Source organism: Rubrivirga sp. S365 (genome assembly GCF_032248475.1).
Classification (GTDB): Bacteria; Bacteroidota; Rhodothermia; order Rhodothermales; family Rubricoccaceae; genus Rubrivirga; species Rubrivirga litoralis.
Genome location: NZ_JAVTTN010000010.1, coordinates 1 through 54,965 on the forward strand (window position 1 = coordinate 1; position 54,965 = coordinate 54,965).

Sequence of the window (54,965 nt, forward strand, 5' to 3'; positions counted from 1 at the left end):
CGGATCTCGGCCTCGGTCGGGTTGTCCGACGGGTCGAACGCGATCGTCAGGTGGTAGACCGGCTTCTGGGTCTGCGCCGAGAGCCCGGCCTGCTCGCTCATCTCGGCGACCACGCCGGGCACATCGTCCGCGAACACGTTCCGCGTCTCGATCCACCCGACGCGCTCCTCGCCCCCGCCGAGGTAGCCCGACAGTTTCGAGAAGCTGGCCTGGGTGCTGGCGCTCGCGACCACGGCTTATTCGAGCCCCGCCAGCACGCGGCGGAGGTGGTCGAGCGCGTCCGCGAGCCCGGCCTCTGGCGTCGGCGCACCCGACGTGTTCGCGGCCCGCGCGAGCTGGTTGAGGTTGACCCCGATCCGCCGGAGGAGCACCCGAGTCTCGCGGTCCGCCCGCGCCGTCACCGGGCGGCCGAGAGAGCGGCGGCGGACGTACTCGGAGACGGTGATTCCGGCCTCGGTCGCGGCGGCGCGGAGGTCGGCTTTCTCGGCTCCGCTCACGCGCACCTCGACCTTCTCGCCACGGCGGACGCCTGGTGGTCGTCCGCCCTTCTTGCGCGCCTTCGAGGTGGTGGCCGGAGCGGTCTCGCCGGACGACGTCTGGGTGGCTGCGTCCGTCATCGTGCCCCCTGGTGACCGAGGCCTGACCGACCCCTTGAGCCCGCCGGAACCGGCGGTGCGAATGCGGCCCGCGCCTGTGCGCGGAGACCCGAGCGCGGCCGGGTCGGTCGGGGTTCTCGTCCTGACGAGAACATAACTTGCCAGGAACCATCGGCCCTCCGCTCGCGGCGCCCGCCAGCGCGGAGAAGAACGGCCGGGTCGAGTGGCCGGCCCGAGGCGTCGCGGACTTCGAAGTGGAGGTGGGGACCGGTCGAGGTGCCGTCCCGTCCGGGCACGCCGCCGCTGGCCCCGAGCGGCTGGCCGCGCCGGACTCGGACCCCTCGCCGGAGCCCCCGACGTGTCGAGGACAGGTGCGCGTAGAGGCTCCGCCGATGGCTCGTTCCCAGGGCTCCCCTGTGGTCGATCTCGACGACGAGCCCGTACCCTGATCGCCTGCCCACGGAGCGCACGACGCCAGAGGCTACCGCCCGAACGGTCGTGCCGAGGGGGACCGCTAGATCGACGCCGTCGTGGTGCCGGGTCCTACCGGAGACGGGATGGCGTCGCCACCCGAACGGCGAGCTAACCGGGCCTCTGGCGGGAGGCGAGACCAACACCACCCGGCGCCGCGCAGCTCGCCGAATCGGAGGAGCCTCTCGACGCCGGACGACGAGAGGCTTCGGTCGTCGCGAGTCCTGCTCGGGACGCTTGATCTCAGTCTGGCCCAGAGCCGCTGCAACGGGCGCGAGCTGGCGGAGGGCTTCGCCGTTCGGCGAGCTGGCGAGCGGCACGCCCACCGCTGCGGCGAAGACCGCGAGATAGGCGACTCGCCGGAGTTGCTGGCCGGAAGGGAGGCGGGATGGAGGCACGGAAGGCGGGCGTCATGACACGTCACCTCGCACAGCGCGCCCGCGCCTTGGGGCGGCTCACGTGTCCTGACGAAAACTGCCCTCAAGCGGATCGAGCCGCGCTCGACACGCGGGTCTGGTGCTCGAGCCTTTCCCCATCCGCTCCGGACACCGACGCTGGCGTCTTTCGCGTCTCAGCGAGCCCCAAGACCAAAGGCACCCTTTTACAGGGCGAAGGGTACCGGTTTACAGGGCGCCCCTCCGAGACCATCGAAATCTCGGCGTCCGGTACCGGGGGGCCGGTTCTCTGACCTCGCCCGGAAGCGTCAGGGTCGAGAGGTACCGGTTTACGGGGCCAAAGGTACCCGTTTACAGGACGGCGCCTCCAAAGGCACCGGTTTACGGGGCGCAAACCAGCTCAGACGCTACCGTGGTGGGCGGTCAACCCTCGAAAGGTCCCCGTTTACAGGAGAGTGATCGGGAGGTACTCGTAGCCAGGGTGGAGCACCGGCTCGTCGGGAGATAGATGAGCTCCTCCCCGCAAACGTCCACCTATTGGGTGGGGACGCGGATATGGTGCCCGTCGGAACCGTCCGCGACGGCCTCTGGAGTCCAGGTGTCGGGTGCTGAGGCGGCGGCACATGCTCGCCCAGTGGGGGACACGACCATCGATTCCCGGCATCGACGGTCGTCATCGAGGTGGCGGGGTCCAGACCGACCAGCGTGAGCCTCCGGCGGGTTGGGGTGCGCTCTCGACGTGGGGGCCTTTGCCTTTCTCCACTCTCATCCTCAACAAACGCGACCCCGCGTCGTCGTTTAATAACCTTTAGAAGATGTTTAATACGTTTAGGGGTGCTCATCCTGTTGCGGCGCAACGAGATCCGGGGGCAAAGGTGGACGTTTGCGGGGTGACAGGTGGACACCTGCGGGGCGTTAGGTGGACGTTTGCGGGGCGACAGGTGGACGTTTGCGGGGCGACAGGTGGACGTTTGCGGGGAGCGGCGCTGTCTGAGCTGACTCGCGCCAGAAAGGCCATAAAATCAGCTATGGGAGTGTCTGGGAGCCGATTTGCCAGAAAGCATTTCCGTTTGCGTCTGCGGTCCCACGAGATAGGTGGACGTTTGCGGGGCGTTAGGTGGACGTTTGCAGGGAGCGGGGTCTGGTCATGACGAGCACCCTCTCCCAAATCGCCCCTCACAAGGCCGCAAAGGACGATTTCGGCCGTGGCGGTAGCTCGCGTTGTCAGGACTCCGCAGTGTCCGTACCCTGCAAGCGTCCACCCGTCCGATCCAAGGGGGCCGACCGCCTCCGGAGCCTTCTCGCCGGTCACGTGAACGGAGCCGAAATCAAGAAACACGTTGGGGCCGTCCACGTCCGCGGTGCGCTCTCGCTCCTCGAGCGGAAGGTCTCGAACGTCTTGCTGCTCAACGCCTACGACGAGCTCGACGACCCGACGGTGGCCGAGCACACGATCAACTTGCCCGTGCTGGCCGACGTCGTCGGCTTCGACTCGAAGGACTCGAAGAAGCTCAAGAACGCCCTCCGCGCGCTCGTCGACTACAAGATCGAGTGGGACGTGCTGGGTGAGGGCGACGACGAGGGCGAGTGGGGCGTGAGCTCGTTCCTGGCCTCGGCCCGCGTCGAGCGCCGGACCGGCATATGCACGTACTCGTACCCGGCCCCGCTCCGGCGCCGACTGGCGAACCCCCAGATCTACGCCCGGATCAACCTCTCGGTCCAGACTCGGTTCGCGAGCACGTACGCGCTCGCGCTCTACGAGAACTGCTTGCGGTTCCGGAAGGTGGGCTCGACGGGCTTCCTCGCGCTCGAGACGTGGCGGGGGCTTCTAGGTGTCGAGGAGGGCGAGTACGAGGAGTACAAGTACTTCAACAAGCGCGTGCTCAAGCCCGCCGTGTCCGGCGTGAACGCGCACTCCGACATCCGGGTCGAGATGGTGACCCGGAAGGAGGGGCGCCGGATCGTCGCGGTCAAGTTCCTGGTGTCCGAGGCGCCGGAGGGGCTCTCGGGCGACCCGTCCGACGTGGCCGAGGCGCTCGGGGCGGCCGTCCTCCCTGACCCCCGCGAACTGGCGCCGGAGCCCGCCGAGCTGCTGGCGCCGGTCCAGCTCAAGCTCGTCGAGTTCGGGCTCTCTGACGCCCAGGCGCTCGACCTCTCGACGGAGTTCGACGCCGACCGCGTCGAGCGCAACCTGGGCTACGTCGAGGCCAAGCTGGCTGCGGGCGACGACGTCAAGAACCTGGCTGCGTACACGGTCGCCGCCGTCCGCGGCGACTACGAGCGCGGCGACCGCGCGGCCCGGCGGAAGCGGGGGGAGGCCAAGGCGAAGGGGCCGAAGGCGACCGATCAGCCGGGGCTGTTCCCCTCGGCCGAGGTCGTCGCCGTCCGCTCCCTCGGGGAAGAGGACGCCGCCGAGGGCCGCCAGCTCGACGCGGCCATCGCCGCGCTCTCGGGCGCTGACCAAGCAGCACTCGACGCCGAGGCGGTCGCTCTGCTCCGGGAGCAGGGGAGCGGGTGGTGGCGCGAGGTCGAGGGGGCCGTGGAGTCGGGGGAGACGGGCGGGCTCGGCATCGCCGTACGGTCCGTGCTCCGGGTGGCGCGCCGCGACGTGATGCGCGCGCGTGCCACGTGAGACCGACCCCGCGCGTGCCGGTCCGAGAGGCGTTCCCGGAACTTGGGTACGGCGTAGCCGACACGGTCCGAGCGCTGAGGGACGGGCTCCCGGCCTCGCGAGCCGACGCGCTGGCGTCGGCGTTGGACCTCCCGGTGTCGCGAGTCGCCGGACTCCTCGGGATGTCGGCCTCGACGTTCTCCCGACGCCGACGCTCGGGGCGGCTGGGCCGGTCCGAGAGCGAGCGGGCCTACCGCTTCGGGCAGCTCGTCGAACGGGCGGCGGAGGCGTTCGGGACGACGGAAGTCGGTGCCGAATGGCTGAAGCGGCCGAACTGGGCGCTCGGCCGTGAGACGCCCATCGAGTACGCCGACACGGAGCCCGGTGCGCTCCATGTTGACCGCGTCATCGGCCGGATCGAGCACGGGATTCCCTCGTAGCGGGTGCCGGTCGGCACGACGAGTGGCCGCACCGGGTCTTTCACCGTGGGGTAGTGTTTCACCGTGCGGTGAAACCTGCCGGTGGACTGAAAACGGTGATCGACACCTGCAGGCGATGTGGCTCACCGTCGGGTCATGCGCTTGGAGACGCGCAGGCAGAACCGGGTAGCCTACTTTCGCACCGTGTACGACGACGAGAACCGAGCCACCGACGCGGCGTGCCGCGAGCTTCTGGACCACGTGCTCCAGGACGAGCGAGCGTGGATGAGTGATCTGGCGCCGGGCGGCGTCCCGTCCCCTGGCTTGGCCGCGCTCATCGATCGAGGTTCGCCCGAGTTCTCGGGTCGTCCGCTCCGGGTCCGGTGGCTCGGGCTCCTGGGCGAGGTCTTGTGGGACGTGTTCTCCGACAACCACGACGTGGTCGGGCCGGACGGCGAGCTCTACGACCTCGGCTCGTTCCGTGGGAGTGCGGACTTCATCGCCGACGTCGTGAACGACCGGCTCCCGGACGACCTCCGGGCCGGGCCGTCTCGGAGCGAGAGGGGATGGGGAGTCCGGGGCGTGGGTGCGTTCGTCTACCTCGACTTTTACATGGGGACGCTCGGCGCAGACAAGGGCCGAGTCCGCCCGTTCTACGTCCGGGTGTTCGAGCGCCTTCGGGAGCGGGGGTGCGACTGGCGGTACGCCTCGCCGTCGCTCGGAGCGGTCCGGCTGACCCCAACGGACTCCGACGACGACCCCGCGACCTATGACCCTCTGGCTGCTCTCGCTGAGGCGGCTACCCAGTCGGAGAAGAACGCCGCCTTCGAGAAGCTGTCTCGGGACTTCGCGGAAGCCAACGCCGAGGCGTTCGAGACGTCCGTCCGTGATCCGCCGCCAGTCGTCCGGTCCTACATGGAGGTGTTCGGCGGGCGTCCCCGATACGTTCGTCGCTGACGGCAGCGTGCGAGTTGATTAAATAGGGCGAGTTGTCCGAGTATGGCAACCTGGCCTATTTAGACAACCGACCTCGATTCCACGACAGCCATGATCTCGACAGACGCCGAGTACCAACGGGCGCTCCAGCGCCTCGCGGACGACGCTGAGACCTTGCGTAGTCAGCGTTCGTCGCTCATCGAGGCGGGTCTGAGCGGGCGAGAACTCGACCGGGCGATGGCCCCGTTGCTCTCGTTCCGGGCCGGTCTGGAAGAGGACGTCGAGTCGTACGAGGGCGGGCGCCCCACCGGCCCCGAGCGGAGGCCCCTGTGATCCTACCGCGTCGTCCGCTACGCACGGTGCGTTACGCGCGCTGCGTAGTGGGGACACCGTCTTGAACCAGAGGGAGGGGGGCGAGGTAGATTCCAGCCTCGTTTATACCTGCCCTGTGGCCCTCAGCATCAAGAACCCCGAGGCCGACCGGCTCGCGCGCCAGCTCGCCGCGGCGACGGGCGAGACCATCACCGAGGCCGTGCTCGGGGCCACCCGTGCGCGGCTCGTCCGCGAGACCGGGTGGAGCCCGGAGGGCGCGCGGGCCGAAATCGCCCGCATTCAGGAGCGGATCGCCGCGTCTCCGGTCCTCGACGGCCGGACGGACGACGAGATCATCGGGTACGACGAACACGGGCTCCCGACCTGATGGTCATCGATACGTCGGCGCTCGTCGCCATCCTGCAGACCGAGCCCGAGCCCGAATCCGGGCGGGCAGGACGCGCTGACGTCGCGTGTCTGGGGCCGCTGTCAAGACATTACAGTCACTGGCAAGAACTCCGCCGTCCGGTACCGGCGTATTCGATCCATCGACCCCTCCAGCCCCATGCCCCGACGACCTACACGGCGACGCTCGACGCGGGGCGTCGGCTCCCGCTTCGCGGAGACGCCCTCCACGCCCGATACTGGGTCCACCACCGTGTTGACGGCGTGATCGAGCTCCGCCCGGGGGGCGACGGTTCGCTGGTCTCCGCCCGCACGCTCCAGACCATTGGGCGGTCGGTGGAGTCGCTCGGCAGGGGAGAGGCGTCGGAGCCCATCGATCTCGATGGGGTGTTTCCCGACGACGGGGGCACGGCTCCCTTCCTCCCAGCATCGCTCCTTCGGGGGCCTCTCTCGAAAGAGTCGTCCTGGAGCCATACGGGTTGCCGGAGAGGGGTCGAGAGGCTTGCAAGATTGTAGCGTGGGACGCTGCAGATCGGTAGCGTAGCCTCCGCCCGCCCACATGCTGAGCCCTGCTGCGGGGACGAACAGGCCGAGTTCGTTTGCAGGCGTTACGTTACGTCGGTATCAAGAAGGGATAGCCGACGTATCGTGACACACGCTGATCGCCTTCTCGACCTCGCCCGCACGCGCAGCGTCCTCCGCTCGAAGGACCTCGCGCCTCTCGGCATCCCCCGCCAGACGCTCGCCCAGCTCCACAGGCGGGGTGACCTCGAGCGTGTCGGCCGCGGGCTCTACGTTCTCGCCGGTGCTGACGTGACCGAGTGCCACACGCTCGTTACCGCCGCGCGTCGTGTGCCCCACGGCGTCGCCTGCCTGCTCTCGGCCCTTCGTTTCCACGACCTCACGACACAGTCTCCCTTCGAGGTGTGGTTCGCCATCGAAGGCAAAGCGCGTCGGCCCAAACAGGAGGCGATCCCCCTTCGGGTGGTGTACATGTCGGGCGGGGCGTTCACCGAAGGCATCGAGACACACGAGCTGGAGGGTGTCGAGGTCCGGGTGTTCAGCGCGGCGAAGACGGTCGCCGACTGCTTCAAGTACCGGAACCGGGTCGGCCTCGACGTCGCCCTCGAGGCCCTCAAGGACTACCGCTGGAGCCCGACGTTCAACGCCGACGCGCTCTGGCGTTTCGCTCAGGTCTGCCGCGTCTCGACGGTCATGCGCCCGTACCTCGAAGCCGTAGCGTAGCTCGCGCTGGGCGGTGTAGCGGTTTGCCTAGAAGGGTGCTTGCTAGTACAATGGCATGCCACCGTACAAGCAAGCATGGCTCTCCCCATCGTCAACCGCTCCGCGGAGCTCTCTCGGCTCCACGCCTTGGCCGACGCTGGAGGGCACCGCCTAGCCCTCGTCACCGGTCGGCGCCGCGTGGGCAAGACGTACCTACTCGCCAACGGGTGGGGCGACCGGGATGTCTTCTTCTTTACGGCCTCCAAGACGACGCCCGAGCTCAACCGCCGCCAGCTCGTCGAGGCCGTCGCGGCGTGGAGCGGCGAGGACATCCGTCCAGAGGACTACCCGACGTGGAGGACCGTCTTCCGGCTCTTGCTGGAGCTTGGGGCTCCGCAGCCTCTGGTCGTGGTGCTCGACGAGTTCCAGTACCTCGGCGACGACGAGGCCGGGGCGGTCGAGGTGGCCTCGGAGCTCAACGCGGTCTGGGAGGCGGCGAGGCCCGAGCGGTCGTTCCTGCTGGTGCTGTCTGGCTCGGCCGTCGACACGATGGGTGCGCTCGCGTCTGGCGGCGGCCCGCTCTACGGCCGGTTCCAGTGGCAAGGCAAGCTCCGGCCGTTCGGGTACTGGCACGCCGCCGAGCTCGCGGGTGTGAATGACCTCCGCGAGCGGGCGCTCGTCTACGGCGTGTTCGGTGGGACGCCGCGCCACCTCGCCGACATCGACCCAGCGAAGCCCGTCGCCGAGAACGCGACGCGCCTGCTCCTCGACCCTGGCGGCGAGGTCCGGCTCTTGGTCGAGACGGCGCTCGAACAGGAGGAGGGCCTCCGCGACGTCGCCAAGTACCGGGCGATCCTGCACGCGGTCGCAAGCGGGCAGACGAAGCGGAGCGAGATCGCCGCCCGCGCCGGACTGCCCGTCGACGGCGCGCTCCGGGGCAAGCTCGACCGGCTCGTTGACCTCGGCTACCTCGAGACACGCCAGAACGTCGACGCCAAGCCGAACGCGGCGGCCCGCTACGGCGTCGCCGACGCGGCGTTCCGGTTCTACGAGCGGTTCGTTGAGGCCAACCGCTCCCGGCTGGAGCGGCTACCCGCCGCCCAGGTATGGGCCGAGTCCGTCGCCCCGCAGCTCGACGTGTACATGGGCCGCGAGTTCGAGCACGTGGCCGTGCAGGCGTACGACCGACGGGCGGCGGCGCTCGGTCTGCCGACGGTGGCGGAGTGGGGCCGGTGGGAAGGGACGGACCGAGACCGCCAGCCCGTCGAGGTCGACATCGTGGCCCCGCTCGTAGGCGGGGGCGTCCTGACGGGCGAGGTCAAGTGGAACCGGGAGCCCGTCGGTATCGGGGTCCACACGGGCCACCTCGACAAGCTGCGCCGGATGGCCGAGGCAGGTCGGGCGTGGGCGCACGGAGCACTCGGCCCGGACGGCGCGCTCCTGTACGTCTCGGCGAGCGGATTCGCCGACGGGCTCCAGGAACGCGCCGAGGAAGACGGCCACCGAGTGGTGTGCTGGTCGCTCGAGGATCTGTACGAGGACTGAGCGGGAGCCTCCCAACGGGGGCGACCGTCGGCTCGACGGAAGAATGCGGCCAGAGACGCTACTCGCTTCCCTCCGTCTCCGAATCGTCGTCGGACCCGAGCCGCCCGATCGCTGCGCGGACCTCGCGCTGGTAGTCCCGTCGGCGCTCGGCGTCCTCGATCCCCCGGGCGATCTGTTCTTCGCGGGGGTCGGCCGCGGACCCGTACGTGAGCGAGCCGAACAGTCCCGCGAGCGCCCGCCCCCGCTCTGTCTCGGCCTTCGCGTACCGGGCGGCCCGCTCATCGACGTAGGCCTCGGCGTCGGCTCGGAGCTCGTCGTCGGTGGCGTCGGCAAGCGAGAGGTCGACGCCGGGGAAGCGGCGGACGTGCTCCCAGACGTGGACCGGGATGGGGACCATGACCCGGTCGTACGACGCCTCGAACTGGGCGCCGTCGAGCTCGAGGTACACGAACCGGTAGTCGAATACCTCGTGGTAGAGGTGGAACGTGGGTCCGTAGGCGATGGTGGCTTTCGTCGACATAGGTTGGGAGGGGCGGCGGTCGGCGAGGTTGACCGCGAGACCATGATCCGTTCCGGGAAGGCGCGCGTGCTCGGGGTTATCCCGGAGAAGATGACGGGGGAGGACGCGACGTCGGTCCTTCGCCCTCGCCGCTCACTCGTCGCCTGAAACGAGATCGTCGTCGCCCGCTCCCTTCGACTGAGCGTCGAGGCGGCCAACCTCGCGGCCGATCCCGGCGTCGAGATCCTCGGTCGTCGGGGCCGGTCCCTCAAGGGCGTAGTTGGCGAGGACCCCACGAGCACGGGGTGCGCCGTCGGGGTGGCGACCTCCTTCGAGGTCACAGGGAGAGGTCATGACGGTCTCTGGTCGAGTCCGCCAGACCGGCGAGAGCGGTCGAGGCCGAACGTGGCCACGACGGCGGCGCGGACGGCGCCGAAGTCCTGGGGTCCGTCGACTGGGACGGAGCCCCGGAGGTCCCGGAGGGACTGGTGAACGGCCTTGGGGACAGCGATCTGGCCTCGGTGACCGACTCTGCTCGAGGGCATGTCGTGACGGGTGCTTGTCAGTCAGCACGAAAATGTACGCCGTGCGGCCATCTGCCTTCCCTGCAGCGCCGGGGAGCGGAGGGCGTTCTGGATTGTGCTCTGTTTTGCCTCTGTGGCGGCAAGTGAGCCCCTCTTGGTTCTCTCCCACAGGGCGGAACTGGGTGATCATATCTTATTTGCTTCTGGGGCGGCAGAATTTGTATGTTTGCAGTCAGGAGAGACCTTTTGCATCTGTTTATTGCCGCTCTAGCGGTACGCCCGTGCGCATCGACGACCTTGGACCCCTCCTCCGCTACCACCGCGAGCGCGCTGGCCTCTCGCGCCGCGCCCTCTCGGCCCTCTCGGGCGTGAGCGAGACGGCCATCTACGACGCCGAGCACGGCAAGCCCACCGTCCGGCTTGACACGCTCCTCGCCCTCCTCAACGTCCTCAACCTCTCGCTCCACGTCGAGGGACCTCTTGTCGCTGAGTACGAGCGGACCCTCGCCCCCTCCGACGATGCCTATGCGTAGTGCCCGCGTCCTGATGCACGGGGTCCCGGCCGGACGCCTCACGGAGGGGGAGGGGGAGTACACCCTCACCTACGAGCCTGGCTACGAAGGCCCGCCCGTCTCGCTCACGCTCTTGGTCCGCCCCGAGCCCTACCGATTCGACCGGTTCCCCCCCTTCTTCGACGGCCTACTCCCCGAGGGATGGCAACTCGAAGCCCTCCTCCGCCAGGCCAAGCTCGACCGCTCCGACCTGTTCGGCCAGCTCCTCGCGGTCGGCGAGGACCCCGTCGGCGCGGTCTCCGTCTTCCCCGACGTCGCTGAGGCCTCGCCTGGGGCCTCCTCGTGAACGACGCCCTCGGCCGGTGCCCGCTCACCTACGGTCCGCTCGGGTCGGGCGAGTCCCTCTACTCGGCGGCCGGACTCCGCCGTTTGTCCCGGACCCTCACCCACCTCGACCCGCTCCCGTTCACGGCGGCCAGGCTCGTCCAGGAGGCCGCCGCGCGGGCTGACCGGATGTCGATCGGGGGCGTCCAGCCCAAGGTCAGCGCCGTCCTCCGTCCGGCCGAGGGCCGCTTCGAGGTCGTCACGGTGGGGGGACGGTGGATCCTCAAGCCCGACAACCCGGCCTACCCCGAGGTCCCCGCCAACGAGGACCTCGCGATGCGCTTGGCGTCGGCCGCTGGCGTCGAGACGGCCGACCACGCCCTCGTCTACGCCCGTGGCGACGACGATCCGGACGCCCCCGGCGCCCTCGTCTACGCCGTCCGACGCTTCGACCGCGTCGGCCGCGGCGACAAGCTGGCCCTGGAAGACTTCGGACAGCTCCTCGGCCTCGACCGCGAGACGAAGTACGACGCGTCGATGGAACGGGCCGCCGCGGCCGTCGAGGCGTTCTGCACGTTCCCAGCGGTCGAGAAGGTCAGGCTCTTCCGGCGGACGCTCGTCGCCTTCCTGACGGGCAACGAGGACATGCACCTCAAGAACCTCGCAGTCCTCACCGGACGCGACGGGCTCCGCCGACTCTCGCCAGCCTACGACCTCGTCGCCTCGGCCGCCGTGCTCCGTGACCCCCAAGAGCTCGCGCTGCCCGTCGCTGGCAAGCGCTCGAACTTGCGCCGCGAGCACCTCGTCGACTACTACGGCCGCGAGCGCCTCGGCCTGACCGAGCGCGTCGTCGAGGGCGTCCTCGCAGACCTCGCCGACATCGGCCCGGCGTGGAATGATCTCATCGACCGATGCTTCCTTTCAGACGCGATCCGCGACCGGCTCAGCGAGACCCTCTCGGAACGTCGCCGTCGTCTCGGGCTGGTCGGGCTGATGACGAGGTGAGTACGGGGCGCTGGTCGGATCGAGACACACGATCCGGAGGGTGTCGAGGTCCGGGTGTACAACGCGGCGAAGACCGTCGCCGACTGCTTCAAGTACCGGAGCCGGGTCGGCCTCGACGTCGCCATCGAGGCGCTGAAAGACTACCGACGGAGTTCGGCCTTCGACGCCGACGCGCTCTGGCGCTACGCCCAGGTGTGCCGGGTCTCGACCGTCATCCGCCCCTACCTCGAGGTCGTCGCGTGAGCGCCGAACCCAGCCGAGCCGCGTCGGCCCGCCAGCGGCTCCTCAACCGGGCGCGCAGTAAAGAGGAGGACGTTCAGCCGTCGCTCTCGCTGAACGGCCACGCACGTCCGTAAGACCCACCGGCCCTGGGAGCCGCGGTTCGTGAGCGCGAGGTCGGGCACTATATTTGGTACCAGCCCGTAGTGACACGAACCCGACCGCATGGCCGCTGCTGACCGACCGAAGCTCTCCCGCAAGCACGCCCGCACGCTCGCGGCCGTCTTCGAGAGGCCTACCCGCGGCGACGTCGAGTGGTCGGCCGTCGTCGCGCTCGTCCGCAAGCTCGGCGCCACCGTCAGCGAGAAGCGCGCGGGCTCCCGCGTCGCCTTCGCCTTCGATGGGCGGGTGTTCGTCATCCACAAACCCCACCCAGGCCGCGAGCTCTCGAAGGGCTCGTGCGAGTCGCTCCGCGACTTCCTCCGAGCCTGCAAGCGAACGCCCGACTCCTTCTCCTCCTGAGCCCCTAGACGCCATGCTCAACTACAAAGGCTACCACGCGAGGGTCGAGTACCGCCCCGACGACAACCTGCTCTTCGGCCGCGTCCTCGACCTCGGCGACACGGTCGTGTTCGAGGCCGAGCGCGCCGCCGACGTCGAGGCCGCCTTCCAGGGCGCCGTCGACGACTACCTCGACTTCTGCGCTGAGATCGGGAAGGACCCCGACCGCCCGTTCAGCGGACGGTTCAACGTCCGCCTCAAACCCGCGCTCCACCGAGCGGCCGCCCTCGCCGCCGAGTCGGGGTCAGAGAGCCTCAACCACTTCGTCCAGACGGCCATCGCACACGAGGTCGAGCGTCGCGGCGCCGCCGCTGCCTGACGACGTCGGACGGGTCCGCCGGGGCGGTCACGACGTTCCCGTCCCGAGGATCCGCTGCCGGTTCGAGGTCGGACTCTGCAACTCCCAGACCGTCTTCGAGCCGCTCGTCGACGACTCCGGCAGCACGCCCGTTCTCGTCGGCCGCTCTCCGTTATGACTTCCGAACCCCGACCCGGCCCTTCAGACACGGCGACGGCCGTCCTAGCCGCGCTCCACCGCTCCGCCGCCCGAGCCCGCCGAGTGGCCGCCCAGACGGGGACCCGGGTCGTCGTCGTTCGCGACGGCGAACTGGTGAAGGAGTCCGTGCCCGCTTCCGAAGCTGTAGCGGGGCCGCCCCCGAGCGAGGAGCAGCACTAGCGGATTTCTCTGGAGCGTCCGCTATTGCAAATGCCCTCGCGTGACCGAGCTCCGCAGCAGTAGTGAGTGGCCTGACCTGGCCCGTTGCCGAACGTGACATAAGGGGCCAGGAGCGTCAGCGTGGCCGATTTAGGATGCCAGGCAGGACCCTGCAAATCCCGCGGTAGGCCAGGCCATCCCGTCAGCGACCGGGGCGTCAGCCGTCGTAGTGGCCCTTGCAAGGGTGCCGGGCAGGACCTTGCAAAATCCCGCAGTAGGGTGTTCAATCCCTCGCACAGGCATCGTATGAACCATTCACGGGACGGCCCCGTGCCCCAGACGGGTCGGCTGCAGAACCGAAGAGCCGCCGGCTTCTGAGTGGCTGATTCTGAGGAGGGTTCTGAGACGCTGGACGGGCTGGAAACAGCCCTGTCCATTCAGAAAGCGCGTTCTTCAGAACCGTACGGTTCTGAGCAGGCCGGCCAACTCCGCCTCTCGTGCCCCGGGCTTGGGATCGCTACTGCGGGATTTTACACCGATCTGCCCCCTACCCTTTGCACTGTGCGACGTCGACGGTGTCGCCTTCGACCCGGTACACAACCCGGTGCGTGTCGTCGATCCGGCGCGACCAGAAGCCCGACAGGTCTCCTTTGAGCGGCTCCGGCTTGCCGATTCCCTCGAACGGGCCGCGCTGAATGTCTTTCAGCAAGGCGCGGATTCGCTTGGCTCGCCGCCTATCGGTATCGAGCCAGTAGCTGAACTCCTCGAACGCCCGCGCGGAAAACCTAATCCGCATCGATCAGCGCGTCGAGCTCGTCCGGCGTCATGTCGACCACGTCGCCGGCCTCGAGTTGCGCGATCGACTCCGTCAGCCGCTCGCCATTCGCGCCGCGCATCAGCCAGGCCGTCTCGGCGTCACTGCGTAGGTCTTGCAGCTCGGCCTGGATCCGGTCGTACTCGAACTTGGACAGCATGACGGCGACCGGCCGACCCTGCTTCTCGATGGTGACCGGTTCGCGCTGCGCGCTGTCGAGCAAGCGCCCGAACTGGTTCTTGGCCTGGGTTGCTGCGAGCGCGGTCATGGGATCGGGTTGAGTGCCGTTCGACTATTTTAGCTAAAATGGCTATCCGCGTCAACTGGTATCTGCGCAGCGCCGAACTGGCTTAACCCCGGCATTGGGTCCGGGCCGTGCGAACGCGACATAAGGGGTCTTACGTCGCGTCTTTCCCTGACTTCCGATAAGGACAATTTATCGGAAATGGATCGGATGGTGAGAGCTACCTTCGGGTGTCCGCTTCACCCGGTGCGGGGTGGTGCCGATGTGCAATAACAGCTATACGTCATGTCTGCCGACCTCGTCCCGCTCGACCCCGACTCCCGGGTCCCCGCCCAGATCGAGGCCGACGCCGAGTCCGCCCGACGGTTCGCCCAAGCGGCTCGGAGCGACGCGACGCTCCGGGCCTACCGGTCGGACTGGGCCGACTTCGCCGAGTGGTGCGAGAGCCGCCAGCTCGCGGCCATGCCCGCGCGGCCTGAGACGGTCGCCTTATATATAGCGTCGCGCGCCGAGGCCGGACCGGACGACGAGCGTGGGCGACCGACGGCGCCGCTCAAGGTGGCCACGCTCGAGCGGCGAATGGCCGCGGTCTCCCAGGCCCACAAGCTCGCGGGCGTCGAGAGCCCGGCGCTCCGCTCGCGCGAGCCGCTCCACTCCGTCTGGGCCGGGGTCACGCGGACGCTCGGGACGGCCCGGAGCAAGGTGGCCCCGGCGCTCGCGGCCGACGTCGTGGCCATGGCCGGCCAGTGCGACGAGGCCGTCCGGCTGGCGGAGGCGTTCCCCGACGAGGCCAAGCCGGGCGCGGCGCTCCGGGCGAGACGGGACAAGGCGGTCCTGCTCGTGGGGTTCGCCGCGGCCCTCCGCCGGAGCGAGCTCGCGGTGGTGAGGACCGAGCACGTGTCGTACACGCCGGAGGGGCTCCGGCTCCTCATCCCCCGCTCGAAGAGCGACCAGCAAGGCGCGGGCCAGGTCGTCGGCGTGGCCTACGGGAGCCGGCCGGAGACGTGCCCGGTGCGGGCGGCCCGCTCCTACGTCGCCGCTGCGGGGCGCGCTCTGGCCGACCAGGGGCGGCCCTCCCCCCTCTCAGGGGCCGTCTTCCGGTCGGTCGACCGGTGGGGGCGGCTCGGGCACAAGGCCATCACGGGGCGGACCGTCGCCAACGTGGTCAAGCACTACGCCCAAGCGGCCGGGCTCGACCCGGCGCTCTACGCCGGGCACTCGCTGAGGGCGGGGTTCGCCACCACCGCCGCGCGCGCGGGCAAGCCGGACCGGGCCATCCAGAAGCAGACCCGGCACAAGTCGGCCGCCATGCTCGCCGAGTACGTCCGGGAGGGACGGCTCTTCGACGACAACGCCTCCGAGGGGATCGGGCTGTAGACTTGTACGCCGACCGCGCTGAGTACGACAGCCCGTGCGATCTTCCGAGGTCGGGTCGTAGCCTTCAACCCCACTCGCTGCATGAGCCCCTCGGCACCCCCCTTTGTTCCGCCCACGATCCTCGCCCGGCGCAAGACGTCTGACGCCCGGCTGTCCGACCTCCGTTCGGAGGTGCAGTCGATCGACGAGCTCTCCGGGGCGCCGGGGCTGTGCGTCTACGTCACGGGGTCGTACGGGCGGCGCGAGGCCAGCGAGCACTCCGACCTCGACCTCTTCTTCCTGCACGAGGGGACGCGGCAGGAGGCTGGCCTCACAGCGATCCGCGAGACGCTGGTCCAGGCGGACCTCGTCCGGATCAACCGTCGGCTCGGGTTCCCCGAGTTCAGCGGCGACGGGCGCTACCTCCAGTCACACGGCCTCACGGAGATCGAGGCGCACCTTGGGGGGCCGAGCGACGACTATGCCAACCTCTTCACGGCCCGGCTGCTTATGCTCCTGGAGAGCCAGTCGGTCCACAACGCCGACGTGTTCGATCGAGCCTACCGGGGGGTCGTCGAGCTCTACTTCCGGGATTACAAGGGGCATGAGGAGGCGTTCCAGCCGTTTTTCCTCGTCAACGACGTCCTCCGGTTCTGGAAGACCCTGTGCCTAAACTACGAGCACCGGCGGAACCGGGGGGACGAGGGCGAGGCCGCGAAGAACAAGAGCCGCCTGAAGAACCTCAAGCTCCGGTTCAGCCGCTTGAACACGTGCTTCTCTGGGGTCGTCCCGCTCATCGCACCTGGTGCGGAGGGGACGGTCGACGACGTGGTGGCCCGACTCCGGCCGACCCCGAACGAGCGGCTCTCGGCGATAGCCGTCGAGGTGCCGGAGGTCCGGGGGACGGTAGCGCGCCTGCTCGAGTTCTATGCATGGTTCCTGGAACAGACGGGGCGGGCCGAGGAGGACGTTCTGGGTTGGATCGCGGACGAGGACGCACGGACGGAGGCCTTCGAGAAGGCGAGGGCCTACGGGGACACCTACTTTGACCTTCTCCGCGCGTTGTCCGACGACGACACGCTCCGATACCTCGTCGTATGAAGCCCGACGCCCCCGCGTCCACCCCGTCAACCGACCGCCCGGCCCCACGGAGCCGCGTGTTCTACGCGGTCTACATCGAGGACCGGCGCCTGGGGACGTGTCTCGACGCGACGCGGCTGCTGATGGACCCCGCGACCCGGACCCGCGCCCACGTCACCGTTCGAGGGCCGTACGACAAGAGGCTGAGAAGGCTCGATGAGGCGTTCTGGAACGCCCAGCTCAAGCATGAGGTGCTCCGGCTGGTGGAGCCGGGTTCGTTTTTTGGACAGGGTCAGAACACGGTATACCTCCGGTGTGAGGCGCCCGCGCTCCGAGACGTATGGAAAAAACCGGACTACCCAGAGTTCACCCCCCACCTCACGCTGTACGACGGTCCCTCGAGGTCGCACGCCGAGCGGCTTCTCGACCTTCTGACGCGGCGCCCAGCGAAGTACTGCGTACGGTCTATTCAACTCGAACCGCTCCGCTCCCCCCGACGCCCGTACCGATCTCAGACAGAGATCGGACCCGAAGCCCACGTCGATGCCGGCTACCTCTCTCGCGTGGTGGGACGCGACCTCCCGTTGACTGACCTCGACCGTTGGGACGCGGAGAAACGATTCGACGCTCTCGGGGCACTGTGGGGGCACCTCGCCGACGTCTGGGAAGAGAAGTCGAGGACGAGATCGTCCGTGGAGTCCGTGTGCGCCGACGAGGACGACCTGGCAGCGGCGGGGGCTGGCGCCGCGTTCACGAGTCGGCCGTAGCGACGAACTCGGCACGGTGGAACACGTGAGCCTTGAGGACGGGACCCTCTGAGGAGGCCCCCGCGATGAGCATCGTGAACACGCGGGGTAGTCGCTCCGGACGTGAGAACACGTCGGCCAGGCTGGCGAGGTCCCGGCCGCTGGGGTCGGGGGGGTCAAGGGGGTGCGTGTGCCACGTCCCCACGAAGCCGGTGGCCCCACGGGTCGATGCGTCGAGCCGGTCCGTCTCGTCCGCGAGCCCCTCGAACCCGCAGACGAACCGATCTTGGGCCTCGACGCTGTCGGGCGGCGGAGAGCCTACACGGTCGACCCAGACGGTGCGGCGCAGAGCGTCCCACGCGCCGTACACCGGTCCGCCCGTCTCGACGCCGGGACCGAGCCGGGAGTGCGAGTCGTCCACGGCACGTTCAATGTCTTCGACGGCCTCGGGCGTGAGTTTGACGAGGTACCCGCTCCGGGGATCGGACAGGGAGACACGGGGGGAAGCCGAGACCTCCACATGAGGGAGGAGGCCGGAGCCGACGGTGACGTGCGGCGGCGCGGCGAGGAGCGCGACGGGGGCGTCGTTTGGTGGCCCTGCAAGCCGGGCCGTGGCCCAGTTCAGGGCGATCGCGGCGAGACCCCCGAGGTCAGCGGCCGAGCCGACAAAGGTGCTCTCCGAGCACCCTGGCTCGGGGTAGAACGGCGAGGACTCGGCGCCGTCGGCGGCGGGGAAGAATGCGTCCGCGAAGTGGGCCGCGTCGGGCCGGTCGGCGAGCGCGAGCTTGACCTCCCGTTCGAGGTCGGCCACCCCGGCGCCAGCGGGCGCTGGGAGGAGACGGGCGAAGACCCGCTCGGCCCGGCCGTCGACGCCGACTGTGAGGATGGGTACGGCTGCCGAGTTGCTCCGTCGGAGGTCGAGGAGGGCACGGACCGAGGGCGAGGCCGTCGCGTTGACGACGAGGTCGGCCCCGTCGGTCCAGTCCGCGCCCGCTGGGGGACCTTCGGGATACGTGCAAAATGTCATCATCTCGCTGGTCATCCCGAAGAGCAGCGCGTTCCAAGCTAGAGTCGGAGGTCGAGACCGATCGGATCCTACTGGTGGCACGCGAGACCCCATCGGAAGTGGTCGGGGCTCATGGGTGCCTCGCGACCGAGATCGGGTTTGCCGAGGTGTCCGGCCGCTCAAAGGTGGCGGCCTAACCATGCCGTTGAGGGGGCGCTCGGCCGAGGGCTCGTAGCTTGGCCATGTTCCCCCTCCCGTCGATCCCGGTTCGCCCCGTGACTGTCGCTCCGCTTGCTATTAGGCCTACCTCCCAGCGGGATCTCCCTACGGGCGAGTTCGCAGAGGGCAGTCCGACGAAAGCGTGCGGGATGAGCGTGTCGGCGCCCTCGACACTAGCTCTGAGCCTCTGAGTGATGCAGATCTCCGAGGTCACCCGAGTCGAGACGCTGCTCAGCGACACTGTCCTCGATCCGGCCACGGTCGAGGGCGCGCTGCTCTACGCCGCGGTCGCTTTCGCGGGCGCGTGGTTTGTGGCCCGTCTCATTCGCGCTGGCGCCCAGCGAACGCTGGCCCGCCACGAGCAACTCCAGATCGACACGGCCGCGCTCTCGTTTGCCTCGCGGCTGGGTCAGGTTGTGGCCTTCGTGGTCGCGTTCGCCGTCTGGGCGCATCTTATCCCGGAGCTGCGGACGCTGGGGACGGCGCTCCTAGCAGGCGTCTCAGTCGCGTCAGTGGTGATCGGGCTGGCGGCGCAGGGAACGCTAGGCAACCTGGTCGCCGGGCTCTCGCTGCTCATCTACCGGCCGTTCCGTGGTGGCGAGTGGCTGGAGGTGACTACGCCAAATGGCGCCGAGTCGGGCTACGTGGAGGATCTGACGCTGGGCTACACCATCATCCAGACGCTCGACAAGCGCCGGATCGTAGTCCCGAACAGTCTGTTCACGAGCCAGGTGACGGTCAACCAGACGATGCGCGAGCGAGAGGTGACGGTCAACGTCACGGTCCCCATCGTCCACGGGGCCGACGCGCGCCGGGCGTGCGCCGTCCTCGCCGATCTCGCCGAGGCGCACCCGCTCGTGGACGAGGTGGTGGACAGCCGGGTGTCCGAGGTGACCGTGGACGGGACGATTCTTCTAGTGCGCGTGCGGTGCGAGGGAACGCTTCAGGGCCGCGAGATCACGTTCGACGTGCTGGAGCAGGCGCGCGAGCGGTTCGCCGCAGGGGGTATCGACCTGGCTTACCGCTATCGAAATCATGTCCCTAAGCCAGGCGACAACACCAGAGCGGACGGCGACCCACCCGTTCTTCCCCCTGTCCAAGCCTCAACCGAGGCCTCATGAGCTGTCTCCGCCGACTCACGCCCCCCCCGTGGTGCTCGCCGCCGACGTGTTTTGTCCGCTGGGCCGCGAGCCGCAGGACTACGAGCCGGTCGACATGCTCGCCCCGCTCGGGGAACTCCCGCCGTGGCGGATCAGGACGGAATCATCCACAGACCACTCAGCACGAGAGCTCACAGAGCTTGTTTCTCCTTGGAGGGCTCCGTGCGTGGCCGCCATCCGAAAGAGCATCAGCGAGAGCCCTCTCTTGAAATGGACCTAAGGGACCCCTCCTTCCGATGTCGGGCGTCGCGTGGCCTCGGCGCCCTTCTCGTCGCCCTCGCGGTGTACCTGCTCCTCGCCTACGTGCTTGTCCCCTGGGCATGGTCAGAGCATGAGAGGCCTGTCCACCTCGCGCCTGGCTCTTTACCCAAGGTGACCCACAGCGCCGACGGGATTCCAGGTGACCCCCTCAACGTCGGCCTCGTCGGTAGCCGTGAGCAGGTCGTCCGCGCGGTGCTCGCTGCCGGCTGGCGACCGGCCGATCCGATCACGTTCAAGACCAGCGTCGAGATTGCGGGGAGCGTGGCGTTCGACCGTCCCGACCCGGACGCGCCGGTAAGCAACCTCTACGTGTTCGGTCGCAGGCAAGACCTGACCTTCGAGCAGGAGGTGGGGTCGAGCGCCGACCGACGGCACCACGTCCGGTGGTGGAAGACGAGCGAGTTGGACGACGGCGGTAGACCTTTCTGGATCGGCGACGCCTCGTTCGACGTCAGCTCGGGCTTGAGCCACGATACAGGGGAGATCACCCACCACATCGCTCCCGACGTAGACGCCCAGAGAAACCAACTGATGGCAGACCTGAATGGGGCAGGGCAGTTCCAGCGACAGTACCAAATCATGGGCGTCGGTCCCACCCAAGACGGTCGCAACGCCGGCGGTGATCGGTACTACACCGACGGGATGCTGAGCGTAGGCGTTCTCGAGGTGACGACCTTTCCGACAGAGGCCATTGGGCCTGAATCTAATCAGTAAAGGCGATCTCGAAGCTGCGCGCAATCCGCTCAGATGTAGTGCGCCACCCGCTTCCATTCGAGGAACGAAGGCCGGTCGCAACTTCTGGTAGCGATTGACGCACCATTCAACACGGCTCCTCAACGGAGGTGCCGACCTCTGCCGTCACACCACTGCCGCGGCCTCCCAGGTCCTCAACACGGGGTCTGGGAGGCCGCGCGGTGGCTCACCGCCCGGTGTGGTTGTGGACGGTAGCGTCGTCCGGTCCGAGCGACTGAGAGGGCGAGTGCTTGGTGAGGTAGTCGATGGCCCGCTTCATGTCTTCGATCAGCAGCATGGCCATGTCGCGCCCGAACCCGTGTCGCACCAGGATCCGCTGGATCACCAGGTCCTCGCGGTGGGGGGGCATCGCGTAGGCCGGCACGAGCCACCCGCTCGTGCGTAGGCGGTCCGCCAGGTCGAAGAGCGTGTAGGGCACGTCGACGCCCTCCTTGATCGACCAGCACAGCGCCGGGATCCCGCCTTCGCCGTCGTAGAGCATCTCGAACGGGCCGGTCTTCCTGATGGCCTTGGCGAGCGCCTGGGCGGTCTCGTAGCAGGCCGCTTGGATCTTGCGGTAGCCCTCACGGCCCAAGCGCAGGAAGTTGTAGTACTGGCTGATGACCTCGCCGCCGGGGCGCGAGAAGTTCAGCGCGAAGGTGGGCATGTTGCCGCCCAGGTAATTGACGTTGAACACCAAGTCATTGGGCAGATGGTCCCGGTCGCGCCAGACCACCCAGCCGACGCCCAGGGGGGCGAGCCCGAACTTGTGGCCCGACGCGTTGATCGACACCACGCGCTCGAGGCGGAAGTCCCACTCCAGGTCGGGATCGCAAAAGGGCGCGAGGAAGCCTCCGCTCGCCCCGTCCACGTGGATCGGGATGTCGAGCCCGGTGTCCGCCTGGAGCTTGTCGAGGGCCGCCGCGACGTCCGCCACCGGCTCGTACTGGCCGGTGTAGGTCACGCCGAGCGTGGGCACCACGCCGATCGTGTTCTCGTCGCAGCGCTTGATCACCTCCTCGGGGGTCATGATCAGCCGGTCGCCCTCCATCGGGATCTCGCGGATCTCGACGTCCCAGTAGCGGCAGAACTTGTGCCAGCAGACCTGGACCGGCCCGCAGACCAGGTTGGGCGTGTCGGTCGATTTGCCCTCGGCCCGGCGCTTTTCGCGCCAGCGCCACTTCATCGCGAGGCCACCCAGCATGGCCGCCTCGCTCGACCCCGTCGTCGAGGTGCCGATGGTCTCGGCCGCCTCGGGAGAGTTCCACAGGTCGGCGATCATGTGGACGCAGCGCTCCTCAATCGCGGCCGTCTGCGGGTACTCGTCCTTGTCGATCATGTTTTTATCGACCGTCTCCGCCATCAGGTCTCGCACCTCGGGCTCCAGCCAGGTGGTGCAGAAGGTGGCGAGGTTCTGCCGCGAGTTGCCGTCCAGCATCAACTCGTCGTGGACGGCCTCGTAGGCGTGCCTCGCGTCGGTCTCTCCCTTGGGGAAGTAAAACGCTGGCAGTTGGCGTGCGAGGTCGGAGGAGGCGTACGCGTCGTCCAGGACGTCGCTGCGCAGGGTGCTCCCGTTCGTGGTGTGCAGGGCCATGGGTGGTGGGTGGGTGAGGGCGGCGGAGCACCCGTGTGGTAGATGGAACGTCGAGGGGTGGTGCGGGGACGGAGCCGCGAACTAAGCGGTGCCGAACAGGTCCAGCCGGAGACTGACGGAGGCCGACCGGAGGGCTGCGAGGCCTCGGACGCTGTTTCCGTCTCCGTCCAGCGGGGGCGAGAATCCGGACAGGGCCAGCCGGCCGGGCGACACGGCGAGCACGCCGCCGCCGACGCCGCTTTTGCCCGGCAGGCCGACCTCGTACGCGAACGTCCCCGACCCCGTGTAGAGGCCCTCCATCATCATCTCCGCGAGGATGTGAGGGACGACCTCAGCCGAGACCACGCGCTCCCCCGTCGTCGGGTTGACGCCGCCGGCGGCGAGGGTCGCGCCCATCGTCGCGAGGTCGACGGCGGTCACGAGCGTCGAGCACTGGCGCGTGTAGATGTCCACGGCCTCCATCGGGTCCGAGTAGCAGCTGCCCGCCGAGTAGAGCAGCCAGGCGATGGCGCGGTTGTGGAAGTTGGTGGTTTGCTCCGACTGGTTCACCTCGTCCGACAGCTCGATCTGCCGTCCGGCCAGGCGCGACTGCATGTCGAGGATGGCTTTCCAGCGGGCCTCCGCGTTCGCGCCCGGCACCAGGCTGGCGGTCGCGATGGCGCCCGCGTTGACCAGCGGCGACACCGGTTTCCCGCGGTGCAGCTCCAGCGCCATGACCGAGTCGAACGGCAACCCGGTCGGGTCGACGCCGATCTGCGCGCGCACCTTCTCAGGTCCGATCGCCTCCATGACGAGAGCGAGAGTGGGAACCTTCGAGATCGACTCGATCGCGAACGCGTACTGGCTGTCGCCGGCCTGGTGCACCTCGCCCTCCCGAGTCACGGCGGCGACCCCTAGGAGGTCAGAGGGGACCGAGGCGAGGTAGGGGATGTAGTCGGCGTTCTTGCCCCCGCCGAGTGGCTTCGCGTGCTCGTACGCCGTCTCGACGGCGGCTTTGAGGGTGGTGGACTGGGAAGCTTTGGTCGACATGGGGGCTCTCTGAGGGGTTCTCCGGCGTCAGGCTTTGGGCGACGACGAGGCAGGAGCCGCTGGCGAGGCAGGAACGGCCGGTGAAGCGGCAGTCGCGGGGGTCGCTGGCGAGGTGGCTGACTTCTTCTCCCAGCTAAAGGGCTCGAAGTCCGAGTTCTCGGCACGCCAGGTGGGCCGGCGCAGCTTGTAGATCAGAAACGGCAGGCCCACGAAAACGACCGTCCCGAGGACCAGCAGCCCGACGTAGAGCGTCGGGCTGCCGACAGCGACCTGGCTGGGGGGCACGAACGACAGGACGAAGGCCAGAAGAGACCCCAGAAACCCAGCCCCGGCGAAGACCCACATGCCCGCCTTGCCGCCGGGCACCTTGTACGGCCGCGGCGTGTCAGGCTGCGTCCGGCGCAGCCAAAGAGCCGACGCGAACATGAGCAGGTACATGATCAGGTACAGGATGACCGTCAGTTGGGACAGGATCTGGTAGGTGGCCTGAACCGAGGGCAGGACCACGAAGGCCAGCGCCAGCACGCTCACGATCCCAGCCTGCAGATACAGCAGATTGACCGGGGCTCCCGCGGCGTTGGTCTTCTGCAACCCGCGGGGCAGGAAGCCCGCCTTGCCGACCTGAAGGAGACCGGCCGAAGGCCCGGCCACCCAGACAGTCACGCCACCCAGCACGCCGAACGCGAGCATCGCTGCGATGACGGGAGCTAAGAAACCGATGCCGAAGTGAGCGAAGAAGTCGTCGTACGAGACGAGCAGGCTCTGCACCAGATTGATTTGACTGTTCGGAATGATGATGGCGATGGCCAGCGTGCCCAGAACGAAGATGGCCACCGTCGCGATAGACGAGATCAGGATGGCCTTCGGGTAGTTCCGCGCAGGATCGTCGACCTCCTGGACGTGGACCGCGTTCATCTCCATCCCCGCGTAGAAGAGGAAGATGGACGCCGCGAGGACGAGGTTTTTGAAGTTCGAGAAGTCCGGGATGACGTCACCCCAAGCCAGCGTGATCTGGGAGTCCCCAGTCGTGACGAAGTACGCGATGCCGAGGACGATCAGGATGACGGCCGGTATGATGGTCCCCACGATCCCGCCCCACTTCGCGACGCGAGCGAAGAACGCCGTGCCCTTCATCGCGATGAACGTGGCGAGCCAGTAGACGGCCAGCACGATTCCCAGCGTGTAGTACTTGTTTGTTGCCAGCCCCTGGTCCCACGTCTGGTCCGGCCCCATGAACGCCAGAGACACGCCGGCGAAGGTGAGCACGGTCGGGAACCAGATGGTCACCTCGGCCCACAGCATGAACATGGCCAGGAACGCGATCCGCGTCCCGAAGGCCTCACCGACCCAGCGGAAGATCCCGCCCTTCTGCGGCCATCCCGTTGCCAGTTCCGCGGCAACGATGGACACGGGGACCAGGAAGAAGACGGCCGCGAACAAGTAGTAGAAGATCGCAGAGAGGCCGTACTCCGCTTCAGCGGGCAAGCCCCGGAGGCTGACCACGGCCGTGACGTTCATGATCGCCAGCGTGAACACCGTGAGCTTCGCACCCTTGGAGGGGCCAGGCGACGAGTCGCCAAGTGCCGGGGTGCCGGACGGGTTCGCCACAGCGTCGGAATCATGTTTCATGGGGCCTGTCGGTGGTGGGCGAGAGGCGCGCCGAGCGAGGATGCCAGCGCTTCTGCCAACCCAACCTCACTCCTTCACACTATATCCATGTTGACCTGACGCGCCAGTCGATTGTCAGGACACGACGCTTCGTCTTCCATCGTCCGCCACTCTTCGATCCGCCCGCGAACCTCCGCTCTCCATATTCTGTGTGGCTTCACCCGTCCATCCGGTTTCCACGATCTGTCCCTCTCCCTCGTCGTTCGACTGCTTGGCCACTGGCGCCCCAATCGTGGGGCTCGCCAGCGTGAGGCTCAAGGTCTCGGCGAAGACCCGTCCAGGTGGACCATCCGGGCTGAACGCAGTCCGCGACGGGCCTCTGGCGCCTGCGGGGGAGGGTGGATCGTGATGCCTGACGGCCAGAAGTCGCCGCGTGCACGCGGACCTGCGACCAGCACGACTCGGCCGGCCTACGTGGAAGAAATCCACCGGTCGTTCTCTGAGGACGGCCTCTCGCTCTCGGCCCAGGCCACGGCCTACAAGCTCACCGTAGCCGCGGTGCCAGTCGTCGGGCTGGGGCTGGGCCTCTTAAACCAGTTCGTGGGCGCGAGCGCCCGCGACGAGGCCGTCTCGGTCCTGGGCCGGCTGCTCCCGCCCCAGCTGGTCGACGGAGCCGTCTCGGCCCTGCTCTCGCTCTCGTCGTTGCGCGGGCCGCTGACCGCGACCTCCGCCGTTGGCTCGGTTGTGACGGCCGTCCTCGTGTTCTCGACGTTCCGCCGGGCCACGGAGCGGGCCTTGCGCGGGGGCCAGCGGCACGGGCTGGCCGCGGTCCTGTTCGACGCCCGGATGGCGGTGCAGGCCGGTGGTCTGTTCGCCGGCGCCATCGCGGCGGCCTTGCTCGTGGGGACGGTCGGGACCGACGGCCTAGTCGAGCGGCTGCTCCCGTCATCGGCGTGGGCTAAGGCGCTCTCGGGCGGAGTAGGCAACGTGCTGTCGGTGCTGCTGCCAGGCTCTCTGAGCCTGGGCGTAGCCGCCCAGGTGTTTCGGATGGTGCCGCGCCCGCGTCCGCCGTGGCGGAGCGTGGGGGCCGGGGCGCTCGTGACGGCGGTGACGTGGGAGATCGCGCGGACACTCCTCGGCGTCTATCTCGGCTCCTACGGCCCACTCCAGGTCTACAACGGCACGTTGACGGCTTTGGGGGTGGTGCTAGCCGCGCTCCTGTGGGCCTACCTGACCGGTCTGGCGCTGGTGTTGGGAGCCGTGGTGTGTCGCGTTCACGAGGATCGAGCGGCGCTGAGCACGGGCGCCAGATCGCCGCAGCCGACTCTCAGGGTTGAGGGAAAAGGAAGCCGCGAGGCGAGGTGAGGAGACCTCGAAATGCGACACAGCAGGCGCGTCCCGATAGCGACGCGTCCTTAGCAAGCTTTTGTTTTTCTGTGCCGCCGCCGCCAGGGAGCGACCTTCTCCACTGTCCTCCCTCTTTGCCTTCGGGCTCGACTCCTCGCTGGGCCGCCCAAGTCTCTCGCCATGAGTTGGATTCTCGCCCACCTCGCCGTCGTCGCCGTGGCGGCGCTCACGCTCGTCGCCGCCGGGGCGATCCTGCGCGAGCGGCGCTCGTCGCAGTCGACGTTGGCGTGGCTGCTCGCGATCGTGCTGGTGCCCTACGTCGGGCTCCCGCTCTACCTCGCGCTCGGCACCCGGAAGGAGAAGCGGCCCCCGATCCCGTTCCCTGACTTCGCCCAAGCCGACGCGCTCGCCGAGGCCCAGGCCCCCGCTGCCGACCGGCTCATGCGGCGCTACGGGCTGCCGGGCGCCACCGGCGGCAACGCGTTCCGCCTGCTGGGGACCGGCGAGGACGCCTACCGGGCGCTCATCGACTTGGTCGAGGGGGCCGAGCGGTCCGTCTGGGTCACCCTCTTCATCCTGGGCGACGACGACGCCGGGCGCGGCCTGCTCGCCGCGCTGGCGGACGCCGCGGGCCGGGGCCTCGACGTGCGGCTGTCGCTGGACGCACTCGGGTCGCGGCCACTCCCCAAGGCCCGGCTGGCGCCGCTACAGCAGGCCGGCGGGCACGTCGCCTTTTTCGAGCCCCTGCTGCACCAGCCGTTCCGTGGGCGCTCGAACCTGCGCAACCACCGCAAGATCTTCCTGGCCGACGAGGCCAGGGTCATGGCCGGCGGCATGAACGTAGCGCATGAGTACATGGGGCCGACCCCCGACCCGGAGCGGTGGCACGACTTGTCGTTCCGCATCGACGGCCCGGCCGTGGCCGACTTCGTGGCCCTGTTCCGGTCCGACTGGGCGTGGGCGAGCCGGGAGCCGCTCCCGGCCCCGGCGCCCCGGCCGGTGCCCGCCGGTCCGTCGACGGTCCAGGTGGTACCGGCGGGGCCGGACGTGGCCTCGGACGCGCTCTTCGACCTGGTGCTCTCGCTCGCGTTCGGGGCGCATGAGCGGCTGTGGATCGTGACGCCGTACTTCGTGCCCGAGGACGCGCTGGCACGAGCGCTTGCCCTCGCGGCCCGGCGCGACGTCGACGTGCGGCTGGTGGTGCCGGACCCCTCGAACCACCGGCTCGCCGACCTCGCGCGCGGCCCGGCGCTCCGCGACCTCGACGCGGCCGGCGGCCGGGTGCTCCGGCACACGGGGATGATCCACGCCAAGGCGCTCGTGGCCGACGACGTGGCGCTGGTGGGCTCGGCCAACCTGGACGGCCGGAGCCTGTTCCTCAACAGCGAGGTGACCGTGGTGGTCTACGACGCGCCCAACGTCGAGGCCGTGGCCAGCTGGATCGAGCGGCTGGGTGACGCGTCGACGCCGGGCGTCGAGGGGGTCGGGCCGGGCCGCCAGCTAGCCGAGGGCGCCGCCGGTCTCGTGGGGCCGCTGCTGTAGTTGGGGGGGTGGCCGCCGCGTCTACTCTACGAGGTCGGAACGTCGGGTAGGGACTCCACCTGCTCCTTCGTCAGCGAGAGGAGCACGTAGTCCTCGTGCATCTGCTCCGTCGCCGAGAGAGGGATCGAGATCGTCCTCTTGCCCCAGAGGTGCCCGTGATGGAGCACAAGGTGCGTCGCGTGTCCGCTCCCCTGCTCAACGACAAACGCGCCCACGGTCCCCACGTAGCCGTCGCTGGAATCCACTGACGCCCCGCGTCGGAATGCGATCTCGTCCGGGGGGACGCGGTCTTCCTCGACGGCCACCGGCTGGTCCGGCCGGAGGTACGGCCATCCGAGTTCGAACGGGTCTCCCGCGAGTGGGTTGAGAGCCAGTGGATCTGCGGCTTCGTCGTACGGCACGTACTCCACCTGGCGGAATGAGTCGCAAGCCTCCACCTCCGGCGCTGTCATGGCGAGGTGGAGGCCTCGGATGTCGCTGTGGTCGATGGCCTGGACCGGCACGAGCCGAGGGGCGCCGAGATGGCCGACCTGCACCACCACGTGCGTCACGTCTGCCGTGCGGGGGTCGTAGATGACGCGGATCACGTGGCCCGTCGTCCCATCGCGAAACGTGGCCTTCGCATTCGGAGAGATGTTCATTGGGGTGCCTGTCAGGGCGGGAAGGGGGGCGAGCACGATTCGACGGCTGACTGAGCCGGCCAGGCGACTCTGTCTACGGCACAACCGTCGAGCTGCCGCTGAGCCAGGCCTTCTGCTCTGCAGTGAGCGGTTCCACGTCGTACATCTCCGTGACGCCAACGCCTTCTATACCCGTCGCGGCGTCGTAGACGTCCTGTCTGTAGTCGTCAGCGTGGGAATGGCTGGGGTCCCCGCCGTCTGGGCGGCCGGGCCACTGGCACGCGGCGAGGGGGAGGAGTGCGAGCAGGAGGAGTCCACGCATGACGGGAAGGGCAGGGAGGGTGCCAGCCAGAGGGGCAGCCGCGGGTCGCGGTCCGAGCGGGGCGAAGTGGGAGTGCTTCGTTCCGAGCTTCTAACGTCTCGCTCGGTCCACGTCCTCCCATTGACCCGTTGCGCCAGAGGACTACCCCGAGGCGACGTTGCACACCCCACTAGCAGTGGCGGAGCCAGAGACGACGGAGTACCCGAGCGACACAGGCTCAGGCTAGGCCTCCGCGCGGACCGACCGGTACGCCCCCGGCGTCACGCCCGTCCACCTCTTGAAGGCCCGGTGGAACGCGCTCGGCTCCGAGTACCCCAGGAGGAACGCGACCTCGTGGATCGTCCCCTGATTCCCAGAGAGGTGGCGCGTCGCGATGTCGCGCCGGACGTCATCGATGACCTGCTGAAACGTCGTCCCCTCGTCGGCCAGGTGACGCTGCAACGTCCGCTCGCCCAGGGCGAGGTCGGCGGCCACGTCCGCCAGCACTGGGACGGAGCCCCGGAGGCGCTGCTCGACGCTCGCGGCTGCGCGGCTACTAACGGTTTGTGCCTGCTGGTCGACCAACCGGTCAGCCTCGCGCTCGAACACGGCGTGGAGCTCGGGGCTGGCCTCCACTCCCCGCCAGCGTAGGGCGGTGGGCTCGAACGCCAGACGGTAGAGCTCGGCCCCGAACGTCGGCACCACGCCGAACACCTCCTCGTGCGTCACCGTCCCCGTCGTCGGCTGCTCGTGCGCGAACGCGACGGTGAGCACGGGCAGGGGGCGACCGGTCAGCCTCTTCGCGAAGGAGGTGAAGGCCGCCATCGCCGCTTCGAGCGACTGGCGGCAGGCGCTGAGCGGATATGGGGGGGTGCCCATCTCGATCTCGAGCGCCGCTGCGTGGTCGCTCCCACCCCGCACCAGCCGAGTCTGCCGGTCAGGCGCAACGAGCATGTAGTAGCGCGCCAGGGCACCGAAGGCTTCTCCCAACGTCTCAGAGCTGAGCATGAGGTAGCCCACGATCGAGAGCTCGGACGGTCGCGACTGGCTTCCCATGTGGAGCCCGAAGTCGGGGTCGCCGCTTTCCTCCGCAGCCGACACCCAAAGCATCGCCATCTGTTCCCCCCCCACCCAGCCGTCCAGGTCGTTCAGTGCGTCGTCGGTAAGCCTCGCTGCCGTCTGGAGCACTCGGCGACGTGCTCCCTTTTCGACCGCGCAGCGGATCACGCCGCGAGCGTGACGAGCCGGGACGGCATGGCGAGACGAGGATCGGTGGACCGTCGGAGAGACCGGCGGTCGGGCCAGGGAAGAATCGAACATCGGGTCGAGGCGCGCGTGAATCTACTCGCCGAGCAAAACGTCGTGATAGGGATGCAGCGCGGCGCGCAGAGTCAATCCACAGAGAGCCATCAGGGATACTCTGACTCAAGACCTCGGTTTCACCTTTTGTTCTTAAAACGTGCCCGACCCCATCAGCCCCCAGCCACCTAAAACTTCAGGGCGCCCCCCCGATGCGTCTCCGGTGGAACCGGCTGATCGAGCGAGCCCCGGCGTGCCCCCGCCCGGCCCCTCCAGTGCCGGGGGCGTCCCGGGCCAGGACAGGCCCCTCCACGATGACGATGGCCTGGCCCCCGAGCCCTCTTCGTGGCCGGTCTTTCTCTGACGTCCGCTGCTTACTCCGCCACACTCGTCCAGCGGAGCCGTGCGCCCTCCGTTGCGTCGTACCCACAGGTCGTCGAGGGGCGGGCGAAGTGCTGGCCTCTCGCTGGCGGGCCGCCCGGCGTACGACTCATCGTGGAGTGCCCGACGGAGCGCTTGGTCCTCCAGGATGTCCCGGAGGCAGATTGGGGTGGTTTCGCTCTGGAGCGCCTGCTGCTGGCGACGGGCCAGCGCACTGGGCGGAGGTGGGCGCTTGGGAAACAGCACACGCCCGATCACCACGGCCGCCCACACGGCCATCAGGACGAACGTCGGCGAAGAGGACATCTGTGACGAGGGCTCCCAGCGAAAAGACGGGTGGAGGCGTCGGCATGGCACGGGACGCAGGTGCGTGGTCTTTAGGGCGCGGCCGGCGGAGCCCGACACTCTGCGCCGTTTGGGCGCCTGAACCTCAGCGGCCTCCGACAACGTCGGCGCGCGCCCAGCGCTACACAGTGACTGAGCGCGACAGACGACATGCGGGGCACGACAACGGATGGCCGTAGAAGGTGACCTCGTCTCGATGCCTCGGCTCCTAACGAGCGTTTGAGCGTCTCTCGGCGGGGGTGTCCATCCAGACGGGACAAGCTCAGGGCGGAGGCCAGAGGTTGCACGCCCGCTGGCGGGATCGGTCAACACTCTGGCACATCCTGCTAGTGGCAACCGGGTGGTCCGGGGGGAGCGTGTGTCGTCCGCCCCCTCACGCTTCTGCCACGCTTCTGCGCCCTCTCCCGCTTTCAACGCCGATGAACACCCTTCTCTACCGCCAGCTCCTCGTCGCGCTGACTATGGCCGCCGTCCTCGCATTGACGGGCTGCTCCCAGCGCGACGAGCCCGCCGTCGCCGCCGCCGAGGCCGATGTGGTCCTCGCAACTCCTGACACGTCCCTGTTCGACGATTCCATCGACCCCTACGAGCCCCACCGCCGCCGGCTCGACGCCGCGCGCCGGCACGTTGCGGCCTCGCGCCCCGACAGCGCTGCCGGGGAGATGGAGCGGGCCGCCCGAGAGCTCCGTGTCCGAGCGCAGGCGGCAGGGGGGGGTGAATCAACCCGGGTTTGCCGGAGACCGGATTACGTGAGTGCCGCCTCGGTGACCTGAGTCTCCAAGCGGCGGTAGAAAGCGTCTTCGTACTCGGCTGGCGGAAGGTAGCCGAGAGGCTCGAGCAGGCGCCGCTCGTTGAACCACCACACCCATTCCAGCGTGGCGAGTTCGACGTCTTCGAGGCCGCGCCACGGCCCGTTGCGGTGGATCTCCTCGGTCTTGAACAAGCCGATCACCGTCTCAGCCAGGGCGTTGTCGTAGGAATCTCCCTTGCTTCCGACCGACGGCTCGATGCCCGCCTCGGAGAGCCGCTCGGTGTAGCGAATGGACAGGTATTGAACGCCCCTATCGCTATGGTGAACGAGGGGATCGTCGCCGACCGAGCGCTCGCAGATGGCCTGCTCCAGCGCGTCGAGCGCCAAGTCGCTCCGCAGCGAGTTCGACACGCGCCAGCCGACGATGCGCCGCGAGAACACGTCGATCACGAAGGCGACATAGACGAAGCCGCGCCAGGTGGCGACGTAGGTCAGGTCCGACACCCAGAGCTGGTTGGGGCGCTCGGCGGTGAAGTCGCGCTCCACCAAATCGAGCGGGCGCTCGGCCAGATCCGCCGGTACGGTCGTGCGGACACGGCGGCCCCGCGTGACGCCGCGCAGACCCATTGTGCGCATCAGCCGGGCGACGGTGCAGCGGGCGACCACGAAGCCTTCGCGTTTCAACTGCTTCCAGACCTTCTTTGCGCCGTAGACCGAGCGGTTCTCGTCCCACACGCGCTGGATCTCAGCACGCAGGGCCTCGTCGCTCTGTGACCGCGCCGAGCGCAGGGCCGGATCGGACTGGCGGGCTTTGGCGGCGTAGTAGGTCGACGGAGCGATCGGCAGAACCTTGCAGATCGGCTCGACTCCGTAGGCCTCGCGGTGGTCGTCGATGAACGTGATCATCGTCTCGGTCGGCGGTCGAGCTCCGCCTGTGCGAAATACGCGGACGCCTTGCGGAGGATCTCGTTGGCGCGGCGCAGCTCGCGGTTCTCGCGCTCCAACTCCTTCAGCCGCGCTCGGTCGTCGGTGGAGGGGCCGGCGCGACGGCCGTGGTCGCGCTCAGCCTGGCGAACCCAGTTGCGGAGCGTCTCGGCGGTGCAGCCGATCTTCTCGGCCACCGAGCGGATGGCGGCCCACTGCGAGGGGTGGTCGTGCTCGTGGTCGAAGACGAGGCGGACGGCGCGCTGCCGGACCTCGGGGGAATAGCGGGTGGACTTGCTCATGGCTCCAAGTTGTCAAGGATGGGAGCCTCCGGCAAACCCGGGTTGATTCAGACGAGACCATCGCCCGACACTGGAGCGGCGCTGTCCACGCTCGGATCGTCGTCCAGGAGCCCGATCTCGGCTGCGAGACGACGCGCCTCGGCCCAGATGTGCCGGTGGGAGATCCCGCGCTTCGAGAGCACGCGCCGCTGGTGCTCGCCGTAGCCCGCCGCCGACGAATCGACATCGCGGTCGCAGAGCGTAAGGAAGTCGGCCTTCGTGCGGAGCCGGTGGAAGATGCCGGGACACCGATGAGCCTCGTGCAGCTGGCGGAAGGCTTTGAGGACGCGCCACTCTCGTGCGAGGCGTCGGAGGCGCGTGCTCGTGCGATCTGAAATGCGCGCGTCGTCGGGCTTCTCGCGGAGCTGTTCCAAGAGCGACTCCACCGCTTCGCGGGTCTCGCCCACCCACGCCGCGAGACGCTCAGCCGTCTGCGCGTTTCGGCCTGTGACGCGCTCCGGGAACGGGTTCGCCGGGAGCACCGGCGTTTGGAATGCGAGCGCAACGTCGGCCAGGAGGCGACTCTTTGCGTCGGCTCTCAGCTCGAGTGTTGAACGCGAGTCCGATGAGTCAGCAGCCGTGGCAGCATCTGCTTGCAGGGTGGACATGGGAATACCGTAGTTGGGGGTTTCATCACGGCGTCCGACCGGGTGCCGGGGCCGCTCCTCGCCTTCCGGGGAGCGGCCACCGGCACCGAGCGCCAGTCGCGGTCTCAGCGAGCCCGCCCGACCCACCGCCGGACATCGGCGGCGCGGAGCACGCCGCCCGCCTCGGGGACTGCGGCCACGACCTCGTGCTTGAAGCGGTGGTAGAGCGTGTTCGCCGTCCTCTCGTCGGTGAGTGCGAGCAGCACGCTCAGCGCGAGGTCGGCCGGACCAGACCCGCCGTAGCCCCATTCGATGCCCGTCGGCGAATGCCTGGCGGCGTGGGGCACCGAGGCGTGGGCCTCCCCCTCCAGCGTTCGCCACAAGACCACGTCATCCGCGTCGCCGGTGAGCGCCTCGTACTCCGGCCGGACCGGAACCCCGATGGGCTCGTGCCGGACCTCGCCCGGCACGACGAGCCGGAGAGGGCTCCGCCCGTCTACGGACGGCACCGTCGAGGCGCCGTCCCCGCCGCTGGCGCCGTCCGCCAGTCGGCGAAGGGCCTCCCCGACGTGGCCGAAGGCCACGTTGCACCCGAGCCTGTACCCACGGCTCGCGGCGCCAGCACCCGTCACGCGGGCGAGGTAGACCGTGAGCCCGAACGGGACGAGCGGCCGGACCCACCCGAGGTGCTTGGACTGGACGAGCCCGAGTGGCATCCCGTCGTGGCTGGCCCGCAGGCCGTCCTCGACCGCGTCGAGGTCGAGCGCGGCCCAGCAGGCTCCCGCCATCCAGACCGAAGGACCCCCGATCTACCTGGCCGAGCCCCTCGAGGACCGGATCCTGTTCGGCGTGGCCGTGAAGTCCCCCATGGAGAGCCCGCTCAGTGCCCTCTCGAACCACGAGCTCGAGGTGTTCGAGATGACCGGGCGGGTGGCCACCACGCACGAGGCGGCCGACCACCTCCACCTGTCCGTCAAAACGGTCGAGAGCTACCGCTCCCGGGTCAAAGCGGAACTGGAATTCAAGAACGGAACCACGCTCCCGAAGCACGCCGTCGCGTGGGTCGAGTGCGATCGTGGGCTGGTCCCGGCATAAGGCAGCGCGCATGGCATCTCCACCGTCGACGCACACGGCCCCACCCGCCGCCCCGGCGCTGTCGGTGGTCACCATCCTGGTCCTCGCGCTGCTGTCGGCCGTCGCCCCGCTGGCGACCGACATGTACCTGCCGGGATTCCCGCAGATGGCCGAGGACCTGGCGACGAACGCGGCGTCGGTCCAGCTGACGCTGACGAGTTTTATGATCGGCCTGGCGGGAGGTCAGCTCGTCATCGGGCCTCTGTCGGACCGCTTCGGCCGGCGTCGGCCGTTGCTGATCGGGACGGCCCTGGCGATCCTCGCAGGCGCTCTCTGCGTCGTCGCGCCGAACATCGAGACCCTGATCGCACTGCGTACGGTTCAAGGGTTCGGCGGGGCAGCGGGCGTCGTGCTGGCGCGGTCCATCATTTCGGACCGCACGGACGACGAGACCGTGACGGCGCGGCTCTTTCAGGTGATGACGATGATCGGCGGCCTGGCGCCGGTTCTGGCGCCGTCCGCAGGGACGGGGATCGTCGCCGTGGCGGGATGGCGCGGCGTGTTCGCCGTCATCACCGGGTTGTCCATCCTATCGTTCGTCGGCGTCGTCCGGTTCATCGGCGAGAGTCTGCCGCGCGAGCAGCGCTCCGACGCAGGGCTCGGGCCTCTCTGGGACTCGATACGCCAGCTCCTCGGCAACCGGGAGTACGTCGGGTACACCCTCGTCGCGGGGTTCAGCTTTATGGCGCTGTACGGCTACATCTCCGCCTCGCCGTTCGTGTTCCAGACGGTCCTCGGCTTGACGCCGACAGAGTTTTCCATCGCGTTCGGGACGAACGCCGCCGGCATGATGGCCTCCGCTGCGCTCTCCGCCAGGCTGGTCTCGCGGATCGGCCCGAGGCGCCAGACGGGCTTCGGGCTCGTCCTCTTGCTGGCGGCGTCCTTTGCGCTGATGGCGTGCGTTCTCGCGGGCGCCGGACCGATGTGGGTGCTGCCTGCCGTTTTTCTCACGCTCGCCTCCGTCGGGCTGATCCTCGGCAACGCCAGCGCCCTGGCGATCCTTAGGGCGCCCCTCTTTGCTGGGACGGCTTCGGCGGTGCTGGGGGCGGCCCAGTTTGGCCTCGGGGCGCTGGTCTCCCCCCTCGTGGGCCTCGGCGGCGAAGAGGATCCCGTGCCAATGGCCATCGCCATCGTCGCGGCGGCCCTGCTCGCCTCGGCGTGTTTCTGGCTGCTCACCAAGGCGGAAACCGCGCCGACCTCGCCCGCCACGAGCCCACCACAATCACTCTGAAACGACTACCCGGCGCGCGGCGAGGTGATTCCCGGCTCGGCGTAGCGGCCACTCAGACGTTGGCACTGCGTGTTGGAGACAGCGGGGGTTCGGCTCGCACGTTTCCCTTGCCCGGTCGCTCGGCGGCGTCCTCACGGCCGAGCGGCTTCTTCACGCGCGTGTTACCGCGCCTCTACCTTGTGGCCGGCGGCTCGCACCTGTGCAGCCGATCTGAGACTGGCACCCTCCGGCCCGCATCCCGCTCTCTCGACGACCTCCGAAGGACGACCACGATGAACCGTCTGCCTACGCTCCAAGCTGCCGTGACCGCCGCCGTCGTAGGCCTGGCAGCCTCTCTATCGGCTTGTGCACAGGCTCCTGACACGCAACAGGACCCTGATGCTGAACAGACTCCGCCCTCCCAACAGGCTCCCACCATCCAGACCGAAGGGACCCTGATCTACCTGGCCGACAACCTCGACGAGGAAGCGGGCCTCGGCTGGTGCATCGACACCGTGGGCCGGGGGCAGAGCGACCAGCTCCACGCGCACTCGTGCAAGCCCACCGGCGGTGACGTGCAGTTCTCGTTCGACGCCGACACCGGCCACATCGAATCGGTGGAGTACGGCGGCCTGTGCATGGCGTACAGCGATCCCGAGAACGTGGAGGTGCCCTTCGGCCTGCTCGACTGCGTGGACGACGAGCCCACCCAGCGGTTCGCCTACGACTCCGACACGATGGAGATCAAGTATGGGGCCGACCCGCCGCAGTGCGTCACCGTCGCGGAAACCATCGACGACGCCGGGCCCTACCAGTCGCGCGACCTGATCATGGCGGCGTGCGCGGACCTACCCGCCAGCTTTAAGCAGTGGGTGATCCGGGCCTAGCGACCGAACGTCCCCTACCGAGGTGGCCGCCAAAGGCGCTGGCGGCTGGTCTGCTCAGCGGTCTCAGCCGCCAGAGGCTAGGCGTCTGCGAGAGGCCCTCCGCCCTTGCACGAGGCCCGTGACGAGTGCGGCCCCGTCCTCCTAGCGCGCCTTCACCATGGTCGTTGTCACAGTCCTCGCCCACGCGGGCGATTCGTTCGGGGACCGCAAGCGGGTTGATCGGCGCAGCCTTGGCGCGGCGACCTGTCCGGGAAGGGCGTGCCGTCGCCCTCGCAGAGGCCGCGGCCGTGCGTCGGGCTCACGTTCCGGGCCTACTCCTCCGAACTCGGCTCGTCCGGCGACTCCCACCCCGGAGGCCAGATCGTAAACTCGCTCACGCCTGACACCGCCCCTCCTACGCAGGGCCCCCGGAAGCTCCCGTCGGACTGCTTGGGGAGCACGCACTCGTCTTCCTCTCCGACGGGATTGACGAGGTTGAAGGAGACCACGTCCGGACGGTCGGACGTACCGGAGACCACCCTGAAGTCGTTCAACTCCATCGGTTCGAGGAGCGTGTTGGCCGGTCGGATGAAGTGTCTGGCGGATTCCCAATCGGCGAAGACGCCGTACTCAACAGGGAAGGTGCTGCCGTTCTCTAGGACGATCTGCCCGTCCCAGACCACGTCGGGGTCTTCACGCCCGCAGCCGGCCGCGGCCGCCAGTGTGACCAGGACGCCAAACGCGTAGAGGGCGGTGGGGGTGCGTACGTGCATGGGCGTCGACCGTCTGGAGGAGCCGTCAACTTACGTGCGGCGCCCCTGGGCCACGCCCAGCTCTGTCCGGTCGCGGAGCCTCCGTCGGCCGCGATGTCGTTCTCGCGGTGGTTCTGGAACGGCCGGTGAGGCCGTGGAAAGCCGGCGTCGAGGCGTCACGGCGCGGTGGAGCGTTCGAGCGCGGCGTAGGCGCCGCCCGCAGCGAGCAGCTCGTCGTGCGTGCCCTCCTCCACGATGCGCCCCGCGTCCAAGACCAGGATGCGGTCGGCGTCGCGGATGGTCGACAGGCGGTGCGCGATCACGAGCGCCGTGCGCCCGGCGAGCAGCGTCTCCAGCCCCTTCTGGATGAGCGCCTCGGTGCGCGTGTCGACGTTCGACGTGGCCTCGTCGAGGATCAGGATGCGCGGGTCGCCGACGAGCGCGCGCGCGAACGACAGCAGCTGGCGCTGCCCCTGCGACAGGCCGCCGCCGTCCTCGCCCAGGACCGTGTCGTAGCCGCCGGCCAGCTCGTCGATGAACGTGTGCGCGTGGACCGCGCGCGCCGCCGCCTCGACGTCGTCTCGCGTCGCGCCAGCGGCCCCGTAGGCGATGTTGTCGGCGACGGTCCCCGAGAACAGGAACGGCGTCTGGGGGACGGTCGCGATGGCCGCGCGGAGCGAGGCGCGCGAGACCGTGGTGACGTCGGTGCCGTCGACGCGGACGGCCCCCGAGGTCGCGTCGTAGAAGCGCGGGACGAGGTTGACGACGGTCGTCTTGCCTGCGCCCGTGGTGCCGACGAGCGCGACGGTCTGGCCGGGCGCGGCGCGGAACGAGAGGTGGTGCAGGACGGTCGGGCCGCCGTCGTAGGCGAACGACACGTCGTCGAAGACGACCTCGCCGCGCGGGACGTCGATGGCCGGGGCGCCGGCGTCGTCGGGCTGGCGGAGCTCGTCGAGGATGCCGTAGATGCGCTCGGCGCCCGCCAGGGCGGACTGGAGTTGGGCGTAGACCGTGGCCGCGAGCTGGACGGGCCGGAAAAACTGCTGGACGTAGAGCAGGAACGCCGTCAGTACGCCCACCGTGAGCGAGCCGCCCAGCACGAGCGTGCCCCCTACACCCAGGACGACGGCCGTGGCGGCGGTCGAGAGCACGTCGATCGACGGCGCCAAGGCCGACGTGATGGCGATGGCGCGGACGGAGGCGTCGCGGTTGGCGGCGTTGAGCGCGGAGAAGGCCAGGACGTTCTCGTCGGTCCGCGCGAACGCCTGCGCCACGCGCACGCCGACGATGTCCTCCTGGGCGCGCGCCGTCACGGCGCCGATGGCGCGCCGCGTGTCGCGGAAGGCCGCCCGCGCCAGGCGCGACAGCACGGCCGTGACGCCGACGGTGAGCGGCAGCACGAGAAAGCAGGCGAGCGCGAGCGGCACGTCGAGCGCCAGCATGGCGATTAGGACGCCGATCAGGCTCAGGAGCGCGCCGACGACCTGGATCAGGCCCTGCGAGAGCAGCGTGGACAGGGTGTCGACGTCGTTGGTGACCCGGCTCATCAGGTCCCCCACCGGGTGCGTGTCATAGTACCCCATGGGCAGCCGCTGGAACTGGCGAAACAGGCGTCCGCGCAGGTCTTCGAGGAGCCGCTGGCCGACGACGCCGATCTCCATCGTCTGGACCCGCGAGGCGACCGCGCCGACGAGGTAGACCGCGCCGAGCAGACCCATCAGCCGGGCCAGCAGCGCCGGGTCCGGCGTCTCGATGGCCTGGTCGATGGCGCGGCCGACGAGGAACGGCCCGAGCGCCTGGGCGACGGCCTCGACGGCGATCAGCGCGAGCGCCAGCCCGAGGCGCGCGCGGTAGGGATGGAGCTCGCCGAGCAGGCGGCGGCCGGGCGTAGGAGGCGGGGTCTGGGGCGTGCTCACGGTGTGGCCTCGATCTGGGAGCCGAGCAGGTCGGCGTAGAGCGGGCTCCCGTCGAGGAGCTCGTCGTGCGTGCCGCGCGCGGCGATGCGCCCGCCGTCGAGGACCAGGATGCGGTCGGCGCGCCGGAGCGTGGAGAGGCGCTGCGCGACGACGAAGACCGTCGTCCGGCGGTCGTCGATGAGGCGGCCGAGCGCGTCGAGGAGCGCGGATTCGGTGCGCGTGTCGAGCGCCGAGGTCGAGTCGTCCAGGATGAGCAGCCGCGGCGCGACCAGCAGCGCGCGCGCGATCGCGATGCGCTGGCGCTGGCCGCCCGAGAGCCCGGCGCCGCGCTCGCCGACGGACGCGTCGTAGCCGCCGTCGAGCGTGCGGATGAACGCGTCGGCCTGCGCGGTCACGGCGGCGGTGACGACCTCGGCGGCGGTCGCGTCGGGGCGGCCGTAGGCGATGTTGTCGCGGACCGTCCCTGAGAACAGGACCACGTCCTGCAAGACGAAACCGACCTGGCGACGCAGGCTGTCGAGCGTCACGTCGCGGATGTCGTGGCCGTCGATCTCGATGCGGCCGCCGGTGACGTCGTAGAATCGCGGGATGAGCTCGACGAGCGTGCTCTTGCCCGAGCCCGTCTCGCCCAGGATGGCGACCGTCTCGCCCGGCCTGGCGTCCAGCGAGACGCCGCAGAGCACGTCGTCGTCGTCACCGGGGTAGTGGAACGAGACGTCGTGGAAGGCGACGCGGCAGCGGAGCGGCGGGAGCGGCACGGCGTCCGGCGCGTCCTGGACCTCGACGGCCGCGTCGAGGACGGCGTAGACGCGCTCGGCGGAGACGGCGGCGCGCGCTAGCGACGCCGACAGCATGCCGACGGTGCGGATGGGCTGCAGGAGCAGGCTGAGGTAGCTGTTGAACGCCACGAGCTCCCCCAGCGTCAGCGTGCCGCCGTAGACGAGCGTGCCGCCGACCCAGACGATGGCGAGCGCGCCCAGGTCGGAGGTCAGGTTCACGACCGGGAAGGTGTTGGAGCGCGCCCGGACGGTCTCGACGGTGACCGCGCGCAGCGTGCCGTTGACGTCGTCGTAGCGGTCGCGCTCGGAGGGCTCGCGGGCGAACGCGCGGACGACGCGCACGCCGGCCACGTTCTCCTGCAGGACCGTGTTGAGGCGGCCGACCGTCGCCTGGACGCGGCCGAAGAGCGGCTGGATGACCCGGACGAAGCGCGCAATCAGAATCGCGATCGGCGGCACGACCGCGATCGCGACGAGCGCGAGGGTGACGTTGATCGAGAGCAGGAGCGCCGCCGTGCCCCCGAACAGCACGATGGCCGCGACGAGCTGGACGACGCCCCCGCCGATGAACGAGCGGACCTGCTCCACGTCCGACGTCACGCGCGTGACGAGCTGGCCGGTTTGGGCGTCGTCGTAGTAGGCGCTGTCCAGCCGCTGGAGCTTGGCGAAGAGCGCCTCGCGGAGGTCGAAGGCGACGCCCTGGGAGGCGCGCTCGGCGAGATAGCCCTGGGCGAACTGGGCCAGCCCGCGCACGAGCGCGATGCCGACGAGCGCGACCGCGGCCGTCAGGACGATGCCGCGGTCGGCCGCGACCAAGCCCTCGTCGATGGCCCAGCCGGTGAGGTACGGCACGGCCAGGCCGGCCGCCGAGACGATCAGCAGGGCGGCGAGCGCGCCGCCCGTGTCGAGCCGGTAGGTCCACAGCCCGGCCAGGGCGCGGCGGATCGGAGAGTGCATGGGGGCGCCGGGCATGATCTACGAGAGGCCCATCCGCTCCGCGAGCGCGTCGCGGCGTCCCCGGGCCACGCTCAGCCTCGTCCGGTCGCGGAGCCGGACGGCGTAGTCCCCGCCCGGTGCGGTCAGCAGCGCGTCGATCCGGTCGAGCCGGACGATCGTCGAGCGGTGGACCCGGAAAAAGTCGGCGGGGTCGAGCCGCTCCTCCAGCGCCGAGAGCGTGTCGCGGATCAGGTGCGTGCTCTCGCCCGCGTGGACGGCCACGTAGTCCCCGTCGACCGTGAAGTAGTCCACGTCGGCGACGGACACGACGCGGATCTGGCCCCGCGTCTCGACGGCGATCCGCTCGAGGTACGTGGGTGGGGCGGGCGTCGGCTCGGACGCCTCCAGCCCGACGGCGCGGCCGCCCAGGAGCGCGAGGAGCTTGGCGTGGAGCGCGTCGCGGTCTCGAGAGCGGACGGCCTCGCGGGCTCGGGCGAGCGCGGCCTCGAACCGGTCGTTCTCGAACGGCTTCGTGAGGTAGTCGAGCGCCGCCAGCTCGAAGGCCTCGATGGCGTGCTGGTCGAACGCCGTCACGAACACGGTCACGGGCATCCGGTCCGGCCCGACGGCGCGGACGACGCCGAACCCGGTCATTCCGGGCATCTGGACGTCGAGGAAAGCGACATCGGCCGGGCGGCCCCCCGCGAGGAGCGCCTCGATCGCTAGGGCCGCCTCCGACCCGGACGCCGCCTCGCCGACGACCTCGACGTCGTCGGCCCGGCCGAGCAGGGTTCGGAGCCGCTTGCGAGCGAGCGGCTCGTCGTCGGCGATGAGGACGCGGAGCGGGGCGTGCATGGGCTAGGCAGGGGCGGCGGCGCGGAGGTCTTCGGCCGTGTGGTACGGGAGCGTGATCGCGACGAGGAGTCCGCCCGCCTCGGGCTCGGTGAGGTCGAGGCGGGCGTCGCCGCCGTACAGCGCCTCTAGCCGCGCCCGCGTGTTCGCGAGCCCGATCCCGCTCCGCCCCTTCGCGGGGGCGGCGGACGCGCCCAGGCCGGGGCCGTCGTCCTGGACGCCGAGCACGAGGTGCTCGCCGTCGAGCCGCGCCGAGAGGGTGATGGTTCCGCGGCCGGCCCCACTCATGCCGTGCTCGACGGCGTTCTCGACGAGCGGCTGGAGCACGAGCGTAGGGACGAGCGCGTCGCGCGCGAGCGGGTCTACGTGCTCGTTCACTTGGAGAGCGTCTCCGAACCGGACGCGCTGGATGTCCAGATAGTCGTGGAGGAACGAGAGCTCCTCGGCGAGCGGGACCTCCTGTCGAGCCGTCCCGTCGAGGGTCCGGCGGAGGAGCGCGCTCAGCCGGGCCACGACGTGCTGGACCCCGGCCGGGTCGTCCTCGGCGAGCGAGCTGATGGCGTTGAGCGTGTTGAACAGGAAGTGCGGGTTGAGCTGCATCCGGAGCGCCGCGAGCCGAGCGTCGGCGAGTTGGACCTGGAGCTCGGCCCGCTCGGCGACGAGCGCCGCACCCTCGGCCTTGAGGTCCGCGGCCTCCCGCTCGCGGTCGCGGAGCCGGACGAGCGTGTGCCGCGCGGCCCCGAGGGCGAGGACGGCCACGTACGCCAGAAAGTCGTCGAGAAACCGGAGTCGGGCGATAATCGGGCCGATCTCGAACTGGGCCGCGGTGAGCGGACCGAGCCGGCCGGGGAAGGCGCCCGTCGCGTCGGGGGCGACGCCGGCGGGCATCGTCTGGAGCACGGCGGTTCGGATCATGGCAACGTTGAGGACCTCGACGGCCAGGGCCACGACCAGCCCGATGGCCAGGTGGAGCGCGAGCCGCCGCGCCAGGCGGCCCCGCTCCAGCGGGAGCCGCTCGGTCAGCCGGAAGACGAGCGGCGTGATCAGCGCCCACACAACGTAGATGAGCGCCCCGGCGACGATGACGCCGGGCCGGGCCTCCGCGCCGAACGGCCGGAGCGGCCCGACGGCCCGGCGGAGCACCTCGAGCGCGGCCAGGAACGTCCAGAACCCGGCGATCGCCGCGTACTCGGTGGCCCGCGACCACGGGAGCCGGTTGGCCCCGGGGCCAAGGCCGCCTAACAAAACGCCCTCTCGGGCTGCGAGCGGCTGTGCCGACCAGCGGTCGGCATCGCACTCCATCGAAGCCGGGGGCGTGTCATCGGGCGGTCGGGACGGTCGCGTGGGCACGGAGCGTTTTTGCCAGGGGAATCGTGATGGAGCGGCCGAGCGCGTTGGCCGTCCGCAACGTACGTGCCGGCCACGACGGGGCGGCCGCTGGCTACGACCTGCGCCCGTGCCGGGAGGGCCGGCACGGCGAGCACGAGGAGCAGGGGATGGGGCATCGGCATGGGCCGGGCAACGAGTGGGGCGGGTGCCGCTCGGGCGTGAGCGGATCCGACGGGAGGGCTCACGCCCCAGCCAGCGTCACGCGCACCCACGCCCCGAGAGGACTGGGCGCCTCGGCGGCCGCGCGGCCCCCGCCAGACCCGCCCCGACCGCCGCCTGCGCGGCCCCCTCCGCCGCCGCTCCGCCCGCCGCCGGCCCGCCCGCCGCCACCGGCGCGGCCCCCGCCAGACCGCTCGGCACGCGCGGGCCGCTGCACCTCGGACGTTTCGAGCCCCACACCGACGACGGCGCCTGGCGCGGCCCCTACGGCGAACTCGCTGTCCTGGAGCGGGACTTTCAGCTCGTAGACGAGTTGGCCGGCGTTGAGGGACCCCGCGGCCGTCACGCCCGAGGCGCCCCCGGCCGGGTGCCGCGTCCCGGGATCGTTCTCGCCCCGTCGCAGGGCGAGTTGAGCGAACGAAGGCGTCGGCGTCTCGCCGGGCTGACGGTGCCCCTGACCTGCGCGCGGGTCGGACCCCTCCGGCGTAGCGCCAGGCCGCGCCCCGCCGAGGCCGAGCGGGAACTGCACGCCGAGCGTTTTCGCCTTGCCGCCCTCCGGGTCGAGCCAGACGGTGAGCCCACCGACGGCGACCTGGCGGACGAGGGCCTCGTTCGAGACCACGAGGGCGACGTAGAGGTCCTGGCCGTCGTTGCGGACGCCCATCATCAACCCGTTCTGACCCTCGACGGGCTGGAGGTTGTCCTGCCAGTCGGCCTCGGAGCCGTCGACGGTCACGGCCGACGTGGCGCGCTGGCTCGCCATCGTCTGGGTGGACGAGCATCCGCCGACCGCCAAGCCGGCGAGCAGCAGCACGAGACGAGACGATGTCATGGGAATGGGAAAGGTCATAGGGAGTGGGGAGAGAAACAGGTGGGAGCTACTCGTAGCGGAGCGCCTCGATGGGGTCGAGCGCCGCGGCCTTGCGGGCCGGGTAGTAGCCGAAAAAGACGCCGATGGCGCCGGAGACCCCGGCGGCCACGACGAGGACGACCGCGTTGATCACGACCGGGAGCCCCATCGCGTCCGTCACCAGGACGGTCAGCCCGAGCCCAAGCCCGACGCCGAGGACCCCGCCGATCAGGCTGAGCAGGATGGCCTCGACCAGGAACTGCTCCAGCACGTCCGACCCGCGCGCCCCGACGGAGAGGCGGATCCCGATCTCGCGCGTCCGCTCGGTGACGGAGACCAGCATGATGTTCATGATGCCGATGCCGCCGACCAAGAGGGACACCCCGGCGATGGCGCCCAAAAAGAGGGTGAGCGTGGTGGCGAGCGAGTTGGCGGTCTCCAGGATGTCCTCCTGGTTCCGGATCTCGAAGTCGTCGGCCTCGCTCGTCGCCAGCCCGTGCTCGATGCGGAGCGTGCTCCGGATGCGCGCCTCGGCGACCGTCAGCGCGCCCTCGTCCGTCGCGCTGGCGGAGATGGAGCCCAGCGTACGCTCCCCGCTCAGGCGGTAGAGCACCGTCGACCACGGGGCCAGCACGACGTCGTCCTGGTCGCTGATGCCGCTGCTCCCCTTGGCGTCCAGCACGCCGACCACCGTCGCCGGGACGGTCCCGATCTGGATCTGCGCGCCGATCGCGTTGTCGCCGCCGAACAGCTCGTCCACGATCGTCTGCCCGATCACGACCACCTTGGCGCGGGCGCGGACCTCGTCGTCGGTAAAGACGCGGCCGGCGCCCAGCTCGTAGTTCCGGATCGCGAGGTACTCGGGGGCCACGCCGTAGACGGTCGTGCTCCAGTTCTCTCCATTCGCGACCACCTGCTGCTGCGACTGCGCGACCTCCGAGACCGCCGCCAGCTCGGGGATGGCGCGGAGCGCCTCGGCGTCTTCGGGGTCGAGCGTGGCGAGGCTCGTGCTCTGGGCCACGCCCCCGCTCTCGGCCCGGACCGGCGAGACCGTGAGCAGGTTGGAGCCCATCGCCGAGATCTGGTCGTTGATGTTGACGCTCACGCCCTGCCCGACGGACACCATCGTGATCACGGCCCCGACGCCGATGATGATGCCGAGGGCCGTCAGCAGGCTGCGCATTCGATTCTTGAGGAGGCTCTTCGAGGCCGCCTTCAGCAGTCGGATCCACTTTTTCATAGCGAGACCGGGTCGGGGAGGATGGCGTCGAGGCCGGTGTTGCCCTGAAGGGCGGCGAGATCTTGGGCCGCGTCGCGCTGGTCGGCCACGGGCGCGTCGTGGATCACCAAGCCGTCGCGCAGCTCGATGATCCGCGACGTGTAGCGGGACACCTCTGGCTCGTGCGTGACGATGGCGATGGTGGCGCCTTCGCGGTTGATCTCCTGGAAGAGCGCCATCACCTCAATCGTGGTCCGGGTGTCGAGGTTGCCCGTCGGCTCGTCGGCGAGCAAGAGCGCCGGGTCGTTGACGAGCGCGCGGGCGATCGCGACGCGCTGCTGCTGGCCGCCCGAGAGCTGGCTCGGCTCGCTCGAGAGGCGGCCGCCCAAGCCGACGCGCTCCAGCATCTCGCGCGCCCGCGCCTCCGGCTTCGCGATGCGGCCGGTCCGGTCGTAGAGGAGCGGGAGCATGACGTTGTCGAGCGCGGTCGTCCGCGCCAAGAGGTTGTACCCCTGGAAGACGAAGCCCAGCTTCTGGCCCCGGAGGTCGGCCCGTTCGTCGCGGGTGAGCCCGCTCACCGCCACGCCGTCGAGCCAGTACTCGCCGGCCGACGGCGTGTCGAGGCAGCCGAGCGTGTTCATGAGCGTCGACTTGCCGGAGCCCGACGAGCCCATGATGGCGACGAACTCGCCGCGCCGGACCTCCAGGTCGATCCCGCGCAGCGCGTGCACGGGCTCGGCGCCGGGGTAGACCCGTTCGAGGGCCTCGGTGCGGATGACGGGGTCGGAGGAAGACACGGGAGAGGGAGTCAAGGAGGACATCGGGCTAGCGGCCCCTGCCACCGCCGCCCCCCAGGGCACCGCGTGGCGCTTCGAACCCGCCGGACGACTCCTCGTCCTGGGCGAGGACCTGCTCGATGACCCGGAAGCCGGGCTGGACCAGCGAGGCCGCCTCGCCGATCGGCACCACCTGCGTTTGGGCCCCCGCGCTCAGCCCGACCTGGACGGCGACGGTTTGGAGGTTGTCAGCGTCGTCGAGGTACCAGAGCTGGCTGGTGGCCGTCCCGCTCGCGCGGTCGCCCCCGCCAGCGGCGCCCCGGGTCGCGGCGGAGTCCCGGGTCGCGGCGGAGTCCCGGGTCGCGGCGTCGCTCGCCGAGCGGGTGGGCGTCCCGTCGGACGAGAGCGCCGCCCGCATGGCAGCGGTCGGCTGGATCTGGAGCGCGGCCGTCGACACGGCCAAGACGGCGCTCGCTTCGTCCGTCACGAAGTCGACCGTCGCCGTCATGCCGGGGAGCAGGTAGCCCGACACGTTGTCGGCGTCCACGACCGCCGTGTAGGTCACGACGTTCTGCTCGCTCGTCGGCTGGAGGCGGACCTCGCGGACGATGCCGTCGTGCATCTCGTCCGGGTAGGCCGGGACGGTAAACGAGACCGGCTGGCCCTCCTGGATCTGGCCGATGTCGCTCTCGTCGACGTCGACCAGGATCTCCATCTGGTCGAGGTTCTCGGCCACCACGAACAGCGTGGGCGTCGACAACGAGGCGGCCACGGTCTGCCCCGCGTCGACGGCGCGCTCGACCACGACGCCGCCGATGGGCGCGCGGATCTCGGCGTTGGAGCGGTTCTTCTGGGCCGTCGCCACGCTCGACTGCGCCGAGGCCACCTGGGCCTGGGCCGACACGACCTGGGCCTGGGCCGAGGCCACCTGGGCCTGCGCCTGCGCCACCTGCTCCTGGGCGGACCGCACAGCCGCCTGCTGCGAGCCGACGCTCGCCTCGGCGGTCTGGACGGAGGTCTGGAGCGGCTGGAACTCACTCTGCGAGAGGTACCCCCGCTCCGCCAGCGGGGCGTTCCGGCTGAGCGTCGCCCGAGCGTCGGTGAGCGTCGCCTGGGCCTGGGCGAGCTGGGCCTCGGCCTGGGCCACCTGCGCCCGGGACTGCCCTTCGGAGGCCTGCGCCTGCTCGACGCCGGCCCGGGCCTGGCCCAAGCCCGCCTGAGCCTGCACCACGCCAGCCTGGGCGTTCTGGAGGGCGGCGTTGAGCGTCTCGGTGTCGAGGACGGCGAGCAAGTCGCCCTGCTCGACGCGGTCGTTGAAGTCGGCGTAGACGGCGGCCACCTGGCCGGACACCTGGGTGCCGACGTCGACGGACTCCAGGGCCTGGAGCGTGCCCGTGCTGGAGACGGTCACGCGGAGGTCCGTCCGCTCGACGGCGGTGTAGACGTAGGTCCCGTCGCTGTCGGGTTCGGGGCCGAACGCGAGCCACAGCACGACGCCGACGGCGGCGAGGGCGAGGAGGACGAGGAGGGGCTTGGGGATGCGTTTCACAGTGGTGCCTCTAGCGGAGGGCGTCGAGGGCGGGAAGGAGGTCGCCGACGGCGTAGCCGAGGGCGACGCGGTCGATAAGGGCCTGGTAGCGCGCCTGGGCCACTTGGCCTTGGGCGTCGACGGCCAGGCTCTGGGCGTCTGCGAGCTCGGCGAAGGTGCCGGCCCCGACGCGGTACCGCTCGCGAGCGGCGTCGAGCGCCTCGGTGGCGGCGGCGACCTGCGCCTCGGCCGCGTCGAGGCGGGCCTCGGTCGAGCGGACGTTGAGGGCGGTCTGCTCGGCCTCGAACCCAGCCTGCTGCTCGGCGGCCTCCAGCGTCAGCCGCTGGTCGTTGAGCGAGATCTGAGCCCGTTCGACGGCGCTCTGCGTCTGCCGCCGGTCGAGGATGGGGATCGTGAGGCCGAGGCTGAGCCCAGCGCTCGGGCGCGTGTCGAACAACTGGGTGGCGAAGCCGCCGTTGCTGCTCGCGTAGCTGGAGCCCGCGGTGAGCCCGACCGAGACCGAGGGGTACCGGCCGGACTGCGCCGCCCGGATGGCGGACTCGGCCGCGTCGGTCTGGAGCCGCTGCGCCTCCACGTCGCTCCGGCGCTCGACGGCGAGCGCCACCAGCGCGGTGGGGTCGAGCGTGGGCACGGGGAGCACGGCCGTCGTATCGACGGGCGCCACAACCACCTCGGTGGCCGGCGCGAGGCGGAGCGTCTGCTTGAGGTCGAGGAGCGAGGTCGCCACGCTCTGCTGGGCCGTCACGAGCGACTGGCGGCTCTGCGCGATCGTCGCCCGCTGCTGGAGCACGTCGGCGAGCGAGCGGTTGCCGGCGTCGTAGAGCGCCTCGATCAATTCGAGCTGCTCCTCCTGCGCCGCGAGGGCCTCCTCGTTGACCCGGACCACGGCCGCGTCCTGCAGCACGTACAGGTACTGCGTGGCCGCGAGGTAGAGCGTCTGCTCTTCGGCGCGACTGAGCGAGGCCTGCGTCGCGGCCAGCTGCGACTGCGACTGGTCGAGGTTCGCCCGGCGGAGGCCGGCGTCGAAGAGGGTGAGGCTCGACGAGGCGCTCGCGCTGAGCCCCGCGGTGAGGTCCCCGTCCGTGCCGGTGTCGAACACCGTGCCCGTGCTGTCGACGAAGCTGGAGGCCCCGCCGCGGGCGTAGGTCAGGGAGGGACCGGCCGTGACGGAGAGCGTCGGCCCGAACGCGGCCCGGTCTTGGGCGACGTTGACCTCGGCGAAGCCCACGCTGTTCTGGGCCTGCGCCAGGTCGATGTTGCGGCCGAGCGCGAGCGCCAACGCCTCGTCGAGCGTGAGCACGGTCGGCGCGGCGTCCACGACCGGGGCGTCCTGCGCGAGGGCCGGCGCCGCGGCGAGCCCGAGGGCAAGCCCGAGAGCGGCGATGCGGAGACGAAGGGAGAAGGCGAGCACGGGGTGCGGGAGAGAATCTGCCCCCTCAACGGCACCGCGTGGCCCACGATGCAGCCCCCCGGCCCAACTGCACCCCGGTGGGGCCGAACGGCACGGTCGGACCGGTGGCCGAGCCCGCGCGGGTCCCCAGCCGCCGCGTCTCGTGCTCGGAGGACCCGCGAGGCAGGGTCCCCAACGACCGAGACGAGCGGACGCCTGCCCCGGGAAGCCGACGGGCTTCGCCCATCCCTCGGTGCGCTTCGCCCCCGGCGGCGTGCACGTCGCCAGACTGGACGCACGCGGAGGTGGGGGATGCCGTTCGGGTCATCGGACGCCAGCCCTGAGGTCCATCCCGCCCTTCCCACGTCTCTCGCAGTGCCCATGCCGACGGGCACCCCGGCCTCGGCCATCTTGTCCATTCTCCCCCATCGCCATGAGCACGCCTGTTGTCCGCGCCCCCCGCCCACGCCGATCCTGGCCGATCGTACGAGTCGGTTCCCAGCCCCACCCCACACCGACGCCCCCTGAAAGGCCGGCCCGAGCCGTGCTCGTGGACCCGCACGCCGTCGTCACGGACGCGCTCCGGACCGTCCTGACCCCGCCGACCGCCGAGGTCGCCGCCGTGGCTCGGACCGCCTCCGAGGGGCGCCGGGCCGTGGCCGCGTGCCAGCCCGCCCTCGTCGTCATCGAGACGGCGGCGGCGGGGTGCGGTGCCGGGTTCGTGGCCGAGCTCCGGTCGTCGGATCCCGACGTGTGCCTGGTGGCCCTGACGGCGTGCGACGATGCCGCCTTCTGCATCGCGCTCCTCGAAGCGGGGCTCGACGCGTTCGTCCTCAAGCGGTCGCCGCTTCGTCGGATCGGCTACGCCATCGACCGGGCGTTGGGGGGCGACCTCTACCTTGACGACGGGCTCGCGCCGTCCGCTCTCGCGCTCGTGCTGGAAGGGCCCGGCCGGGAGGGACCGAGCCCGCCAGAGGCCGAGGTCTTCGCCTTCTTGGGCGACGGCCTGACGGTCGCCGAGATCGCCAGCGCTCTCGGACTCTCCGAGGAGGCCGTGGCGACCCGAATCGAGGCCCTCCGAGAGCGGTTCGGGTTCGAGACCGACGCCCGCCTCGTCCGCGCCGCGGTCCGCCAGCGGGCCGGACTCGAACGGTAGGGGCGCCGGTGCTGGCCGACGAACACCGTGGGGGACGGCGCTTCCCCTGATCGGACCGGGGGTGCCGCGCCAGAGGCGATTGCCCCGCACTCTCAACGTCCGGTCGAGGGCACCGTTAGCGGCGCGCAGGTTGCAGGACCATCGGCCCCGGCGGCCTTCTGGCAGAGGCTGCGTCGCGCGCCCCGCCCGCTCCTGCGGAACCAGATAGCTAGAGTCCCTCCCGGAGGACATCCGCCCACCGCGCCCACGGCCTAGTCCGCCGGCGCGGCCAACGCGGTGGACTAGGCCGTACCCTTCTCGCCAGCATCTTCCAGATAGCGGATGGCGTCCTTTCGATCGGCCGAGCCAGAGGAATAGCTTCCGGCATGGCCGACACCCCCACTACCGTCGCCTCGTTCGCCCCAAGGTGATGGAGACCGGGAGGCAAGCGCGTTGGTTGACCGCCAGACCGAGGCCATGCTGACCGACGGCCAGGTGGACGCCTTCCGCGCGTTCCACCCGCAGCGGCTCCGGGGACCGCCGCCGCGCGGCCCGTACGCCCAGCCCAATATGCCAGCCTTTTCCCACCGCTCGCCTGTACAGACCGCCGTGTCGACCGCCGGGTTCGTTCTGGCGTGGACGGCGATCTCGTTCGGGATCTCCGCGGTCGTCTTCGAGGCTTCGAGCCTAGCAATCAACATCGTGGTCGGCGTGGCGCTCGGGCTGGCGAGCGCGTGGTTCGAGTCGGTTGCGTTTCCGCGCTGGGGTCTTCTCTTGGCGCCGATCACGGCCGTCGCGCTGCGGACGGCGTTCTACACCGCCGTGACCGCCATCGTCCTGGTCGCGTCGTTTGGACTGGGTCCACGTGGGAGCCCAGGGGCCGGCATCGTGGAGACATACACTGGCAGCGCCTTCTGGGGGTTCGTGACCAGCACGGAGAACGCCGTCGTGCTGGGGCTCGTGGCGGTGGCCAGCGTCGTCGTCAACGGCGCGCGGCAGGTCCGTCTGGTGCTGGGGCCAGGCACGCTGGCGGCGCTCCTGTTCGGCCGCTACCGGGTGCCCGTCCGCGAGGAGCGGGCGTTCCTGTTCCTCGACCTCACCGACTCGACGGGGCTGGCCCAGCGCCTAGGTCCGGCCGACTACCACGCGTTCAAGAACGCGTTCTTCGCCGACGTCGCCGGACCGATCCTGGCGACCGGCGGCCAGATCTACCAGTACGTCGGCGACGAGGTCGTGGTCACGTGGCGGGTGCGGGGCGGGCGGCTGGCACGGAGCCCGGTCGAGACGTTCGTGCTCTTGGACGAGGCGGTCCGCCAGCGGGCCGAGCACTACCGCGACCGCTACGGCGAGGTCCCGGCCTACAAGGCGGGGCTCCACGTGGGCGGGGTGGTGACGGCCGAGGTGGGGCAGATCAAGAAGGACATCGTCCACACCGGCGACGCCGTCAACGTGGCGGCGCGGATCGAGGGGCAGTGCCACGGGCTCGGCGCGCGGCTGCTGGCGTCGGAGGCCGCGCTCGGGCTCGCGCCGCTCCCCGCCGGCCTGGAGGCCGAGGAGGTCGGCGCGGTCGAGCTGCGCGGCCGGGTCGGCACCGTCCGGCTGTTCCGCCTCTTGCCGCTCGACGCGGCCCCGGCGGACGGAGCTACGTAGGAGCGACCTTCCGGTCCCCGGCTGTTCCGACAGGCTCAGGCCGAGACGGAGGCGAACGGGACCGACAGGGACCGCGCCCCGTCGCCCCCGTGGGCGCGGCCCCAGTCCCGCGGCGACGCGCCGAACTGGCGCCGGAACTCGCGGCTGAACTGCGACGCGCTCGCGTACCCGACGCCGTACGCCGCCTCGCTCACCGTCGCGTCCTGCCGGAGACGGAGCGCGGCGTGGCTCAGCCGCATCGCCTTGACGAACTGGAGCGGGGCGTAGGTCGTCGCCTCCTTGAACCGGCGGTCGAACGCCGACCGGCTCATCCCCGCCCACCGCACCCGGTCGAGCGACCGAGGCGAGCTGGCCGTACGGATCGGCGGTGTAATCCGGGGAGAGGAGGCGTTTCGGGAGCTAGCGGTATTCCGGGTTGTGGTAGCCGAACCGGGCGCCGTCGCTCCAGGCGCTCTTCTGGTTGCCGTACGCCGGGACGCCGCCCGCATCTTTGAGCAGCCGGGCGAGGTGGAGCAGGTTCCACGCCATGAACGTCGTGTTCCGCTGGGTGAACTCGTTGTCGAGCCCGACGCGCGACCCGTCCTCGCGCTCGTCGCCGTAGCTGGCGCCCGGCCCGGCCTCGCCGATCCAACCGGCGTCGGCCTGGGGCGGGACGATGTAGCCCAGGTGCTGGAGCGCGTAGAGCACGCCTTGCGCGACGTGCTTGATGCCGTCCTCGTTGCCCGTCACGATGCAGCCTCCCACCTTGCCGTAATAGACGTACTGGCCGCGCTCGTTGAGCATCCCGCTCATGGCGTAAAGCCGCTCGATGAGCCGACTGGCGACCGACGAGCGCTCGCCGAGCCAGATCGGCGTGCCGATCACCAGGATATCGGCCGCCTGGACCTTTTTGTAGAGCGCGGGCCAGTCGTCGTGCGCGGCGCCGTGCTCGGTCATGTCCGGCTGCACGCCGGGCGCGAGGTCGAGGTCGACGGCGCGGACCGTCTCGACGGCCACGCCCTGTGTTTCCCAGATGTCGACCGGGACCTGGAGCAGGAGTTCGGTGTGCGACGGCGCGGGCGACGGCTTGAGCGTGCAGTTGACGACGAGCGCGCGGAGGTCGGAGTAGTCGGCGGGAGGATCTTCGGACATCAGGGGGGGTGGGGGGTGAGCAAGGAAAGGGTCGATGCCACGACTAGGTCGGAGCCGGAGACGATCAGGGCGCGCCGTCGAGCCAGCCGCCCGCGAACCCGGCGCGGCGCAGGCCTCGCACGAGCGGCGCGCAGTCGCGCATGAGGCGCCACGGTAGGCCGGTTCGGTGGTTCTCGATCATCAGCACGATGGGTCCCTGGTCGAGCCCGTAGTAGCCCTGCGAGATCCACCCGCCTTGGGCCGTCTCGTCGCCGGGGAACGTCGGATTGAACGAGCACTTGAACCCGTATTTGCTCGTGACCTCGGGGTGTTCCTCGTTGACGTGGGCCAGCGCCGGGAGCACGATCTCGGGGGCGAACGGCAGGCTGGCGACGACGGCCCACGGCGAGAGCGTCCCGTCGTCCGGCCCGAACGGGACGCCGCGCGCGAGGTAGGCCCAGAACTGGCGGTCTTCGCCGTCGACCGCGTGCTCGGCGGGACCGGGGCCATCGCTCGCCGTCACGCCCCAGGCGTTCTCGCCGTAGCCCCGGAACCCGCGGGGGTTGCGGATGGCGTACTCGCGCTGGACGTGCGTCGCGCGTCGGCTGTTCTCGAAGTAGTCGATCCCCTTCTCCCGCATGAACGCATCCTGGAGGCCGCGGAAGTCGATCCAGGCGTGCGAGAGCTGGTGGATGAAGAGCGGCCCGGCGTAGACGTGCTCGGTCTCGTAGAGCGTCCGCCAGTCGTAGGTCTCCAGCCAGGCGGCGTAGCTCGCCTCGGGGACCGGGTGCGTCGGGGAGCCAAGGGCGAGGGCGTAGAGCAGGAGCGCCTCGCTGTAGCCCTCCCAGCGGTGCGGGATGAACCCGTCCTCGGGCGTCCACCCGTGCGAGACCGTCGGGCCGCCATCGAACGCCCAGTCCCACTCGACGCGGCGGTAGAGGGCGTCGGCGAGCTGGCGGACCTCGGCCTCGTCGCCGTCGCCGTCGAAGTACTGCGCGGCCAGGAGCGCGCCCGCGATCAGAAGCGTCGTGTCGATGGTCGAGAGCTCGGACTCCCACACGCGGCGCCCGGACTCCATGTCGAGAAAGTGGTAGTAGAACCCGCGGTAGCCCGTCGCGTCCGGGGCCTCGCTCTGCTCGCTCTCCCAGAAAAACCGGAGCGTCGCGAGCACGCGGGCGACGGCCTCCTCCCGCGTGACGTAGCCGCGCTCGACGGCCACAGGGAAGCACGCGAGCGCCAGCCCGACCGCAGCGATGCTCGCCGGCGACTCCTCGCGCGTGTTGTCCTTGACGAGTCCCTTCTCGGAGTTGACCTCGTGGAGGAAGTAGTCGAACGTGTGCCGCTGGAGGTCGGCGAGCAGGACGTCGGAAGGGGTGCCTGAATCCGGAGTGTCGTCGGGCATCGGCTAGGGGGCGAGGGTGATTGAGGCGACGGCGTGGGCGGGCAAGTCGATCTCCACGACCAGCGCCTCACCGTCACGACTCCACTCGATGGGCTCAGGCACCATTCCGCTCGCCGCGTGGAGTGACTCGACCTGCTCCGCACTGAGATAGTCCGGCTCGCCCATCGACTCCCACAGCCTGCGGGCGTTCGCGTGGTCCTCGTCGACCCGTTCGACGGTGACGGCTGATGGGTCAGGCGCGCCGTCGAGCACCAAGCGGACGCTGGCCGTCTCGATGTCGTGGTCCGGGAGCGCGTGGTTGGTGAGGAGCACCACGATTCGGCCGTCGTCGTGGCGCGTCACCCAGCGGTCGACCGTCGGGTGCATCCCGTCCACCAAGAGCCGCTCGGTC

The 54,965-nt window shown here is 70.0% G+C and carries 60 protein-coding genes and 1 other annotated feature (1 of these 61 running past the window's edge); of the genes, 27 read left to right on the forward strand and 33 right to left on the reverse strand.

Features of this window, described 5'->3' with window-relative positions:
* From RQM47_RS16800 to RQM47_RS17530, 3 genes are all read right to left on the reverse strand, one after another.
* Positions 1-233 (reverse strand): relaxase/mobilization nuclease domain-containing protein (locus tag RQM47_RS16800; protein WP_314009839.1); only part of this gene is annotated, 233 nt, incomplete at its 3' end.
* A 3-nt stretch (positions 234-236) separates the two neighbouring features.
* Positions 237-617: a plasmid mobilization protein gene (locus RQM47_RS16805; RefSeq protein WP_314009841.1), complete on the reverse strand. Its 381-nt coding sequence runs from the start codon at positions 615-617 to the stop codon at positions 237-239.
* Positions 614-1,465, reverse strand: coding sequence for a M23 family metallopeptidase (locus RQM47_RS17530; protein ID WP_409946040.1), 852 nt, complete (start codon positions 1,463-1,465; stop codon positions 614-616). The genes RQM47_RS16805 and RQM47_RS17530 overlap by 4 nt, the downstream gene beginning before the upstream one ends.
* 1,309 nt (positions 1,466-2,774) lie before the next feature.
* Here RQM47_RS17530 and RQM47_RS16810 point away from each other — a divergent pair.
* The 7 genes from RQM47_RS16810 (at position 2,775) to RQM47_RS16840 (ending at position 8,914) form a co-directional block, all read left to right on the forward strand.
* Positions 2,775-4,094: a replication initiation protein gene (locus RQM47_RS16810; RefSeq protein WP_314009843.1), complete on the forward strand. Its 1,320-nt coding sequence runs from the start codon at positions 2,775-2,777 to the stop codon at positions 4,092-4,094.
* Positions 4,095-4,108: 14 nt separating this feature from the next.
* Complete coding sequence (locus RQM47_RS16815) at positions 4,109-4,513, forward strand: antitoxin Xre/MbcA/ParS toxin-binding domain-containing protein (protein WP_314009844.1); 405 nt, start codon at positions 4,109-4,111, stop codon at positions 4,511-4,513.
* Positions 4,514-4,696: 183 nt separating this feature from the next.
* On the forward strand, positions 4,697-5,449 hold the full coding sequence (locus RQM47_RS16820; RefSeq protein ID WP_314009846.1) for a hypothetical protein: 753 nt from the start codon (positions 4,697-4,699) through the stop codon (positions 5,447-5,449).
* Between the two features lie 90 nt (positions 5,450-5,539).
* Positions 5,540-5,761, forward strand: coding sequence for a hypothetical protein (locus RQM47_RS16825; RefSeq protein WP_314009848.1), 222 nt, complete (start codon positions 5,540-5,542; stop codon positions 5,759-5,761).
* A gap of 115 nt (positions 5,762-5,876) precedes the next feature.
* A complete protein-coding gene (locus tag RQM47_RS16830; protein WP_314009849.1) occupies positions 5,877-6,128 on the forward strand; it encodes a type II toxin-antitoxin system VapB family antitoxin in 252 nt (83 codons plus the stop codon).
* Between the two features lie 662 nt (positions 6,129-6,790).
* Entirely contained in the window at positions 6,791-7,390 is a 600-nt protein-coding gene (locus RQM47_RS16835; protein ID WP_409946061.1) for a type IV toxin-antitoxin system AbiEi family antitoxin domain-containing protein, read from the forward strand.
* Positions 7,391-7,465: 75 nt separating this feature from the next.
* On the forward strand, positions 7,466-8,914 hold the full coding sequence (locus RQM47_RS16840; RefSeq protein WP_314009853.1) for an ATP-binding protein: 1,449 nt from the start codon (positions 7,466-7,468) through the stop codon (positions 8,912-8,914).
* A gap of 58 nt (positions 8,915-8,972) precedes the next feature.
* Here the strand turns inward: RQM47_RS16840 and RQM47_RS16845 are convergent, their stop codons facing one another.
* The 3 genes from RQM47_RS16845 to RQM47_RS16855 form a co-directional block, all read right to left on the reverse strand.
* The gene (locus RQM47_RS16845; protein WP_314009854.1) at positions 8,973-9,434 is read right to left on the reverse strand and encodes a hypothetical protein; all 462 of its coding nucleotides are present in this window, start codon (positions 9,432-9,434) and stop codon (positions 8,973-8,975) included.
* 132 nt (positions 9,435-9,566) lie between these two features.
* A complete protein-coding gene (locus tag RQM47_RS16850) occupies positions 9,567-9,767 on the reverse strand; it encodes a hypothetical protein (RefSeq protein WP_314009855.1) in 201 nt (66 codons plus the stop codon).
* Positions 9,764-9,958 (reverse strand): hypothetical protein, encoded by a 195-nt coding sequence (locus tag RQM47_RS16855; protein WP_314009857.1) that lies wholly within the window; start codon positions 9,956-9,958, stop codon positions 9,764-9,766. Before RQM47_RS16855 ends, RQM47_RS16850 begins: the two co-directional genes overlap by 4 nt.
* A 260-nt stretch (positions 9,959-10,218) precedes the next feature.
* Between RQM47_RS16855 and RQM47_RS16860 the strand changes: the two genes are divergently transcribed.
* From RQM47_RS16860 to RQM47_RS16885, 6 genes are all read left to right on the forward strand, one after another.
* A complete protein-coding gene (locus tag RQM47_RS16860; protein WP_314009858.1) occupies positions 10,219-10,470 on the forward strand; it encodes a helix-turn-helix domain-containing protein in 252 nt (83 codons plus the stop codon).
* Positions 10,457-10,795, forward strand: coding sequence for a HipA N-terminal domain-containing protein (locus RQM47_RS16865; protein ID WP_314009860.1), 339 nt, complete (start codon positions 10,457-10,459; stop codon positions 10,793-10,795). The genes RQM47_RS16860 and RQM47_RS16865 overlap by 14 nt, the downstream gene beginning before the upstream one ends.
* Positions 10,792-11,778 carry a HipA domain-containing protein gene (locus tag RQM47_RS16870; RefSeq protein WP_314009862.1) on the forward strand — a complete coding sequence of 329 codons (987 nt, stop codon included), beginning with the start codon at positions 10,792-10,794 and terminating at the stop codon, positions 11,776-11,778. Before RQM47_RS16865 ends, RQM47_RS16870 begins: the two co-directional genes overlap by 4 nt.
* A gap of 54 nt (positions 11,779-11,832) precedes the next feature.
* On the forward strand, positions 11,833-12,021 hold the full coding sequence (locus tag RQM47_RS16875) for a hypothetical protein (protein ID WP_314009864.1): 189 nt from the start codon (positions 11,833-11,835) through the stop codon (positions 12,019-12,021).
* A 201-nt stretch (positions 12,022-12,222) separates the two neighbouring features.
* Positions 12,223-12,519: a type II toxin-antitoxin system HicA family toxin gene (locus tag RQM47_RS16880; protein ID WP_314009865.1), complete on the forward strand. Its 297-nt coding sequence runs from the start codon at positions 12,223-12,225 to the stop codon at positions 12,517-12,519.
* 13 nt (positions 12,520-12,532) lie between these two features.
* A complete protein-coding gene (locus tag RQM47_RS16885) occupies positions 12,533-12,877 on the forward strand; it encodes a type II toxin-antitoxin system HicB family antitoxin (protein WP_314009866.1) in 345 nt (114 codons plus the stop codon).
* 201 nt (positions 12,878-13,078) lie between these two features.
* Here the strand turns inward: RQM47_RS16885 and RQM47_RS16890 are convergent, their stop codons facing one another.
* From RQM47_RS16890 to RQM47_RS16900, 3 genes are all read right to left on the reverse strand, one after another.
* Complete coding sequence (locus tag RQM47_RS16890; protein WP_314009867.1) at positions 13,079-13,231, reverse strand: hypothetical protein; 153 nt, start codon at positions 13,229-13,231, stop codon at positions 13,079-13,081.
* 529 nt (positions 13,232-13,760) lie between these two features.
* Positions 13,761-14,009, reverse strand: coding sequence for a Txe/YoeB family addiction module toxin (locus RQM47_RS16895; protein WP_314009868.1), 249 nt, complete (start codon positions 14,007-14,009; stop codon positions 13,761-13,763).
* A complete protein-coding gene (locus tag RQM47_RS16900; RefSeq protein ID WP_314009869.1) occupies positions 13,999-14,295 on the reverse strand; it encodes a type II toxin-antitoxin system Phd/YefM family antitoxin in 297 nt (98 codons plus the stop codon). The genes RQM47_RS16895 and RQM47_RS16900 overlap by 11 nt, the downstream gene beginning before the upstream one ends.
* 261 nt (positions 14,296-14,556) lie before the next feature.
* Here RQM47_RS16900 and RQM47_RS16905 point away from each other — a divergent pair, with 261 nt between their 5' ends.
* The 3 genes from RQM47_RS16905 (at position 14,557) to RQM47_RS16915 (ending at position 17,474) form a co-directional block, all read left to right on the forward strand.
* The gene (locus RQM47_RS16905; RefSeq protein WP_314009870.1) at positions 14,557-15,648 is read left to right on the forward strand and encodes a site-specific integrase; all 1,092 of its coding nucleotides are present in this window, start codon (positions 14,557-14,559) and stop codon (positions 15,646-15,648) included.
* A gap of 81 nt (positions 15,649-15,729) precedes the next feature.
* Entirely contained in the window at positions 15,730-16,728 is a 999-nt protein-coding gene (locus RQM47_RS16910) for a nucleotidyltransferase domain-containing protein (protein ID WP_314009871.1), read from the forward strand.
* Positions 16,725-17,474: a hypothetical protein gene (locus tag RQM47_RS16915; protein WP_314009873.1), complete on the forward strand. Its 750-nt coding sequence runs from the start codon at positions 16,725-16,727 to the stop codon at positions 17,472-17,474. The genes RQM47_RS16910 and RQM47_RS16915 overlap by 4 nt, the downstream gene beginning before the upstream one ends.
* On the opposite strand, the gene RQM47_RS16920 is transcribed toward RQM47_RS16915, so the two are convergent.
* Complete coding sequence (locus RQM47_RS16920) at positions 17,458-18,495, reverse strand: Mov34/MPN/PAD-1 family protein (protein ID WP_314009875.1); 1,038 nt, start codon at positions 18,493-18,495, stop codon at positions 17,458-17,460. The genes RQM47_RS16915 and RQM47_RS16920 overlap by 17 nt on opposite strands.
* A gap of 377 nt (positions 18,496-18,872) precedes the next feature.
* Here RQM47_RS16920 and RQM47_RS16925 point away from each other — a divergent pair, with 377 nt between their 5' ends.
* From RQM47_RS16925 to RQM47_RS16935, 3 genes are all read left to right on the forward strand, one after another.
* Complete coding sequence (locus RQM47_RS16925; RefSeq protein WP_314009877.1) at positions 18,873-19,799, forward strand: mechanosensitive ion channel family protein; 927 nt, start codon at positions 18,873-18,875, stop codon at positions 19,797-19,799.
* 31 nt (positions 19,800-19,830) lie between these two features.
* Complete coding sequence (locus RQM47_RS16930; RefSeq protein WP_314009879.1) at positions 19,831-20,058, forward strand: hypothetical protein; 228 nt, start codon at positions 19,831-19,833, stop codon at positions 20,056-20,058.
* Positions 20,059-20,120: 62 nt separating this feature from the next.
* A complete protein-coding gene (locus RQM47_RS16935; protein WP_314009881.1) occupies positions 20,121-20,813 on the forward strand; it encodes an LssY C-terminal domain-containing protein in 693 nt (230 codons plus the stop codon).
* Positions 20,814-21,018: 205 nt separating this feature from the next.
* Here RQM47_RS16935 and RQM47_RS16940 read toward each other — a convergent pair whose 3' ends face one another.
* The 3 genes from RQM47_RS16940 to gadC all read right to left on the reverse strand — a co-directional run bounded on the left by RQM47_RS16940 (position 21,019) and on the right by gadC (position 25,083).
* Positions 21,019-22,425, reverse strand: a complete 1,407-nt coding sequence (locus RQM47_RS16940; RefSeq protein WP_314009882.1) for a glutamate decarboxylase — start codon at positions 22,423-22,425, stop codon at positions 21,019-21,021.
* A gap of 81 nt (positions 22,426-22,506) precedes the next feature.
* Positions 22,507-23,454: a glutaminase A gene (glsA, locus tag RQM47_RS16945; protein ID WP_314009884.1), complete on the reverse strand. Its 948-nt coding sequence runs from the start codon at positions 23,452-23,454 to the stop codon at positions 22,507-22,509.
* Positions 23,455-23,481: 27 nt separating this feature from the next.
* Positions 23,482-25,083: a putative glutamine/gamma-aminobutyrate antiporter GadC gene (gene gadC / locus RQM47_RS16950; protein WP_314009885.1), complete on the reverse strand. Its 1,602-nt coding sequence runs from the start codon at positions 25,081-25,083 to the stop codon at positions 23,482-23,484.
* Positions 25,084-25,536: 453 nt separating this feature from the next.
* On the opposite strand from gadC, the gene RQM47_RS16955 reads away from it, so the two are divergent.
* Both RQM47_RS16955 and RQM47_RS16960 read left to right on the forward strand, forming a co-directional pair.
* Positions 25,537-26,427: a YihY/virulence factor BrkB family protein gene (locus RQM47_RS16955; protein ID WP_314009887.1), complete on the forward strand. Its 891-nt coding sequence runs from the start codon at positions 25,537-25,539 to the stop codon at positions 26,425-26,427.
* Between the two features lie 162 nt (positions 26,428-26,589).
* Complete coding sequence (locus RQM47_RS16960) at positions 26,590-27,951, forward strand: phospholipase D-like domain-containing protein (protein WP_314009888.1); 1,362 nt, start codon at positions 26,590-26,592, stop codon at positions 27,949-27,951.
* A 26-nt stretch (positions 27,952-27,977) separates the two neighbouring features.
* Here RQM47_RS16960 and RQM47_RS16965 read toward each other — a convergent pair whose 3' ends face one another.
* From RQM47_RS16965 to RQM47_RS16975, 3 genes are all read right to left on the reverse strand, one after another.
* Positions 27,978-28,592 (reverse strand): PRC-barrel domain-containing protein, encoded by a 615-nt coding sequence (locus tag RQM47_RS16965; protein WP_314009889.1) that lies wholly within the window; start codon positions 28,590-28,592, stop codon positions 27,978-27,980.
* A 73-nt stretch (positions 28,593-28,665) separates the two neighbouring features.
* Positions 28,666-28,893, reverse strand: coding sequence for a hypothetical protein (locus RQM47_RS16970; RefSeq protein WP_314009890.1), 228 nt, complete (start codon positions 28,891-28,893; stop codon positions 28,666-28,668).
* 222 nt (positions 28,894-29,115) lie between these two features.
* Positions 29,116-30,192, reverse strand: coding sequence for an AraC family transcriptional regulator (locus tag RQM47_RS16975; protein ID WP_314009892.1), 1,077 nt, complete (start codon positions 30,190-30,192; stop codon positions 29,116-29,118).
* A gap of 1,124 nt (positions 30,193-31,316) precedes the next feature.
* Here RQM47_RS16975 and RQM47_RS16980 point away from each other — a divergent pair.
* Complete coding sequence (locus RQM47_RS16980; protein WP_314009893.1) at positions 31,317-31,670, forward strand: hypothetical protein; 354 nt, start codon at positions 31,317-31,319, stop codon at positions 31,668-31,670.
* Here the strand turns inward: RQM47_RS16980 and RQM47_RS16985 are convergent.
* The 3 genes from RQM47_RS16985 to RQM47_RS16995 all read right to left on the reverse strand — a co-directional run bounded on the left by RQM47_RS16985 (position 31,643) and on the right by RQM47_RS16995 (position 34,288).
* Positions 31,643-32,874, reverse strand: a protein-coding gene (locus tag RQM47_RS16985) for an IS3 family transposase (RefSeq protein ID WP_409945781.1) whose coding sequence is annotated in 2 segments (ribosomal slippage) — positions 31,643-32,592 and positions 32,592-32,874 — 1,233 coding nt in all. Because the reading frame shifts where the segments join, the coding sequence is not laid out codon by codon here. The genes RQM47_RS16980 and RQM47_RS16985 overlap by 28 nt on opposite strands.
* Positions 32,480-32,596 (reverse strand) — a sequence feature (AL1L pseudoknot). (Overlaps the previous gene by 117 nt.)
* A 47-nt stretch (positions 32,875-32,921) precedes the next feature.
* Positions 32,922-33,395 carry a hypothetical protein gene (locus RQM47_RS16990; RefSeq protein WP_314009894.1) on the reverse strand — a complete coding sequence of 158 codons (474 nt, stop codon included), beginning with the start codon at positions 33,393-33,395 and terminating at the stop codon, positions 32,922-32,924.
* Between the two features lie 230 nt (positions 33,396-33,625).
* Entirely contained in the window at positions 33,626-34,288 is a 663-nt protein-coding gene (locus RQM47_RS16995; RefSeq protein WP_314009895.1) for a DUF6166 domain-containing protein, read from the reverse strand.
* A 79-nt stretch (positions 34,289-34,367) separates the two neighbouring features.
* Here RQM47_RS16995 and RQM47_RS17000 point away from each other — a divergent pair, with 79 nt between their 5' ends.
* From RQM47_RS17000 to RQM47_RS17010, 3 genes are all read left to right on the forward strand, one after another.
* On the forward strand, positions 34,368-34,595 hold the full coding sequence (locus RQM47_RS17000; RefSeq protein ID WP_314009897.1) for a LuxR C-terminal-related transcriptional regulator: 228 nt from the start codon (positions 34,368-34,370) through the stop codon (positions 34,593-34,595).
* A 64-nt stretch (positions 34,596-34,659) separates the two neighbouring features.
* Entirely contained in the window at positions 34,660-35,865 is a 1,206-nt protein-coding gene (locus RQM47_RS17005; protein ID WP_314009899.1) for a multidrug effflux MFS transporter, read from the forward strand.
* A gap of 302 nt (positions 35,866-36,167) precedes the next feature.
* Positions 36,168-36,731, forward strand: a complete 564-nt coding sequence (locus RQM47_RS17010; RefSeq protein WP_314009901.1) for a ricin-type beta-trefoil lectin domain protein — start codon at positions 36,168-36,170, stop codon at positions 36,729-36,731.
* 311 nt (positions 36,732-37,042) lie between these two features.
* Here the strand turns inward: RQM47_RS17010 and RQM47_RS17015 are convergent, their stop codons facing one another.
* The 10 genes from RQM47_RS17015 to RQM47_RS17060 all read right to left on the reverse strand — a co-directional run bounded on the left by RQM47_RS17015 (position 37,043) and on the right by RQM47_RS17060 (position 49,298).
* Positions 37,043-37,483 (reverse strand): hypothetical protein, encoded by a 441-nt coding sequence (locus RQM47_RS17015; RefSeq protein ID WP_314009903.1) that lies wholly within the window; start codon positions 37,481-37,483, stop codon positions 37,043-37,045.
* 155 nt (positions 37,484-37,638) lie between these two features.
* Positions 37,639-39,378 carry an ABC transporter ATP-binding protein gene (locus RQM47_RS17020; protein ID WP_314009905.1) on the reverse strand — a complete coding sequence of 580 codons (1,740 nt, stop codon included), beginning with the start codon at positions 39,376-39,378 and terminating at the stop codon, positions 37,639-37,641.
* Positions 39,375-41,114, reverse strand: coding sequence for an ABC transporter ATP-binding protein (locus RQM47_RS17025; protein ID WP_314009907.1), 1,740 nt, complete (start codon positions 41,112-41,114; stop codon positions 39,375-39,377). Before RQM47_RS17025 ends, RQM47_RS17020 begins: the two co-directional genes overlap by 4 nt.
* A gap of 18 nt (positions 41,115-41,132) precedes the next feature.
* Positions 41,133-41,948, reverse strand: a complete 816-nt coding sequence (locus tag RQM47_RS17030) for a LytTR family DNA-binding domain-containing protein (protein ID WP_314009909.1) — start codon at positions 41,946-41,948, stop codon at positions 41,133-41,135.
* A gap of 3 nt (positions 41,949-41,951) precedes the next feature.
* Positions 41,952-43,190, reverse strand: a complete 1,239-nt coding sequence (locus RQM47_RS17035; protein WP_314009911.1) for a sensor histidine kinase — start codon at positions 43,188-43,190, stop codon at positions 41,952-41,954.
* A 325-nt stretch (positions 43,191-43,515) separates the two neighbouring features.
* Positions 43,516-44,343 (reverse strand): hypothetical protein, encoded by an 828-nt coding sequence (locus RQM47_RS17040; protein ID WP_314009913.1) that lies wholly within the window; start codon positions 44,341-44,343, stop codon positions 43,516-43,518.
* A 28-nt stretch (positions 44,344-44,371) separates the two neighbouring features.
* The gene (locus tag RQM47_RS17045) at positions 44,372-45,583 is read right to left on the reverse strand and encodes an ABC transporter permease (RefSeq protein WP_314009914.1); all 1,212 of its coding nucleotides are present in this window, start codon (positions 45,581-45,583) and stop codon (positions 44,372-44,374) included.
* Complete coding sequence (locus tag RQM47_RS17050; RefSeq protein WP_409946050.1) at positions 45,580-46,383, reverse strand: ABC transporter ATP-binding protein; 804 nt, start codon at positions 46,381-46,383, stop codon at positions 45,580-45,582. The genes RQM47_RS17045 and RQM47_RS17050 overlap by 4 nt, the downstream gene beginning before the upstream one ends.
* Positions 46,384-46,387: 4 nt before the next feature.
* Positions 46,388-47,887 (reverse strand): efflux RND transporter periplasmic adaptor subunit, encoded by a 1,500-nt coding sequence (locus RQM47_RS17055; RefSeq protein ID WP_314009917.1) that lies wholly within the window; start codon positions 47,885-47,887, stop codon positions 46,388-46,390.
* A gap of 10 nt (positions 47,888-47,897) precedes the next feature.
* Complete coding sequence (locus tag RQM47_RS17060; protein WP_314009918.1) at positions 47,898-49,298, reverse strand: TolC family protein; 1,401 nt, start codon at positions 49,296-49,298, stop codon at positions 47,898-47,900.
* A gap of 529 nt (positions 49,299-49,827) precedes the next feature.
* Between RQM47_RS17060 and RQM47_RS17065 the strand changes: the two genes are divergently transcribed.
* A complete protein-coding gene (locus tag RQM47_RS17065) occupies positions 49,828-50,433 on the forward strand; it encodes a response regulator transcription factor (protein ID WP_314009920.1) in 606 nt (201 codons plus the stop codon).
* 432 nt (positions 50,434-50,865) lie between these two features.
* Positions 50,866-52,062 carry an adenylate/guanylate cyclase domain-containing protein gene (locus tag RQM47_RS17070; RefSeq protein WP_314009922.1) on the forward strand — a complete coding sequence of 399 codons (1,197 nt, stop codon included), beginning with the start codon at positions 50,866-50,868 and terminating at the stop codon, positions 52,060-52,062.
* A 35-nt stretch (positions 52,063-52,097) separates the two neighbouring features.
* Here the strand turns inward: RQM47_RS17070 and RQM47_RS17075 are convergent, their stop codons facing one another.
* The 4 genes from RQM47_RS17075 to RQM47_RS17090 form a co-directional block, all read right to left on the reverse strand.
* On the reverse strand, positions 52,098-52,373 hold the full coding sequence (locus RQM47_RS17075; protein ID WP_314009923.1) for a helix-turn-helix transcriptional regulator: 276 nt from the start codon (positions 52,371-52,373) through the stop codon (positions 52,098-52,100).
* An 88-nt stretch (positions 52,374-52,461) separates the two neighbouring features.
* Positions 52,462-53,193, reverse strand: coding sequence for a flavodoxin family protein (locus RQM47_RS17080; RefSeq protein ID WP_314009925.1), 732 nt, complete (start codon positions 53,191-53,193; stop codon positions 52,462-52,464).
* A gap of 64 nt (positions 53,194-53,257) precedes the next feature.
* The gene (locus tag RQM47_RS17085; RefSeq protein ID WP_314009927.1) at positions 53,258-54,574 is read right to left on the reverse strand and encodes a glucoamylase family protein; all 1,317 of its coding nucleotides are present in this window, start codon (positions 54,572-54,574) and stop codon (positions 53,258-53,260) included.
* A gap of 3 nt (positions 54,575-54,577) precedes the next feature.
* Positions 54,578-54,965, reverse strand: the final stretch of a protein-coding gene (locus RQM47_RS17090) for a GH39 family glycosyl hydrolase (protein WP_314009929.1). 1,046 nt of this gene lie beyond the right edge of the window; only the last 388 of its 1,434 coding nucleotides appear in the window; its start codon lies off the right edge, out of view — the gene reads right to left on this strand; the stop codon is at positions 54,578-54,580.

Bases quoted from the DNA above. Each gene is read 5' to 3' on its own strand.
- RQM47_RS16865 (WP_314009860.1), top strand. From the start codon at position 10,457: ATGCCTATGCGTAGTGCCCGCGTCCTGATGCACGGGGTCCCGGCCGGA.
- RQM47_RS17040 (WP_314009913.1), bottom strand. From the start codon at position 44,343: ATGACCTTTCCCATTCCCATGACATCGTCTCGTCTCGTGCTGCTGCTC.
- RQM47_RS17030 (WP_314009909.1), bottom strand. From the start codon at position 41,948: ATGCACGCCCCGCTCCGCGTCCTCATCGCCGACGACGAGCCGCTCGCT.
- RQM47_RS17045 (WP_314009914.1), bottom strand. From the start codon at position 45,583: ATGAAAAAGTGGATCCGACTGCTGAAGGCGGCCTCGAAGAGCCTCCTC.
- RQM47_RS16900 (WP_314009869.1), bottom strand. From the start codon at position 14,295: ATGACCGCGCTCGCAGCAACCCAGGCCAAGAACCAGTTCGGGCGCTTG.
- RQM47_RS16960 (WP_314009888.1), top strand. From the start codon at position 26,590: ATGAGTTGGATTCTCGCCCACCTCGCCGTCGTCGCCGTGGCGGCGCTC.
- RQM47_RS17075 (WP_314009923.1), bottom strand. From the start codon at position 52,373: ATGAGCCGGTCGGCGTTCGACCGCCGGTTCAAGGAGGCGACGACCTAC.
- RQM47_RS16910 (WP_314009871.1), top strand. From the start codon at position 15,730: ATGAGCCCCTCGGCACCCCCCTTTGTTCCGCCCACGATCCTCGCCCGG.
- RQM47_RS16850 (WP_314009855.1), bottom strand. From the start codon at position 9,767: ATGACCTCTCCCTGTGACCTCGAAGGAGGTCGCCACCCCGACGGCGCA.
- RQM47_RS16965 (WP_314009889.1), bottom strand. From the start codon at position 28,592: ATGAACATCTCTCCGAATGCGAAGGCCACGTTTCGCGATGGGACGACG.
- RQM47_RS17000 (WP_314009897.1), top strand. From the start codon at position 34,368: ATGGAGAGCCCGCTCAGTGCCCTCTCGAACCACGAGCTCGAGGTGTTC.
- glsA (WP_314009884.1), bottom strand. From the start codon at position 23,454: ATGTCGACCAAAGCTTCCCAGTCCACCACCCTCAAAGCCGCCGTCGAG.
- RQM47_RS16840 (WP_314009853.1), top strand. From the start codon at position 7,466: ATGGCTCTCCCCATCGTCAACCGCTCCGCGGAGCTCTCTCGGCTCCAC.
- RQM47_RS16855 (WP_314009857.1), bottom strand. From the start codon at position 9,958: ATGCCCTCGAGCAGAGTCGGTCACCGAGGCCAGATCGCTGTCCCCAAG.
- RQM47_RS16975 (WP_314009892.1), bottom strand. From the start codon at position 30,192: ATGTTCGATTCTTCCCTGGCCCGACCGCCGGTCTCTCCGACGGTCCAC.
- RQM47_RS16940 (WP_314009882.1), bottom strand. From the start codon at position 22,425: ATGGCCCTGCACACCACGAACGGGAGCACCCTGCGCAGCGACGTCCTG.
- RQM47_RS16980 (WP_314009893.1), top strand. From the start codon at position 31,317: ATGAACACCCTTCTCTACCGCCAGCTCCTCGTCGCGCTGACTATGGCC.
- RQM47_RS16805 (WP_314009841.1), bottom strand. From the start codon at position 617: ATGACGGACGCAGCCACCCAGACGTCGTCCGGCGAGACCGCTCCGGCC.
- RQM47_RS16845 (WP_314009854.1), bottom strand. From the start codon at position 9,434: ATGTCGACGAAAGCCACCATCGCCTACGGACCCACGTTCCACCTCTAC.
- RQM47_RS17050 (WP_409946050.1), bottom strand. From the start codon at position 46,383: ATGTCCTCCTTGACTCCCTCTCCCGTGTCTTCCTCCGACCCCGTCATC.
- RQM47_RS17085 (WP_314009927.1), bottom strand. From the start codon at position 54,574: ATGCCCGACGACACTCCGGATTCAGGCACCCCTTCCGACGTCCTGCTC.
- RQM47_RS17015 (WP_314009903.1), bottom strand. From the start codon at position 37,483: ATGCACGTACGCACCCCCACCGCCCTCTACGCGTTTGGCGTCCTGGTC.
- RQM47_RS16925 (WP_314009877.1), top strand. From the start codon at position 18,873: ATGCAGATCTCCGAGGTCACCCGAGTCGAGACGCTGCTCAGCGACACT.
- RQM47_RS16905 (WP_314009870.1), top strand. From the start codon at position 14,557: ATGTCTGCCGACCTCGTCCCGCTCGACCCCGACTCCCGGGTCCCCGCC.
- RQM47_RS16825 (WP_314009848.1), top strand. From the start codon at position 5,540: ATGATCTCGACAGACGCCGAGTACCAACGGGCGCTCCAGCGCCTCGCG.
- RQM47_RS16895 (WP_314009868.1), bottom strand. From the start codon at position 14,009: ATGCGGATTAGGTTTTCCGCGCGGGCGTTCGAGGAGTTCAGCTACTGG.
- RQM47_RS16915 (WP_314009873.1), top strand. From the start codon at position 16,725: ATGAAGCCCGACGCCCCCGCGTCCACCCCGTCAACCGACCGCCCGGCC.
- RQM47_RS16970 (WP_314009890.1), bottom strand. From the start codon at position 28,893: ATGCGTGGACTCCTCCTGCTCGCACTCCTCCCCCTCGCCGCGTGCCAG.
- RQM47_RS16995 (WP_314009895.1), bottom strand. From the start codon at position 34,288: ATGGCGGGAGCCTGCTGGGCCGCGCTCGACCTCGACGCGGTCGAGGAC.
- RQM47_RS16920 (WP_314009875.1), bottom strand. From the start codon at position 18,495: ATGACCAGCGAGATGATGACATTTTGCACGTATCCCGAAGGTCCCCCA.
- RQM47_RS17080 (WP_314009925.1), bottom strand. From the start codon at position 53,193: ATGTCCGAAGATCCTCCCGCCGACTACTCCGACCTCCGCGCGCTCGTC.
- RQM47_RS16885 (WP_314009866.1), top strand. From the start codon at position 12,533: ATGCTCAACTACAAAGGCTACCACGCGAGGGTCGAGTACCGCCCCGAC.
- RQM47_RS17025 (WP_314009907.1), bottom strand. From the start codon at position 41,114: ATGCACTCTCCGATCCGCCGCGCCCTGGCCGGGCTGTGGACCTACCGG.
- RQM47_RS16880 (WP_314009865.1), top strand. From the start codon at position 12,223: ATGGCCGCTGCTGACCGACCGAAGCTCTCCCGCAAGCACGCCCGCACG.
- gadC (WP_314009885.1), bottom strand. From the start codon at position 25,083: ATGAAACATGATTCCGACGCTGTGGCGAACCCGTCCGGCACCCCGGCA.